The organism is Pseudonocardia spirodelae, assembly GCF_037727765.1.
In the GTDB taxonomy this organism is placed as follows: domain Bacteria; phylum Actinomycetota; class Actinomycetes; order Mycobacteriales; family Pseudonocardiaceae; genus Pseudonocardia; species Pseudonocardia spirodelae.
Window position 1 is genome coordinate 1 of record NZ_JBBJUP010000021.1, and the last position, 56,507, is coordinate 56,507.

Genomic DNA, 56,507 nt, shown 5'->3' on the forward strand with positions numbered 1-56,507 from the left:
CGGGCGCCGTGTCCGGCTACCCGGTGGTACGTGTCCGAGCCCACCGCGGGCGCCGTCCGGTGCCGTCCGATCGGGTCCGGGTGACGAGCGCGGCGCAGGTCACCGGCCCGACGGGGTACCGCGGCGGCGATGCGCCGATAGGGTGGCGGCCGAGCACGGCGAGCGGCGCCCGTCCGACGGGACGGCCCGCCGCGATCGACCTGCCACCCCGCCGCCGGGACCCGGTGCGCAGGGGTCACTTGGAGACACGCACGACGAGCCCTGGAGGCACTGTGACGGTCCGCGTAGGAGTCAACGGATTCGGCCGCATCGGCCGGAACTTCTGGCGGGCGGTGGACGCCCAGCGCGCCGCCGGCACCACGGACATCGAGATCGTCGCGGTGAACGACATCACCGACAACGCGACGCTCGCGCACCTGCTGAAGTACGACTCGATCCTGGGCCGCCTGCCCTACGAGGTCACCACCTCCGGCGACGAGATCCTCGTCGACGGCAAGGGCTTCAAGGGCCTCGCCGTCCGCGACCCCGCCGAGCTGCCCTGGAAGGACCTGGGCGTCGACGTCGTCGTCGAGTCCACCGGCATCTTCACCAAGCGCGACGCCGCGGCCAAGCACCTCGACGGCGGCGCCAAGAAGGTCGTCATCTCCGCGCCGGCGACCGACGAGGACATCACGATCGTCAAGGGCGTGAACGACTCCGCCTACGACGGCTCGCAGACGGTCATCTCGAACGCGTCCTGCACCACCAACTGCCTCGCGCCGATGGCGAAGGTGCTCGACGACCTGGCCGGGATCGAGAAGGGTCTGATGACCACGATCCACGCCTACACCCAGGACCAGAACCTGCAGGATGGCCCGCACAAGGACCTGCGCCGCGCCCGCGCCGCCGCCCTGAACATCGTCCCCACCTCGACCGGTGCGGCCAAGGCGATCTCGCTGGTCATGCCGCACCTCAAGGGCAAGCTCGACGGCTACGCGCTGCGGGTGCCGATCCCCACCGGCTCGGCCACCGACCTGACCGTCGAGGTCGCGAAGTCCGTCACCGCCGAGGAGATCAACGCGGCGATGAAGGCGGCCGCCGAGGGCCCGCTCAAGGGCGTCCTGAAGTACACCGAGGACCCGATCGTCTCCTCCGACATCGTGACCGACCCGCACTCGTGCATCTACGACTCGGGCCTGACCAAGGTCATCGGCAACCAGGTCAAGATCGTCGGCTGGTACGACAACGAGTGGGGCTACTCCAACCGCCTCGTCGACATCACCGGTCTGGTGGCGTCGAAGCTGTGAGGACCCTCGACGACCTCCTGAACGAGGGGGCCGAGGGCGTGCAGGGCCGGACCGTGCTGGTCCGTTCCGATCTGAACGTTCCCCTCGACGACGACCGGAACATCACCGACGACGGCCGCATCCGCGCGTCGGTCCCGACGATCCAGGCGCTGTCCGGTGCGGGCGCGCAGGTCGTCGTCACCGCGCACCTGGGCCGGCCGAAGAACGGGCCGGAGGAGAAGTCCTCCCTGGCCCCGGTCGCGCAGCGGCTCGGCGAGCTGCTCGGCGCCCCGGTGCGCCTGGTCGAACTCGGCAAGCCGCTGCCGTCGATGGCCGCCGGTGACGTCGTGATGCTCGAGAACATCCGGTTCGACGCCCGCGAGACCAGCAAGGACGACGCCGAGCGCGGCGCGTTCGCCGACGAGCTCGTCGCCCTGGTGGGCGACGGTGCGGCGTTCGTGTCCGACGGGTTCGGCGTCGTGCACCGCAAGCAGGCGTCGGTCTACGACGTCGCGCAGCGGCTCGACTCCTACGCGGGCGGGCTCGTCCTGTCCGAGGTCGAGGTGCTGCGCACGCTCACCGGGAACCCCCAGCGGCCCTACGCGGTCGTGCTCGGCGGGTCCAAGGTCTCGGACAAGCTGGCCGTGATCGAGGCGCTGCTGCCGAAGGTCGACACGCTGCTGGTCGGCGGCGGGATGTGCTTCACGTTCCTGGCCGCGCAGGGCCACGGCGTCGGCTCCTCGCTGCTGGAGGCCGACCAGGTCGAGGTCTGCCGGACCCTGCTGGAGTCCGGCAAGATCGTCCTGCCGGCCGACGTCGTGGTCGCCGACGCGTTCTCCGCGGACGCGACCACCCGGACCGTGCCGGTCGACGGGATCGAGGACGGCTGGATGGGCCTCGACATCGGGCCGGATTCGGTGCGGGAGTTCGCGGCCCGCATCGCCGACGCGAAGACGATCTTCTGGAACGGCCCGATGGGCGTGTTCGAGCTGGCGCCGTTCGCCGAGGGCACCCGCGGTGTCGCGCAGGCCATCGCCGACGGCGACGCGTTCTCCGTCGTCGGCGGGGGCGACTCCGCCGCCGCGGTCCGCGCGCTCGGCGTCGCCGAGAGCGCGTTCTCCCACATCTCCACCGGTGGGGGCGCGTCGCTGGAGTTCCTGGAGGGCGCGACCCTGCCCGGTGTCGCCGTGCTGGAGGGGGACGCCTGATGGCCGCCCGGACCCCGCTGATCGCGGGCAACTGGAAGATGAACCTCAACCACCTCGAGGCCATCGCGGTGGTGCAGAAGCTCGCCTTCGCGCTGCCGGACCGCTACCTCGACAAGGTCGAGGTCGCCGTCCTGCCGCCGTTCACCGACATCCGCAGCGTCCAGACGCTGATCGACGGCGACAAGCTGCGGATCGTGCACGGCGCCCAGGACCTGTCCCCGCACGACTCCGGTGCCTACACCGGCGACGTCTCCGGGGTCATGCTCGCCAAGCTCGGCTGCACCTACGTGGCGGTCGGGCACTCCGAGCGCCGCGAGATCCACGGTGAGGACGACGCGGTCGTCAACGCCAAGGTGCGCGCCGCGCTCAAGCACGGGATCACCCCGATCCTGTGCGTCGGCGAGGGCCTCGACGTCCGCGAGGCCGGCACCCACGTGCAGCACTGCACCGACCAGCTGCGCGGCGCGCTGAAGGGCGTCACCGCGGAGCAGGCCGCCGGGATCGTGCTCGCCTACGAGCCGGTGTGGGCCATCGGCACCGGCAAGGTCGCGGGCCCGGCCGACGCGCAGGAGGTCTGCGCCGCGCTGCGGTCGACGCTGGCCGAGCTGTACTCCGACGAGGTCGCGGGCGGTGTCCGCATCCTCTACGGCGGCTCGGTCAAGTCGTCCAACGTCGGCGAGATCGTCGCGCAGACCGACGTCGACGGCGCGCTCGTCGGCGGCGCCAGCCTCGACGCGGAGGAGTTCGCGAAGCTCTCCGCGATCGCCGCGGGCGGCCCGCTGCCGTAACGGCGACCGGTCACGTGCACACCGCGGCCCCGGTGCCCCTGCGCGGGGGCACCGGGGCCGCGGAGTATCCTGGGCCACTCCGGCGAGCGACCACGGATTGGGAAGCGCACGTGATCCTGACCCTCCAGATCATCCTCATCGTGACCAGCCTGCTGCTGATCGCGATGGTCCTGCTGCAGCGCAGCAAGGGTGGTGGTCTGACCAGCCTCTTCGGCGGCGGCGTGCAGTCCAGCCTCTCCGGCTCGGCCGCCGCGGACCGCAACATCGCTCGCTACACCATCTTCGTCGGGCTGATCTGGTTCATCGCGGTGGTCGGCAACGGCCTGCTGCTGGCGGCGGGCTGACCGTCCGGCGCGACCGGGCGGACGAGCGAGAGGGAGCGGGACATGGCAGGCGGCAACGCGATCCGCGGGACCCGGGTCGGCGCGGGCCCGATGGGCGAGAACGAGCGCGGCGAGACCGCGCCCCGTGAGCGCATCCCCTTCTACTGCGCCAACGGGCACGTCAACAACACCTGGTTCGCCGCGGAGGCCGAGGTCCCCGAGACCTGGGACTGCCCCCGCTGCGGGCTGCCCGGCGGGCGCGACGCGGAGAACCCGCCTGCCGCGCCGCGCACCGAGCCGTACAAGACGCACCTGGCCTACGTGAAGGAGCGGCGCAGCGACGCCGACGGCGAGGCCATCCTCGAGGAGGCCCTGGGCCGGCTGCGCGCGTCGCGGGAGCTCTGATCCCGGACCCCCGCCGGGTCCTGCGCGGCGCCCGCCGCCGCGCCGGCGCCGTGCTCGACGCGGCACTGGCCCGGCACGCGGCGTCGCAGACCGCGACGCTGCGCGCCGAACTCGCCGCGTTGCGCGAGGAGCTCGACGGGCGCGTCCGCGCCGAGGCCGACCGCGTGCTGGCCGAGCTGCGCGCGGCCGAGGTCCGCGACCGGCGCGACGTCCTCGCCGCCGGGGAGCGCGCCGCCGTGGCCACCAGCGCCCGCTTCGCCGAGCGCCACCTCACCGAGGCCGAGCTCCTCCCGAACCCCGACGCCACCCTGCGCCACGCCCTGTCCCTGGCCCCCACCGGCGGGATGGCCTGCGAGTTCGGCGTGTACCGCGGCGCCACGCTGCGGACGATCGCGGCGCACCGCGGCGACGGCCGCGTGCACGGCTTCGACACCTTCACCGGACTGCCCGAGACGTGGCGGACGGGCTTCCGGGCCGGCGCCTTCGACGACGTCGGCGCGCCGCCCCGGATCGAGGGTGCCGAGCTCGTCGTCGGGCTGTTCGCCGACACCCTGCCCGGCTTCCTCGCCGACCACCCCGGCCCCGTCGACCTCCTGCACGTCGACGCCGACCTGTACTCCTCCGCGGCGACGGTGCTCGAGGCCGTCGGTCCCCGGCTGCGGCGGGGCAGCATCGTGCTGTTCGACGAGTTCTACAACTTCCCCGGCTGGGAGCGCCACGAGGCCCGCGCCTGGTGGGAGTGGGCCGACCGGCACGGGGTCCGCCACACCTACGTGTGCGCCACCCACGACAACGAGCAGGTCGCCGTGCGCATCGACGATCCGGGCACCGCCGCCGCGCCGTGATCGACACGGGACCGTACGGGCCGTGACCCACGGCACCCCGGCGGGCTAGATTCCGAGGTCATGACCCGCTGGACGCTGCCCCCGGACCGGATCCCCTCGGCATGGTTCAACGTCGTGCCGCACCTGCCGACCCCGCTGCAGCCGCCGCTGCACCCCGGCACCCGGGAGCCGGTCGGACCCGCGGACCTCGCGCCGCTGTTCCCGATGGCGCTGATCGAGCAGGAGGTGAGCGCCGAGCCGTGGATCGACGTCCCCGGCGAGGTGCTGGACATCCTGCGGCTGTGGCGGCCGACCCCGCTGCAGCGGGCGACCCGGCTCGAGCAGGCACTGGGCACCCCGGCGCGCATCTACTTCAAGGACGAGTCGGTCTCCCCGGCGGGCAGCCACAAGCCCAACACCGCGATCCCGCAGGCGTTCTACAACGCGAAGGAGGGCATCGGCCGGCTCACCACCGAGACCGGCGCCGGCCAGTGGGGCACCTCGCTGGCGTTCGCCGCGGCGCAGTTCGACCTGGACCTCAAGGTCTACATGGTGCGGGCGTCCTACGGGCAGAAGCCCTACCGCCGGATCGCGATGGAGACCTGGGGCGGCGAGGTCGTCGCCTCCCCGGTCGACGAGCCCGACCACCCGGGCTCGCTGGGCTCGGCGATCTCCGACGCCGTGCGCGACTGCGTCGGGCGCGACGACACCCACTACGCGCTCGGTTCGGTGCTCAACCACGTGCTGCTGCACCAGACCGTCATCGGGCTGGAGGCCCGCGAGCAGCTGGAGCTGGCCGGGGAACGGCTGCCCGACGTCGTCATCGCGCCGTGCGGGGGCGGGTCCAACCTCGGCGGCATCGCCTTCCCGTTCGTGCCGGACCCCGGCGTGCGGCTGCTGGCCGTCGAGCCGCTGTCGTGCCCGACGCTCACCCAGGGCCGCTACGACTACGACTTCGGCGACACCGCGGGCCTCACCCCGCTGATGCCGATGTACACCCTGGGCCACGACTTCGTGCCGCCGTCGATCCACGCCGGTGGGCTGCGCTACCACGGCGACTCGCCGCTGGTGTCCTCGCTGGTCAAGGACGGCCGGATGGAGGCCGTCGCGTACCCGCAGGGCAAGGTGTTCGAGGCCGCGGTCCAGTTCGCGCGGACCGAGGGCAAGATCCCCGCCCCGGAGTGCGGCCACGCCATCGCCGCGACCATCGACGAGGCGCTCGCCGCGAAGGAGACCGGCGAGGAGAAGGTCATCCTGTTCAACTACTGCGGGCACGGGTTCCTCGACCTCGCCGCCTACGACGACTACAACAACGGCCGCCTGCTCGACGAGATGGGCTGAGCCGCCCGCACGCCCGCCGCGGCCCGTCACCCGGTGCTCCCGGGCGGCGGGCCGCGGCGCGTGCGGGGTCAGCGGCGCAGCGAGCGCAGCAGCGCCGCCGTGTCGTGGCGGCGCGCCCACGCGACCACGCAGACCGCGACCAGCGTGAGCGCCGGGAACGCGACCATCGCCGGCATCAGGACCACGGTCGTCGCCGTCGCGCCGACCATGAGCGCGACCTGGCAGACCGCGGCCGGCCCGCACAGCCGCGGGACCAGCAGCGCGACCGCCCCGGCCAGCTCCAGCCAGCCGACGACGACCATCCCGGTCACCCCCAGCCCGAGCAGCTCGAACCCGGCGACGGCGACCGGATCGGCGTTGATCTTCGGCAGGGCCGCCATGACGAACACCGCGGCCAGCAGCACCTGCAGGACCCACAGGCCGATGGTCCGTGCGCGGCGGGCGCTCGTTCCGGTGGTGGCGGTGCCGGTGGTGGACGACTGGCTGGTGGTCATGGCGGTCTCCCCTCGGTGGGGCGGCCCCGGGCGGGACCGCCGTACGGAAGAGGGGACCGGGAGGGGCGCGGGAACTCATCGCCGCCGTGCCCGGCGCCGCCGCGGACGTCGTCGCGGGTGCCCGTCCGTCCGGTCGCTGCCCGTTCGCGCCGACGGTGCCGGTGGCGCCGTCGGTCCCCGGTGTCCCGACGCGACACCGAGCCGAAACCGTCGACGGTTTCTCCCCGAAACACCGCGGGCGAACCATCCCCCTCACGGGTCGGGGGACCACGACGACGGAGGCCGCGCGTGAGCGTGAATGCGGGAGACACCGCGTGGGTGCTGGTCAGCGCCGCGCTGGTGATGCTGATGACGCCGGGACTGGCGTTCTTCTACGGCGGGATGACCCGCAGCAAGTCCGTGCTCAACATGCTGATGATGAGCACGATCTGCCTGGCCGTGGTCAGCGTCCTGTGGGCGCTGTTCGGCTACAGCTGGGCCTTCGGCAACGACATCGGCGGCGGGCTGCTCGGCGGCGGTGAGTTCGCCGGGCTGGCGAACACCGTCGGGCAGATGGTCGGCGTCGGCAGCGACAGCGCGCCCTGGCCGGGCCCCGACGCGCTGCCCGCACTGGCGTTCGTGATGTTCCAGCTGATGTTCGCCGTCATCACCCCGGCGCTGATCTCCGGCGCGATCGCCGACCGCGCGAAGTTCTGGGGCTGGACGGTGTTCGTCGTGCTCTGGGTGAGCGTCGTGTACTTCCCGGTCGCGCACTGGGTCTTCGCCTTCGACGGCTTCACCGGCCCGGACAACGTCGGCGGCTGGATCGCCAACACCCTCAAGGCCGAGGACTTCGCCGGTGGCACCGCGGTGCACATCAACGCCGGTGCCGCGGCGCTCGCACTGGCGCTCGTGCTCGGCAAGCGGCGCGGCTGGCCGCGGGAGCCGATGCGCCCGCACAACCTGCCGTTCGTGCTGCTCGGCATGGCGCTGCTGTGGTTCGGCTGGTTCGGGTTCAACGCCGGGTCCGCGCTGAGCGCGGGCGACCTGGCCGCCACCGCGTTCACCAACACCATGCTGGCGACCGCGACCGCCCTGCTGGGCTGGCTGCTCGTGGAGCAGGTCCGCGACGGGAAGCCCACCACCCTCGGTGCCGCGTCCGGGGCGGTCGCCGGGCTCGTCGCGATCACCCCGGCCTGCGGCTTCGTGCAGCCGGTCGGGGCACTCGCGATCGGGCTGATCGCCGGGGCGGTCTGCGCGCTGGCGGTCGGGCTGAAGTTCCGGTTCGGCTTCGACGACTCGCTCGACGTCGTCGGCGTCCACCTGGTCGGCGGGATCGTCGGCACGCTGCTGATCGGCTTCTTCGGCGACAACAGCGTCAACTCCGCCGCGGCCGGCGACAACGGCCTGTTCTACGGCGGCGGCCTGGTCCAGCTCGGCCGCCAGGCCCTCGCGGCCGGCGCGGTGCTGCTGTACTCCTTCGTCGTCGCGCTCGTCCTGGGCTACCTGATCAAGGTGACGATCGGGTTCCGCACCGACGCGGAGTCCGAGGTCACCGGCATCGACGAGACCGAGCACGCCGAGACCGCGTACGACTTCTCGACGCTGCGCTCCGGCGGCACCGGCACCGCGACGGCCCGGCCCGCTGCGACGCCCGCGCCGACCGCGGTGGGGGAGACCCGATGAAGCTGGTCACCGCGATCGTGAAGCCCTTCGCCCTGGAGGACGTCCGTGGCGCCCTCGAGCGGCTCGCCGTGCTGGGCCTGACCGTGGGCGAGGTGCGCGGTCACGGCAGGCAGAAGGGACACACCGAGATCTACCGCGGCGCGGAGTACGCGGTCGACTACGTGCCGAAGGTCCGCATCGAGGCCGTCGTCGACGACGAGATCGCCGACAAGGTCGTCGACGCCATCACCGAGGCCGCCCGCACCGGCAGGATCGGCGACGGCAAGATCTGGGTGCAGCCGGTCGAGACGGTCGTCCGCGTCCGCACCGGCGAGCGCGGCACCGACGCGGTCTGAGCGCCGGGCGGCGCCGTCGGGTCCCGGCAGGCACGACGGCGCCGCACGGCCGCGCGCGGCGGAGGGCGGCGCGGGCGTCAGGCCCGCGCGACCCGGCCGAGGGCGTCGGGCCGCACCGACGACGCCGCGTGCGCGGCCCCCAGCTCCGCCGCCGCGGCGGCGAAGGCCGGGTCGAAGAACAGGAAGCTCAGCAGCTCCGCGCCGTGGGTGGTGTCGAGGTCCGGCACCGCGCCGCCCACCAGGCGCTCCAGCACCACCAGTGCCGGGTTGCGCAGCGCGCGCAGGCCGCCGTACTCGCGCCGGCGCACCGTCTCGGCCAGCTCCGCGAGCTCGTCGGCCCGGCCGGCGGGCGGCCCGGCGAACCAGGTCGCGACGTGCTGGTGGCGCCGGTCCTCCCCGCGGTCCACCAGGTCGTTGACCGCGCGCAGCGTCCGCAGGTCCTCGGTCACCCCCGCACCCAGCACGATCCGCAGCGCGAGCGCCGCGACCGCGTAGACGTCCGGCACCCGCTCCGGCGGGGTCGCGGGCTGCTCACCCAGGGGGACCATCGGCGTCGTCGCGACGACACCGACCCGCCCCGCTCCCAGCCGCAGCGCCGGCTTGAGCGGGGTGTTGAGCCGGACCCCGCCGTCGAGGTACCAGCCGGGCGCGTCGCCGTCGAGCAGCCGCGGCGCGAACAGCACCGGCACCGCGGCCGAGGCCAGCAGGTGGTCCGGGGTCAGCCGGGCGTCGACGTAGCGGATGTCGCGGCCCGGGTCGTAGGGCGGCAGCGCGGTGTCCGGGCCCCGCTCGACGAACACGGTGGTGCCGCCGGTCGCGGCGGCCGTGCACGCCACCCCGACCGCGTCGACCCGTCCGCGGGCGACGGCGTGGTGCAGCCGGTCCCAGTCCACGACCCGCTCCACGACCGGCCGCAGCCGCTCCGCGTCCAGCAGCCGGGTCACCCGGTCGGGCAGCCCCAGCAGCCGGCGCAGCCCGGACGGCACACCCGCCAGGTCGCCGGCGTAGGCCAGCGCCGCCTCCACCGCCGAGGACGGCAGCGCCACCACCTCGTCGGTGCGCACCGACTCCCAGCGGGCCACCAGCTCCGCGGCGGCGGTCTCCGGATCGGTCCCGGCCAGCCCGGCCAGCGCGGCGACGTTCAGCGCACCCGCGCTCGTGCCCACCAGCACCGACGGCGGCGACCACGCCCGCGACAGCCGCGGCAGCAGCTCGGTCAGCGCCCCGGCCTCGTAGGCGCCGCGCGCCCCGGCGCCGGCCACGACGAGTCCGGTGCGTGCCGCCACGGCTCCAGGTTAGCCCCGGAACGCCTTCTCCAGCGCGACGGCGTCGAGCTTGCCGTGCGTGGCGAACACCGCGCTCGCGACCCGGGAGCGGGCCGCGGTGTCGGGCGAGGACAGCCAGTCGAGCAGGCCGGGCGGCACGACCTGCCAGGACAGGCCGTAGCGGTCCTTGAGCCACCCGCAGGGCTGCTCGGAGCCGCCCTCGGTGAGCGCCGCCCAGTACCGGTCGACCTCCTCGACGGACTCGCAGTGCACCTCCATCGAGATCGCCTCGGAGAAGGTGAACATCGGGCCGCCGTTCAGGGCGGTGCAGGGCTGGCCGTTGATCCGGAAGGAGACGGTGAGCACCTGCCCCTCCTGGTCGGGGACCTCGGGCCCGTAGTGCAGGACGGCGTCGATGCCGGAGTCGGGGAAGATCCCGGTGTAGAACCGGGCCGCCTCCTCCGCGACGCCGTCGAACCACAGGCAGGGCGTGATGGGCTTCATGGTGTCGTCCCCTCGGTCCGTGACGCCGCCGCTCGGCGCCACGTCAGGGCAGACCGGCCGGACCGCCCGTCCTCATCGCTCCCGGGGGACCGGGCGCACGAGCCCCGCCGCGCGGGTCGCGCGCTCGCGGGCGGTCGCGACGTCCTCGGCGTGCGCGACGGCGACGCCCATCCGGCGCCGCGGGCCGGCGGTGGGCTTGCCGAACAGCCGCAGGTCCGCCCCCTCGACCGCGAGCGCGTCGGCGACGCCCTCGTAGTCCGGTGCGGTCATCTCGCGCCCGCCGTAGACCACCGCGGAGGCGCCCGGCGAGCGCAGCGCGGTGTCCACCGGCAGGCCGAGCACGGCGCGGGCGTGCAGCTCGAACTCCGAGAGCCGCTGGGTGGCCAGCGTGACCAGGCCGGTGTCGTGCGGGCGCGGGCTGACCTCGGAGAACAGCACCTCGTCGCCGCGCACGAACAGCTCGACGCCGAACAGCCCCCAGCCGCCCAGCGCGTCGGTGATGCGGGCGGAGACGTCGCGGGCGGCGGCCAGCGCCGCCTCGGACATGGGCTGGGGCTGCCAGGACTCGACGTAGTCGCCGTGCTCCTGGCGGTGCCCGACCGGCTCGCAGAACGACGTGCCGCCGGCGTGGCGCACGGTCAGCTGGGTGATCTCGTAGTCGAACTCGACGAAGCCCTCGACGATCACCCGCGGGTTCGCGACGCGGGCGCCGGTGCGCGCGTGGTCCCACGCGGCCTCGGCGTCGGCGGCGGTGTGCAGCACCGACTGCCCCTTGCCCGAGGACGACATGACGGGCTTGAGCACGCACGGCAGGCCGACCTTCTCCACGGCCGCGCGCACCTCGTCGAGGGAGTCGGCGAACACGTACGGGGAGGTGGGCAGCCCGAGCTCCTCCGCGGCCAGGCGCCGGATGCCCTCGCGGTCCATCGTCAGCCGGGCCGCGCGCGCCGTCGGCACGACGGTCGTCCCGGCGGCCTCGATCTCGGCGAGCGCGCCGGTGGCGATGGCCTCGATCTCGGGGATGACCAGGTCCGGCGACTCCTGCTCGATCAGCGTCGCCAGCGTGACGGGGTCGGTCATGTCGATCGCGTGCCAGCGGTGCGCCACCTGGTGGGCCGGGGCGTGCGGGTAGCGGTCGACGGCGACGACCTCGACGCCCAGGCGCTGGAACGCGATCGCGACCTCCTTGCCCAGCTCACCCGAGCCGAGCAGCAGCACGCGGGTGGGGTCCGGGCCGAGGGGGGTGCCGATACGCATGGGCCGGACCCTAACCGGCGACCCCGCGCCCGCCGCAGCACAACGGGCGCGAGGTCACACCGGGCGGGACCGGGTCAGGAGACGCGGGCCACGAACCCGTCGGGCAGGTCCGACGCCGAGCCGGTGTCGAGCAGCCAGCGGGTCCGCCCGGTGCCGCGGGCGCCGCCGACGGGCAGCTCGGTCTGCGGGGTGCCGGTCAGCGCGCCGGCGACGGCGGGGGCCTTGCCCTTCCCGGCGGCGACCACCCACACCTCCCGCGAGCGGCGGGCCGCGGCCAGGGTCAGCGAGATGCGCGTCGGCGGCGGCTTCGGGCAGTCGAACACCGCGACGACGGTCGCGGCCCGCTCGTGCACGGCCGGTGAGTCGGGGAACACCGACAGGGTGTGCCCCTCCTCGCCCATGCCGACCAGCGTGATGTCGAATGCGGGGATCCCGTCCTCCTCCGGGCGGGCCAGCTCGGCGAGCAGGTCGGCGTAGCGCGCGGCGGCGGCCGTCGCGTCGTCGCGGGTGCCGCCACCGGCCGGTGCGGCGGGCATCGGGTGCACCCGGGCCGGGTCCAGCGGCAGCGCGTCGAGCAGGGCCTCGCGGGCCTGGCGGTCGTTGCGCTCGTCGTCGTCGGCGGGGACGAAGCGCTCGTCGCCCCAGAACAGGTCGACCCGCGACCAGTCCACGGCGTGCCGGGCGGCCGAGGACGCGACGTCGCGCAGCAGCGCGATGCCGACGCCGCCGCCGGTGAGCACCACCCGCGGCACGGTGCCCGCGGCCTGCAGGTCCACCAGTGCGGTGACCAGGCGGGCCGCGGTCGCGGCGGCGAGGGACTCGGCGTCGGGGTGGACGGCGACCTGGACGTTCTCGGGCATGCTCACACCTTCACGGGGGTACGGCCACGGGTCACCTTCGCGACCCCGGCGAGGGCCTCGGCGTAGACCTCGTCGGGGTCCAGGCGGCGCAGCTCCTCGGCGAGGCAGTCCGACACCTCGCGCCGGGCCAGCGCGATGAGCCGTTCCGGCTGGCCGGGCTGGGTGAGCCGGGCGGTCCTGCCGTCCGGCCGGGCCAGCTCGACGTCACCGGACGGGCGGACCAGGCGGACCAGCGACAGCCCGTTCTCCCGCTCCGAGGGCGAGCGCTTCACCTTCACCCCGAGGCACGCGGCCAGCCAGCCCGCGATCAGCTCGGTCGAGGGCGACACCGGCTCCCCGGCGACGACGGCGGAGGTGATGTCCTCGTAGGGCGGCACGTCCAGCGCGGCGGCGAGCTGGGCCCGCCAGTGCGTCAGCCGCGTCCAGGTCAGGTCGGTGTCGCCGGGCGCGTAGTCCTTGCGCCGCGCCTCGAACGCCCGGCCCGGGTTGCGGGAGGAGAGCGCGTCGGTGATGCGGCGCTGCGCGAGCCGCCCCACCGCGTCCTCCGACGGCGAGGCCGGCGCCTCGTTCGGCCACCACGCGACGACGGGCGCGTCGGGCAGCAGCAGCGGCATGACCATGCCCGCCCCCGCGTCCTCGGCGGCGAGCGCGCCGTAGCCGCGCAGCACGATGACCTCGCTCGCGCCGGCGTCGCCGCCCACGCGGATCTGGGCGTCGAGCCGCGGCGAGGCCCGGCGCTGGCCCCGGGCCAGCACGATCACCCGGCACGGGTGCTCGCGGCTGGCCGCGTTCGCGGCGTCGATGGCCCGTTCCAGCTCCGGGCCGTCGTCGGTGACGACGACCAGGGTCAGCACCCGGCCCAGGGCGAAGACCCCGCCGGACTCGCGGAGCTCGACGAGCTTGCGGTTGACCGCCGAGGTGGTGCTCGACGGGAGATCGATGATCATGCGGTCGCCCTCCTCGGCGATCAGGGCCGGCGCCAGTGGCGACCGGTGCGGGCGAGCATCGCGTCGGCCGAGGCCGGACCCCAGGAGCCGGCGGGGTAGCCGTCGGGACCGTCGGCGTCGGCGGCCCAGTGGTCGATGACCGGGTCGAGGATCTCCCAGGACCGCTCGACCTCCTCGTTCACCGGGAACAGCGACGGCTCGCCGAGCAGCACGTCGAGGATGAGCCGCTCGTAGGCCTCGGGGGAGGCCTCGGTGAAGGCGTTGCCGTAGCCGAAGTCCATCGTGACGTCGCGGACCTCCATCTGGCTGCCCGGCACCTTCGACCCGAAGCGCATCGTGACGCCCTCGTCCGGCTGCACCCGGATGACCAGGGCGTTCTGCCCCAGCTCCTCGGTCATGGTCGCGTCGAACGGCAGGTGCGGGGCGCGCTTGAACACCACCGCGATCTCGGTGACGCGCCGGCCGAGGCGCTTGCCGGTGCGCAGGTAGAACGGCACCCCGGCCCAGCGGCGGTTCTCCACCTCGCAGGTGATCGCGGCGAAGGTCTCGGTGGTCGAGCCGGGGTTGAAGCCCTTCTCCTCCTTGAGGCCGGGCACCTCCTCGCCGCCCTGCCAGCCGCCCTCGTACTGGCCGCGGGCGGTGGTCGCGTCCAGCGGCTGCGCCAGCTTGACCGCCTTGAGGACCTTGATCTTCTCCGCGCGCAGCTCGTCGGAGGAGAACGACGTCGGCTCCTCCATCGCGGTGAACGCGAGCAGCTGCAGCAGGTGGTTCTGGATGACGTCGCGGGCGGCGCCGATGCCGTCGTAGTAGCCGGCGCGCCCGCCCAGGCCGATGTCCTCGGCCATGGTGATCTGGACGTGGTCGACGTAGTTGGCGTTCCAGATGGGCTCGAACAGCTGGTTGGCGAAGCGCAGCGCCAGCACGTTCTGCACGGTCTCCTTGCCGAGGTAGTGGTCGATGCGGAACACCGAGTCCTCGGGGAAGACCTCGTTGACGATCGCGTTCAGCTCCCGGGCCGAGGCGAGGTCGTGGCCGAAGGGCTTCTCGATGACGACCCGGCGCCAGACGTCCGGGTCCTCCTGCGCCGACAGCCCCGAGCGGGCGAGCTGCTTGCACACCACCGGGAACGCGCCCGGCGGGATCGACAGGTAGAACGCGTGGTTCCCGCCGGTGCCGCGCTTCTCGTCGAGCTCGCGCACGGTGCGCTCCAGCTCGTCGAAGGCGGCGTCGTCGTCGAAGGAGCCCTGCACGAAGCGCAGCCCCTCGGCGAGGCGGTCCCACACCTCCTGCCGGAACGGGGTGCGGGCGTGCTCGCGCACGGCGTCGTAGACGACCTGGCCGAAGTCCTCGTGGTCCCAGTCGCGGCGGGCGAACCCGGTCAGTGCGAAGCCCGGCGGGAGCAGGCCGCGGTTGGCCAGGTCGTAGATCGCGGGCATGAGCTTCTTCCGCGACAGGTCGCCGGTCACCCCGAATATCACCAGCCCGCACGGGCCGGCGATCCGGGGGAGCCGCTTGTCACGGGGGTCGCGCAGCGGGTTGGTCCGTCCGCCGTTCGCGGTGGGCATCGCCCCTCCTAGAGCTGGTTCGGTCACGGCGCGGACGTGACGGCCCGGGCCAGGGTGACCAGACCGGCGAGCCGGTCGGTCAGGTGCAGCCGCAGCACCGGGCGTCCCCGCCGCAGCTGGTCCTCGACGACCGCGCGCGCCTGCGCCGCGTGCAGGCTATCCAGTCCCGGCCCGTGCGGCACGGCGTCCTCGCCGGTACCGCTCCCGGTCAGGTGACAGTGGACGCCCGCGTCGGGGGTGCCGGTGTCCCCGCTGCGGCAGCCGGGGGCCCAGCCGAACGCCACCGGCAGCCCGAGCCGGTCGGTGAGCGGGCCGCGCAGGACCGCGACCGAGGCGTCGGACTCCGGGTCCAGCCAGGCCGAGACGGTGAGGTGGCCGCCGTCGGCGGGGTCGGCGAGCGCGGCGAGGGCGTCGAGCGCGCCGCCGACGGTGCGGGTCCCGGCCGGCAGCCAGTCCCCGGCGTGCACGGCGACCCCGCCGTCGACGAACGCCGGTTCGGTCCCGGGCGTGTCGGTACCGGTGACGGCGGGCGGGGCGGGCGGGAACGGGTCGACCCCGCGCACCCGCGCGGCCAGCGCCGCCGCGGCCTGCCACAGCACGACCGCGGCGCCGGGGCCGGCGTCGAGGCGCACGGCACCGTGCCCGGGCCCGGGTGCGGGCCCGGTCCCGTCGGCGTGCACGTCGACGACGGCCGGTGGTGCGGCGTCACCGCTGGTGGGGGCGGGCGCGCCGGTCGGCTCCCCGGGGGCCGAGACGACGGCGGTGAGCCCGGCCGCGGTGAGCAGCGGCGCGAGCCAGGCGGTGCGGGCGGGGGAGCGGTCGCCGTCGCGCAGCGCCAGCAGCGAGCCGCGGGCGGCCGCGAGCGCCCCCGCGAGCAGCAGCGCCGGGTTGTCCGCGGAGTCCGCGGCCAGCTCGCGCTCGGCGGCGACGGCGTCGGCGAGCAGGGCCGCGACGTCCGCGCCGGCCAGCCCGGCCGGGACGAGCCCCGCCGGTCCGAGCGCGCCGAAGCGGCCCGGCACGTCCGCGTCGAGGGTCACCACGACCGGACCGGGGTCGCCGGGTGTGTCCAGCGGCGAGCCGGGCTCGGTCAGGTGCACGGTCCGCGCCGTCACCGTCGCCGCGCCGACCTCCTCGGCCAGCCCGGCGGTCACCACCCGGGCGACGGCGCAGACGACCGGGTCGGAGCCCGACGCGTCGGCGACGACGAGCGCGGTCTCGCCGAGCTCGCCGGACAGCGCCTCGGCGACCTGCACGGGGTCGGCGGAGTCCAGCGCGGTGAGCCGGACCGCGGGGTCGTCGGCGGCGAGCAGACGCGCCGCCGCGACGACGTCGGGGGTGCCGACCAGCAGCACCCGGTGGGCCCCGCCGACGGCGAGGCGCTCGCGCAGGGCCGCGACCTGCCCGGCGAGCGGGCGCGAACGCGCGGCGAGCCCGGCCCACCCGGTACGCGGCGGCGCGCCCGCGGCCCGGGGCCCCCACACGCTGGGGTCGCCCTCGGCGAGGCGGGACGCGACGGTCTCGCCCGCCAGGTCGGCGGCGATCCGCCGGGCCGCGCCCGCGAAGGGCTCCCCGGCCAGCCGCACCCGCACCGGGACCGGTGCGGGTGCGGACGGGCCGCCGGAGGCGGCGGAACCGAGATCGGCCCCGTCGCCGCCGGTGCCGGCCACTACTTCGCGGAGTCGAGCTGGCCGCGGACGGTGTCCTGCAGCTCGGTCCAGGACTTCTCGAACTTCTCGACGCCCTCGTTCTCCAGGGTGAGGAACACGTCGTCGATGTCGATGCCCACGCCCTCCAGGTCGGTGAAGACCGTCTGGGAGGCGCCCGCGGTGTCGGTGACCTTGTCGCCGTCGACCTCGCCGTGGTCGGCGAAGGCGAGCAGGGTCTTCTCCGGCATCGTGTTGACGGTGTTGTCCACGACCAGCTCGGACACGTAGAGCGTGTCCGGGTACTCGGGGTTCTTCACCCCGGTCGAGGCCCACAGCGGGCGCTGGGCGTGCGCGCCCTCGGCCGCGAGCGCGTCCCAGCGGGCGCCGGAGAAGGCGTCGCGGTAGGCGGCGTAGGCCAGCCGCGAGTTCGCGACGGCGGCCCTGCCGCGCAGGCGCAGCGCCTCGTCGCCGCCGATCTCCTCGAGCCTCTTGTCGATCTCGGAGTCCACCCGGGACACGAAGAACGAGCCGACCGAGTGGATGCGGGACAGGTCCTGACCGTTCTGGCGCGCCTGCTCCAGCCCGGTGAGGTAGGCGTCCATGACGGCCCGGTAGCGCTCGACGGAGAAGATCAGCGTCACGTTCACGCTGATGCCGTCGGCGGTGGCCCGGGTGATGGCCGGCAGGCCCTCCTCGGTCGCCGGGATCTTGACCAGCAGGTTCGGCCGGTCGACCGCCTTGAACAGGTCGCGGGCCTGCGCGACGGTGCCCTCGGTGTCGTGGGCCAGGCGCGGGTCGACCTCGAGGGAGACCCGGCCGTCGACGCCGCCGGTGCTCTCCCAGGTGCCGGAGAACACGTCGCAGGCCTGCTGCACGTCGGCGACGGTGATCTCGCGGATCGCGGCGTCGACGTCGGCGCCGCGGGCGGCGAGCTCACGGACCTGGCCGTCGTAGGCCGCACCGTCCGACAGCGCGCCCGCGAAGATCGTCGGGTTGGTGGTGACACCGACGACGGACTTCTCGCGGATCAGATCGGCCAGGTTGCCCGAGTTCAGACGCTCGCGGGACAGGTCGTCGAGCCAGATGGACACTCCGGCCGCGGACAGCGCGGCCAGCCGGTCGTTGCTCACGTTCGCTCCCTTCACGCCGTCGTCGCGGCGAGGGTCTCCCGCGCGGCGTCGGCGACGGTGTCGGCGGTGAAGCCGAACTTCTCGAACAGGGTGGCCGCGTCGGCGCTGGCACCGAAGTGCTCGATGGACACCGAGCGCCCGGCGTCGCCGACCATGCCGCGCCACGGCATCGCGATCCCGGCCTCGACCGAGACGCGGGCCCGCACCGCGGACGGCAGGACCGACTCGCGGTAGGCCTCGTCCTGGGCGTCGAACCACTCGACGCACGGCATGGACACCACACGGGTACCGACGCCCTCGGCCTCCAGCTTCTTCCGCGCGGCGACCGCGAGGTGCAGCTCGGAGCCGGTGGCGATGATCACGACCTGCGGGATGCCGGTCGAGGCGTCGTCCAGGACGTACCCGCCGCGGGCGACGCCCTCGGCGGAGGTCCCGGGCAGGGTCGGGACGTTCTGGCGGGTCAGCGCGAACCCGACCGGCCCGCCCGCGGGGCGCTCCAGCGCGGCCTTCCAGGCGTACACGGTCTCGTTGGCGTCGCCGGGGCGGACCACCGACAGGCCCGGGATCGCGCGCAGCGCGGCCAGGTGCTCGATCGGCTGGTGGGTCGGGCCGTCCTCGCCGAGCCCGATCGAGTCGTGCGTCCACACGTAGATCGGGTTGGTCTTCATCAGGGCCGCGAGCCGGACCGCCGGGCGCATGTAGTCGGAGAACACCAGGAAGGTGCCGCCGTAGGCGCGGGTCGGGCCGTGCAGGGCGATGCCGTTGAGGACCGCGCCCATGGCGTGCTCGCGGACACCGAAGTGCAGCGTGCGCCCGTACGGCGAGGTCGACCACATGCCGGTGGAGGCCGACGTGGGGCCGAAGGAGTCGACGCCCTTCATCGTGGTGTTGTTCGACTCCGCGAGGTCGGCCGAACCGCCCCACAGCTCCGGCAGCACCTCGGCCAGCGCACCGAGCACCGAACCGGACGCCTTGCGGGTGGCCAGGCCCTTCTCGTCGGTCTCGAAGCTCGGCAGCGCCGACTCCCAGCCCTCGGGCAGCTCCTGGGCGAGCAGGCGGTCGAGCAGCTGCTTGCGCTGCGGCTCGCGCTGCGCCCACTCGTCGAAGGTGCCCTGCCAGGTGTCGTGCGCGGCGCGGGAGCGCTCGCCGACCGACCGGGTGTGGGCCAGCACGTCGGCGTCGACCTCGAAGTCCTGGTCCGGGTCGAAGCCCAGGACCTTCTTGACCTCGCGGACCTCCTCGTCGCCGAGCGCGGCGCCGTGCGCGGCTCCGGTGTTCATCTTGTTCGGCGACGGGTAGCCGATGACGGTCTTGAGCACGATCATCGACGGGCGCCCGGTCTCGGCCCTCGCAGCCTCGAGCGCGGCGAGGATGCCGGTGACGTTCTCGCCGCCGTCGACGACCTGCACGTGCCAGCCGTAGGACTCGTACCGTGCCGCGGTGTCCTCGTTGAAGGCGATGTTCGTGTCGTCCTCGATGGAGATCTCGTTGGCGTCGTAGACGACCGTGAGGTTGCCCAGCTCCTGGCGCCCGGCCAGCGACGACGCCTCGGAGGTGACGCCCTCCTCGATGTCGCCGTCGGAGGCGATCACGTAGATCTGGTGGTCGAACGGCGAGGCGCCCTCGGGGGCGTCGGGGTCGAACAGGCCCCGCTCGCGGCGGGCCGCGATCGCCATGCCGACCGCGGAGGACAGGCCCTGGCCCAGCGGGCCGGTGGTCATCTCCACCCCGCGGGTGTGGCCGTACTCCGGGTGGCCCGGGGTCAGCGAGCCCCACTTGCGCAGCTGCTGCAGGTCCTCGCGCTCCAGGCCGTAGCCGGCCAGGAACAGCTGGATGTAGAGGGTGAGGCTGGAGTGCCCGGCGGAGAGCACGAACCGGTCGCGGCCCATCCAGTCCGGGTCGGCCGGGTCGTGGCGCATGACCCGCTGGAACAGCGTGTACGCCAGCGGCGCGAGGCTCATCGCGGTGCCGGGGTGTCCGCTGCCGCACTTCTGGACCGCGTCGGCGGCCAGTACGCGGACGGTGTCCACGGCCCTGCGGTCGAGGTCGGTCCAGTCGTCGGGGACGTGCGCGCGGGTGAGCGCGGCGACGGCGCTGTCCCCGGCGTGGGGGGACGTAGCGGTCTCGGACAAGGCGATGGCTCCTGTACTCGCGTCGACGTGTGACGGTCTGCCGGTGGGTGCTGCGGCGATGCCGTCGACGGGCCCATGGCTGCGACCCGGATCACCCGGCGGCCTCGTCGCCACCCCGGCGCGCCACACCCTACTGCTCAGGCCCGGGGCCTGCGGCTTTGCGGCGGGTGGCGGGCACCGGCCCGGTCCTCCGGCACCCGCGTACCCGGCGGGCCCCGGACGCATGCCACCGGTTAGCATCGACGCGCTGTAGAACAACGGAGCCGCGGCCACCCCGTGGTCACCGGCGCTCCACGGCACCGAGCCGGTGCGGCCCCTCGGGCGCCCGGCACGGGATCACTACGTCGAACCGAGCGAGGTACGAACAGGTGAGCGCACCCGCGTCAGGGCGGAGCCGGGCCGACGAGGCCGTCCCCCCGGCCCCGCACGTCCCCGCCGCGCCGGGCGCCGTGCCCGCCCCGGCGCAGGCCCCGGCCCCGCTCGGCCGCCTCGCCCGCGTGCGCGCCACCGTCGCGGCCTACCTGGGCCTGACCAAGACGCGGATCATCGAGCAGCTGCTCGTCGTCACCGTCCCCGCGATGTTCCTCGCCCAGCGCGGCGTCCCCTCGCTGTGGCTGATCGCCGCCACGCTGGTCGGCGGGGCGATGGCCGCGGCCGCCGCGCACGCACTGAACTGCGTGGTCGACGCCGACATCGACCAGAAGATGAAGCGCACGGCCCGGCGCCCGCTGGCCAAGGGCCAGGTCCCGACGCGCCACGCGCTCGTCTTCGGGCTGGTCCTGGCCGCGCTGAGCTCGGTGTGGCTCGGGTTCACCACGAACTGGCTGGCCGCGGCGCTGTCGCTGGCCGCCATCGCGTTCTACGTGCTCGTCTACACCATGGTGCTCAAGCGGCGCACCGCGCAGAACATCGTGTGGGGCGGCGCCGCGGGCTGCATGCCGGTCGTCATCGGGTGGGCCGCGGTCACCGGCACCGTCGAGTGGCCGGCCCTGGTGATGTTCGGCGTGATCTTCTTCTGGACGCCGCCGCACTTCTGGGCGCTCGCCATGCGCTACCGCGAGGACTACGCCGCCGCCGGCGTCCCGATGCTGCCGGTCGTCGCCCCGGCGCCCGCGGTGTCGGTGCGGATCGTGGTCTACAGCTGGGTGATGGTGGCCTGGAGCCTGCTCCTGCTGCCCGCGACGTCGTGGGTCTACCTGGCGGTCGCGCTGCTCGGCGGGGCGTACTTCGTGTTCCGCGCGCACCGGCTGCACAGCCAGGTGAAGGTGGGCGGCGAGGTCTCGCCGATGCCGCTGTTCCACCTGTCCAACATCTACCTGTGCGTGCTGTTCGCCGCGATCGCGGTGGACGCGGCGCTGGGGCTGCCGGTCCTGTTCTGAGCCCGCCCGGGGTCGCCCGCACCGCGCCCCGGTGTGCTCCGAGGGGAACCCTCGGGGCTTAGAGCGCCACCGGGGTGCCCCTGGGAGCACCCCGGGGCGGGGTCGTCGGGGTCACCGCAGCAGGTCGGGGGTCTCCCACTGCTCGCCGAGCACGTGCTGGGCCAGGAACGCCCACACCGTGCGGTACCAGATCTTCGCGTGGTTCGGCGCCAGCACCCAGTGGTTCTCGTCGGGGAAGTACAGGAACCGGTGCGGGTTCGCGTCCGGGTCGGCCTGGCGCGACACCAGGTCCCACCACAGCCGCAGGCCCTCGCCGATCGGCACCCGGTAGTCGCGGTCGCCGTGGATCACCAGCATCGGCGTGCTGATCGCGTCGGCGTGGTGGTGCGGGCTGTTGGCCTGCGCCATCTCCGGGGTCATCTCGGTCAGCCAGTACTCGGCGTGGTCGGTGGTCGGGCCGAACTGGTCGAGTGCCCACAGGCTCGCGTGGGTGACGATCGCCGCGAAGCGGTCGGTGTGCCCGGCGACCCAGTTGGCCATGTAGCCGCCGAACGAGCCGCCCATCGCCGCGGTCCGCCCGGCGTCGACGTCCGGGCGGGCGACCGCGGCGTCGGTCAGCGCCATCAGGTCGGTGTAGGGCGCCCCGCCCCAGTTCCCCCAGCCGCGCTGGACGAAGTCCTGCCCGTACCCGGTGGACAGGGCCGGGTCGGGCAGCAGCACGGCGTACCCGCGGGCCGCCATCAGCCACGGGTTCCACCGCCACGACCAGGCGTTCCAGCTCGCGAGCGGGCCGCCGTGGATCCACAGCAGCAGCGGGGCCGGGGTGTCCGGGCCGGCGCCCTCGGGCAGGACCAGCCAGGCGCGCAGCGGGGTCCCGTCGGCGGCCTCGGTGCCGATCTCGGTGAGCCTGCCGGGCAGCGCCGGCGCCGGCGCCGGGCCGGGCAGGTGCTCCGGCGCGGTGTCACCGGTGCGCAGGTCGACCCGGACCGGGGCGGGCGGCGCGTCGTAGGCGTGGCGCAGCGCGTAGACCCAGCGGCCGTCGGGGGAGGGCAGCGGGTCGGTGTAGGTGCCGTGGTCGGCGGTGAGCCGGGTGACGGTGTCCGGCCCGCCGGTGCCGTCGCCCGGGGCGAGGTCGATGCGGAACAGCGGTCCGCGGCCGCCCTCGTCGGCGGCGACGACGAGCGCGGCCGAGTCCGCGGTCCAGCGCACCGCGGTGGGCCAGCGGTCCCAGCCCTCGGCGACCGGGCGGGGCGTGCCCCCGGCCAGCGGGACGACGACCAGGTCGATCCGCGGGGCCGTCCCGGGCGTCGACAGCCGCTCCCGGACGGCGACGACGCTGCGCCCGTCCGGGCTGACCCGGGGGGCGCCGAACTCGTGGTCCCCGGCGACGAGCAGGTCGCGGTGCCGCCCGGTGGCGGTGTCGATCGCGACGACACCGGGCCGCCAGGCCCCGTGCCCGTACGCGCGGTACCAGCCGGTGACCACCGTCGCCCCGTCCGGTGCGACGTCGAACGCGGTCTCCTCCAGCGCGCGCCCGGGCTGCGGGGTGAGGTCCGCCCACGGGTCGGGCGCGGCCTCGGCGCCCGTCCCGCCACCGGCTCCCCGGGCGCCACGGGCCGCGGTGTCCTCCCCGGTCAGGTGCAGCAGCCGCGGCGCCGCCGGGCCCAGGTCGTGGTCCCAGTGCCGCACCGGGTAGCCGGAGTGCAGGATCGCGGTGACCTTGCCCTCGGTGCGGGCGCTGCGCCGCTGCTCGTCCTCGGCGGTCGTCGCGGCCCCGGGCAGCGTCGGGGAGGACACGACGACCGTCCCCGCGTCGGCGGCGACGGCCACCGCGGAGATGCCGCCGGGCCGGGCCCCCACCGGCGCGGCCTCGCCGCCGCCCGCGGGCAGGCACCACAGCGCCGTCGGCGGCTCGGTCTCCCCGGTGACGTCGGGGTCCGGGCGCGCCGAGCGGAACAGCAGGTCCCCGCCCGGGGTGAACACCGGGCCCGACTCGCCCGTCGCGCCGCGGGTCAGCCGCCGCGCCGGGGCCGCGCCCTGCGGGTCGACCTCCCACAGCGCGGTGCGGTAGCGGGTGCCGTCGGGCTCCAGCTCGGCGACGCCGGTGACCAGGCGCGTGCCGTCGGGGGACAGGGCGAGGCCCCCGAGGCGGGGCAGCGCGACGTAGGCGTCGAGATCGTGGAACGGGGTGTCGGTCACGCCCCGGTTCTACCCCATGCCGGTGACGGTCAGCCGACGAGCAGCACCTTCCCGGTGGTGCGGCGGCCCTGCAGGTCGTCGTGCGCGGTGCGGGCCTGCTCGAGCGGGTAGCGGTGCCCGATCCGCACGTCGAGCCGGCCGGCGGCGACGTCGTCGTACACGGCGGCGGCGCGGGCCCGCAGCTCCTCGGTGGTGGCGATGTAGTCGAAGAGCTTCGGCCGGGTCAGGAACGTCGAGCCGGCCGCGTTGAGCCGCTGCGGGTCGACCGGCGGCACCGGGCCGGACGCGGCGCCGTAGAGCACCAGCATCCCGCGCATCCGCAGCGAGGCCAGGCTCGCGTCGAACGTGGTGCGCCCGACGGAGTCGAACGCCGCGTGCACGCCCTGCCCGCCGGTGAGGTCGCGGACGGCGGCGGCCAGGTCGTCCACCGCGGTGTAGTCGATCACCTCGTCGGCGCCGGCCCCGCGGGCCAGCTCGGCCTTCTCCGGCGTCGAGGTCGTCGCGATGACCCGGGCGCCCTTCGCCTTCGCCAGCTGGGTGAGCAGCAGGCCGACCCCGCCCGCGGCGGCGTGCAGCAGGATCGTCTCGCCGCCGCGCAGCGGGAAGCAGTCGTTGACCAGGAAGTGGGCGGTCATGCCCTGCAGGGCCGCACCGACCGCGATGTCGTCGTCGACGCCGTCGGGCACCGGGACGGCCTTGGCCCACGGCACGGCGACCTGCTCGGCGTAACTGCCCAGGGTGTTGGCCCAGGCCACCCGGTCGCCGACCGCGACGCCCTCGACGCCCGGTCCCAGCGCGGCGACCCGGCCCGCGCCCTCCAGCCCGGCGACGTAGGGGGTCTGCATCGGGTAGATGCCCTCGCGCTGGTAGGTGTCGATGAAGTTCACGCCGGCCGCCGCGACGTCCACCAGCACCTCGCCCTCGCCCGGGGTGGGGGCGTCGACGTCGACGACCTCCAGCACCTCGGACCCGCCGGGCTCGCTCACCCGCACCGCACGCATGTGTCCTCCTCGACGATCGGCTCGTTCCGGGGCCGATCATGCCCTCATGCGTCGCGGCGCAGCATCCGGAGGACGAGCACCACCGCGGCGACGGCCAGCCACCCGGCCGCGAGCCGGGTGCTCGCGAGCAGCCCCGCGGCGGGCACCGGGTCGCGAAGCACGTCGACGCCGGCGCCCCAGCCGTCGGTCAGCAGGAAGGGCCGCACCGGTTCCAGCGCGGGGATCGCGGCGAGCACCCCGCACACGACGATCCCGCCGAGCACCGAGGACAGCACCACCAGCGGGTGTTCGGTGAACGCCGAGACCGCCAGCGCCACCGCGCCGACCGCGGCGAGCTGCAGCACCGTCCACACCGCGACCAGCGCGATCCGCCCGGCGGTGCCGGGCAGCCCGAGCAGCGAGCCCGACATCGTCAGCAGCGCGCCGCCGTCGGAGACGACCGCGGGCGGCCCGATCAGCAGCCACCCGGCCGTCACCCCCGCGACGACGACCACCGCCACCGCGACGGCGGCCACGACCAGCACCCCGAACGCCTTCATCGCGACCAGCCGCAGCCGCCCGACCGGGGCGAGCAGCAGCCCGCGCAGCGTGCCCTGCTGGGCCTCACCGGCGATCGCGTCGGCCGCGGCGACGGTGACGACCAGGGGCAGCAGCAGGGTCAGCAGCAGCGTCAGCGCGGCCACGGGCAGGGTGAGGCCGTTGCCGGTCACCTGGGCGAGCAGCCCGCGCCGCGGCCGGTCCGACAGCACGATCCCCACCGCCATCAGCACCGGCACGACGGCGAGCAGCGCGAACATCACCCAGGTGCGGGGCCGGCCCAGCACCCAGCGCAGCTCGGCGCCGAGCAGCCGCGCCCACGACACCGGCGCCGGAGCGGTGGGTGCGCTCACCGGTCCGGCCCGCCGTCGGTGAGCCGGGTGAACAGCTCCTCCAGGCCGGGGCGGCGCCGCGTCAGCCCGTGCACGGCGACCCCGGCCCCGACGAGGTCGGCGAACAGCCGGGGACCGTCGGCGCCGGCGTCGAGCAGCAGCGCCCGGTCCGCGGTGCCCGCCGCGACCCCGGCGTCCCGCAGCACCCGCAGCGCCGCGTCCGGCTCGGTGGTCGCGATCTCCCAGCCGCCGCCGGCGGTGTCGAGGAGCTCGGCGAGCCCGCCGGAGGCCAGCAGGGCGCCGCGCGCCAGCACGGCGACGTGCGTGCAGACCGCCTCCACCTCCGAGAGCAGGTGCGAGGACAGCAGCACGGTCGTCCCCGCCGCGCGCAGGCCGGCGACGATCGCGCGGACCTCGCGGGTGCCGGCGGGGTCCAGGCCGTTGGTGGGCTCGTCGAGCACGACCAGGCGCCGCGGCACCAGCAGGGCCGCGGCCAGGCCCAGGCGCTGCTTCATGCCGAGGGAGTAGCCGCGGTAGCGGCGTCCGGCGGCGTCGGCGAGCCCGACCCGTTCCAGTGCCGCCTCGACCGCCGGGGCGACCTCGCGCGCGACCAGCCGCGGCTCGGTCGCGCCGGCCCGGCGCAGGTTCTCCCGCCCGGACAGGAACGGGTGGAACCCCGGCCCCTCGACGAGTGCGCCCACGTCGGGCAGGCTCGCGGCGAGCCCGGCCGGGACCGGCCGCCCCAGCAGCTCGACGGTGCCCGCGCTCGGCGTGGTGAGCCCCAGCAGCATCCGGATCAGCGTGGTCTTGCCCGAGCCGTTCGGGCCGAGCATCCCGAACACCGACCCGGCGGGCACGTCGAGGTCCACCCCGTCGACGGCGGTCACCCGGCCGAAGGTGCGGCGCAGCCCGCGCACCCGTGCGGCCGGTGGTGCCGGACCGGGGTCGGTGCCGGGTGCGGTGAGGGCGGGACCGGCGGTGGTCACCGGGCCAGCGCCGCGCCGAGCACGTCGGTACCGACTGCGCCCGCGGCGACCCGGCCGTCGTCGGTGAGGATGGCCGACCCCGCGTTCGTGGTGATCTCGCGCCCGCTGCCCCACGGCCCGGAGACCGGGGTGCCCAGGGCCGACGGGTCGGGCCCCTGCGCGCCGGGCGCGCGCGGCGGGACGGTCGCGACGACCACGGCGTCCCAGCCGTCGCCGACCACCCGCGGGGCGGTCGCGGGCCGCCCCGCACCGCGCGGCCCGTGCGGCTGCCCGCCGTCGCGGACGGTGACGCCCGGCGGCGGGGTGAAGCCGAACAGCGCCGGGTCCTGCGGGCCGACGGTCAGCTCGTCGAACCCGACGCGCAGCACCGGGTCGGCCCCGGCGCCGAGCACCACCAGCTCCAGCGGGAGCCGGGTGGCGGCGTCGACGGCGACGCGGACCTGCCGCAGCACCGTGCGCTCCCCGGCCCGCGGCGCGAGGACGAGGGTGTAGGCGGGTCGGCCGGCGACCTCGGTGGTGCCGTCGACGCTCAGCTCGCTGCTGCTGCGCAGGCGCTGCACCACCTCACGGGCGCTCTCCTGCGGGTCGCGTCCCGCGCCGTGCCCGTCGGCGTGGTCCCGGGCGGGCACGCGGGTGGCGGTGCGGTCCGCGGAGTCGTAGGCCCAGGCGGTGGTGCCGTCGCGGACGTAGGTGCGCTCGCCGTCGCCGGTCGAGACGGCCACCCGGCCGCGGCCGGCGCCGTCGGTCCAGACCCGCACGGTGGAGGTGGGGTCGGTCAGGCCGTCGGCCGCCAGGCCCGGCACCGCGGGCAGCCCCAGCCGGTTGTCGACGCCGACGGTGCCGGCCAGCGCGACCGGCCGGGCGGCGAGGACGGAGGCGACGAGCTGCTCCGGGGTGATCGGCGGCAGCTGTGGGGCGGCCGAGGCCCGGTCGGTGAGCAGTCCGGCGGCCAGGACGGCGGCGAGGGCGGCCGCGAGCGCCACGGCGGCTCCGCCGCGGCGCAGCCGTGTGGCGGGGGTCATGGGACCAGAGTGCCCCAGGTGCACCCGCTCGTGCAGCGGCGGTTCGGAGCAGTCCCGCTCAGACCGGGGCGGTGGCCGGCTCCGGCGCGGTCGAGCCGGCCGGTGCGGGGGTGCGCGGGCCGGCCGCGGCGGGACGCGTCGCGGTGCCCGCCCACACCCCGGCGGCCGCGGCGGCGGTGAGGCCGGCTCCGAGCACGTGCAGCGACACGAGCAGCTCCGGCACGCCGAGCGCGTACTGGATCCCGCCGAGGGCGCCCTGCGCCAGGACGACGACGACCAGCACCCGGAAGCGGCGCAGCAGCCGCGGCGGCGCGGCGACCGCGTGCAGCAGGAACCCGAGCCCGACCAGCGTGCCCAGGTAGAGGAACAGGGCGTCGGCGTGCAGCTGGGCCAGGAACGGGATCGGCACGTCCAGGCGCGGGGTCTGCGGGTCGCCGCCGTGCGGACCCGCCGCGGTGACCAGGGTCCCGGCGACGAGGAGCACCGCGAGCACCGCGGTGGAGAGGAGCACCAGGCCGCGCCCGGCGGCGGGCACGGTGCGGGTCACCGGGCCGTCGCCCTCGGTCGCGGCACCGACGAACAGCACCGAGAACCAGACCAGCACCATCGAGGCGAGGAAGTGCAGCATCACCGTCCACCAGGCGAGCCCCAGCAGCACCGTGATGCCGCCGATGACGGCCTGCGCGACGACGCCGAGCGGCATGGCCAGCGCGAGCGCGGTGAGGCGGCGCCTGCGGGGCCGGGTGAACAGGGCCCCGAGCAGCGCGGCGCCGGCGAACAGCACGACCAGGATGCCGAGCAGCCGGTTGGAGAACTCGATCCACATGTGCAGCGGCGCGATCTCGGCGTGGTCGACCGGGACCATGCTGCCCGGCTCGCACTGCGGCCACGTCGAGCAGCCGAGCCCCGAGCCGGTGACCCGCACGACCGATCCGGTGACCCCGATCCCGATCTGGGCGACCAGGTTCGCGATCGTGAGCCGGCGCATCAGCACCGGCGGGGTGGCGGGCACGCGGGACAGCAGCGACACACTACGCAGTGTAGAAGAACCGGCCCCGCGGACGGCCCTCAGGTCCAGCGCACCAGCCGGGACGCGGCGCCCCCGGCGACGACGGCCCACCCGGCGAGCACCAGCAGCGGCCCGGCGGGCGGGAACACCCCGGCGCCCAGCGCGGCCCGCAGCGCCTCGGCCAGCGCCCCGGAGGGCAGCCACCCCGCGACGGCGGCCAGCGGCCCGGGCAGGTCCGCGACCGGCACGACGATCCCGCCGGCCAGCAGCAGCACGAACCACACCAGGTTGGCGACGGCCAGCACGATCTCCGCCCGCAGCGTCCCGCCCAGCAGGATGCCCAGCGCCCCGAACGCGGCCGCCCCCAGCAGCACCGCCAGCAGCGCGCCGTCGAGCCGGGCCGTCGACGGCGACCAGCCCAGCGCCGCGGCCAGCGCCCCGAGCAGCAGCACCTGCACGACGACGACGGCGGCCACCGCCGTCAGCCGCCCGCACACCAGCAGCCAGCGCGGCAGCGCGGTCGCGGCGAGCCGGCGCAGCGCGCCGTAGCGGCGGTCGAAGCCCAGCGCGATGGCCTGGCTGGTGAACGCCGAGCTCATCACCGCGAGGGCGAGCATCGCGGCGAACAGCCAGGCCACCCGCGGCGGGGGCGCGGGGACCGCCGGGACGAGCGTGAGCCCGACCAGCAGCGCGGCCGGGATGAGCAGGGTGAGCAGCACCTGCTCGGCGTTGCGCAGCGCGAGCCGGGTCTCCAGGCCGCCCTGGGCGCGCAGCATGGTCAGCGCGCGGCCGCGGCCGGGGTCGGGGGTGAAGGTGCCGTCGGGGAACGTCACGGGCGCAGCTCCCGTCCGGTGAGGTCGAGGAAGACGTCCTCCAGGCTGCGGCGCACGACCTGGACGTCGTCGGCGAGCACGCCCTGGTCGGCGCACCACGAGGTGATGGCGGCCAGCGCGCCGGGGTCGATGTGCCCGCGCACCCGGTAGCGCCCGGGCGCGGTCTCGCAGCTGGCGTAGCCGCCGGGCAGCCGGGCGTCGAGGCCGGCGACGTCCATCCCGGGCCGGGCCCGGAACCGCAGCTCGGTCTGGTCGCCGGCGGTGAGCTGGGCGGGGGAGCCGTGCGCGACGACCCGGCCGTGGTCGATGATCACGACGTCGTCGGCGAGCTGCTCGGCCTCGTCCATCAGGTGCGTGGTGAGCAGGACCCCGACGCCGTCGCGGCGCAGCGCCCGCACCAGGTCCCACACGAGGTGGCGGGCCTGCGGGTCCAGCCCCGCGGTGGGCTCGTCGAGGAACACCAGCTCCGGGCGCCCGACGACCGCGCAGGCCAGCGCCAGGCGCTGCTGCTCGCCGCCGGAGAGCCGCTTGTAGGGGGTGCGGGCCACCGGGCGCAGGCCGAGCACGTCGAGCAGGGCGTTCACGTCCAGCGGGCGGGCGGCGCAGTCGGCGACCAGGTGCAGCATCTCCCCGGTCCGCACGGCCGGGTAGGCGCCGCCGCCCTGCGGCATGACCCCGACCCGGGGGCGGACGGCCTCGTCGGCCGGGTCGTGGCCGAGCACCCGCACCCGCCCGGCGGACGGCGCCCGGAAGCCGGTGCAGACCTCGATCGTCGAGGACTTGCCGGCGCCGTTGGGGCCCAGCAGGGCGAGCACCTCGCCGCGGGCGAGGTCGAGGTCGACGCCGTCGACGGCGGTCGTGGAGCCGTAGCGCACGACCAGACCGCGCACCTCCAGTGCGGCGCTCACCGGGCCGGTTCCGGGTCGCGCGCCGGCTGCGGCGCGGCCGCGCGGGTGCGCAGCAGGCGCGCCACCACCAGCAGCGACAGCGCGAACATCACGACGCCCGCGACGATGGCGAGCGGGAGCTGGAAGCCGCGGAAGATGAAGTCCGCCCCGGTCGGCGGGACGACGACGGCGAGCACCGCGGACAGCAGCAGCAGCCCGCGCCGGTAGAGCGGCATCGCCCGGGTCGCGACGAGCGGCAGCAGCGCCCAGAACAGGTACCAGGGGTGCACGACCGGCCCGAGCAGCACGACCGCGCCGAGCCCGGCGCCGGTGCCGGTGACCGGGTCCACCGTCCCGCGCAGGCAGCCCAGCAGCAGCGCCACGACGACGATCGCGATCGGGATCACGAACAGCCCGCGCATCAGGGCCATCGTGGTGTCGGTGTGGTCGCCGAGCCCGGCCAGGCGCCCGACCTGCCCGGCGAGCAGCCCGAGGTTGGTGCTGATCGACATGGGGGAGATGAGCACGCTGGGCGCGGACAGCCCGCGCACCCAGTTGAAGCCGAGCCCGGTGGCGAGGCTGAAGAAGGTCAGCACCGCGGCCGCGACGGCCGAGAGCCACGCCGTCATGACCGCCCAGTCGGCGAGCCGCCCGCCGCGCAGCCGGACCAGGTAGACGCCGACGAAGCCCAGTGCGAGCAGCGCGGGCAGCTTCACCGACGCCGCGGCGACGATCAGCACCGCGCCCGCGGTGATCCGCCACCACGGCTGCACGACCCGGTCGCGGCCCAGCACGACCCAGAGCCCCAGCAGCAGCAGGGGCAGCATGATCGACTCGTTGTGGATGCCGCTGACCATGTGGAACAGCACGAGCGGGTTCGCGGCGCCGAGCCAGAGCACCAGGCCCGCGTCGAGGTCGAAGCGCGAGGCCAGCCGCGGCAGCACCCACACCAGCAGCGCGACGCCGGCCAGCGCCAGCACGCGGTGCTCGAGGATGCCGAGCACGACGTTCTCCCCGGACAGCGCGGTGATCCCGCGGCCCAGCCCGAGGAACAGCGGCCCGTACGGGGCCGGGGTGTCGCGCCAGACCGTCGGGATGCCGCGGACCAGCGGGTCGTCGATGCCCAGCGCCTGCGCCGGGCCGATCGCGTACGGGTCGATCCCGCGGGCGAGCGTCGCGCTCTGGGCGAGGTAGCTGTAGATGTCCTTGGAGAACATCGGCGGGGCCAGCGCCAGCGGCGCCGCCCAGAGCATCGCGGTGCGGCCCAGCTCGCGGCGCTCGGGCGCCGGGTGCCGGGCGCCGCGGGCGGTGAGCATCCGCGCGATCCACAGCCACGCCGTGACCACCATGAGCAGCCCGGCGTAGGTGACGGCGATGGCGAGGGTGACGTTGCGCGAGGGCAGCCCGATCAGCCGCAGCCCGTTGAGCGGGTTGGGCACCGGGAACGCCCCGGACCCCAGCGCGCTGATCCCCATCAGGATCGCGCCGGTCAGGCCGAGGATCCGCGCGATCCGCGCCTGCTCGCGCAGCCCGCGCCGGGCCGGACGGGTCCCCGCGGGGGGCGGCCCGGACGGTGCCGGGCGCGTCGGGGGGTCGTCGCGCCCGGGCGGGGCGACCTCGGGCGTCACCATGGGGACAGAGGTTAGTGGTGCCCGTCCGGGCGCCCCGGTACCGGTCCCGGCCCGGCCGGCGGGTGAGCCCGGTCACGACGGCGGGGGGTCGGTTTTGCCGCCCGCGCCCATATCCGCAACACTGGTGTTGTGAAAACGGACCGGACCGCGCGCGAGCGCCACGACCCCGCCTGCGGGCACGGGGCCGGGGCCGACGCCGCGCTGCCGTCCGGGGCGGGCACCGGCACCCGCGCGCTCGTCGCGCGCGTGCTGATGGAGCAGGGCCCGGTCACGGCGGCCGTCGTCGCGGCCGAGCTGGGGCTGACCGAGCCGGCGGTGCGCCGCCACCTCGACGCCCTGATCGCCGACGGCGAGGCGGAGGTGCGGGCCCCGGCCCGCTCGTCGCGCCCGCGTGGGCGCGGCCGTCCGGCCAGGGAGTACCTGCTCACCGACACCGGCCGGGTCCGCTTCGGGCACGGGTACGACGACCTGGCCACCCAGGCGCTGCGCTTCCTCGCCGAGACGGCGGGGGAGCAGGCGGTGGACGCCTTCGCCCGGCACCGGGTGCGCGAGCTGCTGGGCCCCGATCTCGACGCGGTGACCGCCCCGGCGGACTCCGCACAGCGCGCCGAGGCGCTGGCCCGGGTGCTGTCGGCCCGCGGCTACGCTGCGCAGACCCGCCGCGGCGGGTTCGGCGTGCAGCTGTGCCAGCACCACTGCCCGGTGGCCCACGTCGCCACCGAGTTCCCCGAGCTCTGCGAGGCCGAGACCCGCGCCTTCGCCGAGCTGCTGGGCACCCACGTGCAGCGGCTGGCCACGATCGCGCGCGGCGACGCCGCGTGCACCACGCACGTCCCGCTCGAGGATCCCGAACTCCTCGCGCGGGCGAGAAAGACGGTGCCGCCGCAGAGCGGAGCACCACTCCACCACGGTCCCCGAAAGGGAGGCAGTCCGAATGACGACCACTCCTGAAGTGCGCACCGAGCTCACGCAGGAGGAGACGATCGCGGCGCTCGGCCGGTACGACTTCGGCTGGGCGGACTCCGACGAGGCGGGCTCCATCGCGAAGCGCGGCCTGTCCAAGGAGGTCGTCGCCGACATCTCCCGCCTGAAGGACGAGCCGGAGTGGATGCTCGACTTCCGGCTCAAGTCGCTCGATCTCTTCGACAAGAAGCCGATGCCGCGGTGGGGTTCCGACCTGTCCGGGATCGACTTCGACAACATCAAGTACTTCGTGCGGTCCACGGAGAAGCAGGCCACCAGCTGGGAGGACCTGCCCGAGGACATCAAGAACACCTACGACAAGCTCGGCATCCCCGAGGCCGAGAAGGCCCGCCTGGTCGCCGGCGTCGCGGCGCAGTACGAGTCCGAGGTCGTCTACCACCAGATCCGCGAGGACCTGGAGGAGCAGGGTGTCATCTTCCTGGACACCGACACGGGCCTCAAGGAGCACCCGGAGCTGTTCAAGGAGTACTTCGGCTCCGTGATCCCGGCCGGGGACAACAAGTTCTCCGCGCTGAACTCCGCGGTCTGGTCGGGCGGGTCGTTCATCTACGTGCCGCCGGGCGTGCACGTCGACATCCCGCTGCAGGCCTACTTCCGGATCAACACCGAGAACATGGGCCAGTTCGAGCGCACGCTGATCATCGTCGACGAGGGTGCCTACGTGCACTACGTCGAGGGCTGCACCGCGCCGATCTACAAGACCGACTCGCTGCACTCGGCCGTCGTGGAGATCGTGGTCAAGAAGGGCGGCCGCTGCCGCTACACCACGATCCAGAACTGGTCGAACAACGTCTACAACCTGGTCACCAAGCGCGCCAAGGCCGAGGAGGGCGCGACCATGGAGTGGGTCGACGGCAACCTCGGCTCCAAGGTGACCATGAAGTACCCGGCCGTGTGGCTGATGGGCGAGCACGCCAAGGGCGAGGTCCTCTCGATCGCCTTCGCCGGCGAGGGCCAGCACCAGGACGCGGGCGCCAAGATGGTGCACCTCGCGCCGAACACGTCGTCGTCGATCATCTCGAAGTCGGTGGCGCGCGGCGGCGGCCGGACGTCCTACCGCGGCCTGATCCAGGTCAACCCGCGTGCGAAGAACTCCCGCTCGACGGTGAAGTGCGACGCGCTGCTGGTCGACACGATCTCGCGCTCGGACACCTACCCCTACGTCGACATCCGCAACGACGACGTGTCGATGGGCCACGAGGCCACGGTCTCGAAGGTCTCCGAGGACCAGCTGTTCTACCTGATGAGCCGCGGCCTCACCGAGGACGAGGCCATGGCGATGGTGGTGCGCGGGTTCGTCGAGCCGATCGCCCGCGAGCTGCCCATGGAGTACGCACTCGAGCTCAACCGGCTCATCGAGCTGCAGATGGAGGGTTCCGTCGGATGACGTCGGATGTTGCTGGCCTCGCCCCCGAGCTGAAGGGGGCCAAGGAGGGCCAGGGTGAGGTGCCGATCGCCTCGGCCGGCGAGCGGTTCCAGTCCGTCGACGTGGAGGCCTTCGAGGTCCCCGGCGGGCGCGAGGAGAACTGGCGGTTCACGCCGCTGCGCCGTCTCAAGGGCCTGCACGACGGCAGCGCCGACCTGCAGGGCGCGGTCCCGGTCTCGGTCACCGCGAACGGTGCCGACGCCCGGTCCGACGCCGGGGTCGCCGGTGTTACCGTTGAGACGGTCGGGCGCGACGACGCGCGCCTCGGCGAGGGCGGCACGCCCTTCGACCGGGTCGCCGCCGCCGCGTGGTCGGCGTTCTCCGAGGCCACCGTGGTGACCCTGGACGGCGACGACGTCGCGCCGGTGACGATCGTCGTGGAGGGCCCCGGTGCGGGTGCCTCCGCGGCCGGTCACCTGCACATCCGCACCACCCCGCACACGCGGGCGACGGTCGTCGTCGAGCACCGGGGGTCCGGCGCGCTCGCCGACAACACCGAGGTCGTGCTGGGCGACGGCTCGCAGCTGACCCTGGTCGTCACCGAGGAGTGGGCCGACGACGCCGTGCACGTGGGCGCCGAGCACTACCTGATCGGTCGCGACGCCACCCTGCGCGGCACGACCGTGCAGCTGGGCGGCGACCTCGTGCGCGTCAGCTCCACCGTGCGCTATGCCGGTCCCGGCGGCGACGCGGAGCTGCTCGGCCTCGGGTTCACCGACGCCGGCCAGCACCTGGAGCAGCGCCTGCTCGTCGACCACGCGGTGCCGAACTGCCGGTCCAACGTGCTCTACAAGAACGCGCTGCAGAGCCTCACGAAGGACTCCTCGCACGTGGTGTGGATCGGCGACGTGCTGATCCGGGCCGCCGCGGAGAACACCGAGACCTTCGAGTTCAACCGCAACCTGGTGCTCACCGAGCACTGCCGCGCCGACTCCGTCCCCAACCTGGAGATCGAGACCGGCGAGATCGTCAGTGCCGGGCACGCCAGCGCCACCGGCCGGTTCGACGACGAGCAGCTGTTCTACCTGCGCAGCCGCGGCATCCCCGAGGAGCAGGCCCGGCGCCTGGTCGTGCGGGGCTTCTTCGGCGAGGTCCTCAACAAGATCACGGTCCCGGAGCTCAAGGAGCGCCTGGAGGCCGCGGTCGAGGCCGAACTCGCGCTGACCGGCGTCTGAGCACCCCTTCCTTCCCGAACACGGAGAGACCACCACAGATGTCCACCCTGGAGATCAAGGACCTGCACGCCACGGTCGAGACCGAGGACGGTCCGAAGGAGATCCTGCGCGGGGTCAACCTGACCGTCGGCGCGGGCGAGACCCACGCGATCATGGGCCCGAACGGCTCGGGCAAGTCGACGCTGGCCTACGCCATCGCCGGGCACCCGAAGTACACCGTCACCTCCGGTGAGGTGCTCCTGGACGGCGAGAACGTCCTGGAGATGGAGGTCGACGAGCGGGCCCGCGCCGGCCTGTTCCTGGCCATGCAGTACCCGGTCGAGGTGCCGGGCGTGTCGATGGCGAACTTCCTGCGCTCGGCGGCCACCGCCGTCCGCGGCGAGGCGCCGAAGCTGCGCACCTGGGTCAAGGAGGTCAAGGAGGCCATGGCCGGCCTCGACATCTCCTCCGAGTTCGCCGACCGCTCGGTCAACGAGGGCTTCTCCGGCGGCGAGAAGAAGCGGCACGAGGTGCTGCAGCTGGAGCTGCTGAACCCGAAGTTCGCCGTCCTGGACGAGACCGACTCCGGCCTGGACGTCGACGCCCTGCGCGTCGTGTCCGAGGGCGTGAACCGCTACCGCGCCCAGGGTGACACCGGCGTCCTGCTGATCACGCATTACACCCGGATCCTGAACCACATCAAGCCCGACCGGGTGCACGTGTTCGCGGGCGGCCGGATCGTCGAGTCGGGCGGCCCGGAGCTGGCCGACGAGCTCGAGAAGAACGGCTACGTGCGGTTCACCCAGCAGGCGGCGACCGCCTGATGACCACCGTGTCGGCATCCGGGACCACGCTCGACGTGGCCCGGATCCGGGCGGACTTCCCGATCCTCGCGCGCACGGTGCGCGAGGACCGGCCGTTGGTGTACCTCGACTCGGGCGCGACCTCGCAGCGGCCGCGGCCGGTGCTCGACGCCGAGCGCGAGTTCCTGGAGCGGCACAACGCCGCGGTCCACCGGGGCGCGCACCAGCTCGCCGAGGAGGCCACCGACGCCTACGAGTCCGCCCGGGCCCGCATCGCGGCGTTCGTCGGCGCCGACGTCGACGAGGTCGTGTTCGTCAAGAACGCCACCGAGGGCATCAACCTGGTCGCCTACGGCCTGGGCAACGCCTCGGTCCGCACCGGGCTCGACGCCGCCTCCGAGCGGTTCGCGCTCGGCCCGGGCGACGAGGTCGTCGTCACCGAGCTGGAGCACCACGCCAACCTGGTGCCCTGGCAGGAGCTGTGCCGGCGCACCGGGGCCACCCTGCGCTGGTACTCCGTCACCGACGACGGCCGCATCGACCCCGACTCGCTGGAGCTCTCGCCGCGCACGCGGGTCGTCGCGTTCACCCACCAGTCCAACGTCACCGGCGCGGTCGCGCCGGTCGCGGCGCTGCTGGAGCGGGCACGCGCGGTCGGCGCGCTGACCGTCCTCGACGCCTGCCAGTCGGTCCCGCACATGCCGGTCGACCTGCACGGGCTCGGCGTGGACTTCGCGGTGTTCTCCGGCCACAAGATGCTCGGCCCGTCCGGGGTCGGCGTGCTCTACGGGCGGCGCGAGCTGCTCGAGGCGCTGCCGCCGTTCCTCACCGGCGGGTCGATGATCGAGACGGTCCGGATGGAGGGCTCCACCTGGGCCCCGCCGCCGCAGAAGTTCGAGGCGGGCGTGCCGATGACGTCGCAGGCCGTGGGCCTGGGCGCGGCGGTCGACTACCTGTCCGCGATCGGGATGGACGCCGTCGCCGCGCACGAGCACACGCTCACCGCCGCGGCGCTGGAGCAGCTGTCCGCGATCGACGGGCTGCGGATCGTCGGCCCGGCCGGGACCGCGGACCGCGGGGGAGCGGTGTCGTTCGTCGTGGACGGCATCCACGCCCACGACCTGTCGCAGGTCCTCGACGACCGCGGCGTCGCGATCCGGGTCGGGCACCACTGCGCCTGGCCGCTGCACCGGCGCTTCGGGATCGTGGCCAGCGCGCGGGCGTCGTTCGCGGTCTACAACACCCTCGACGAGGTCGAGGCGCTGGCCGACGGCGTGCGTGCCGCCCAGAAGTTCTTCGGGGTGGTCTGATGCAGCTGCAGCAGATGTACCAGGAGATCATCCTGGACCACTACCGCGACCCGCACGGCGCCGGGCTGCGCGAGCCGTACGACGCCGAGACCCACCACGTCAACCCCACCTGCGGCGACGAGGTGACGCTGCGGGTCAAGGTCGACGGCGACACCGTGACCGACGTGTCCTACGAGACGCTGGGCTGCTCGATCAGCCAGGCGTCGGTGTCGGTGCTGCACGACCTGGTCACCGGCCGGCCGGTGGGCGAGGCCTGGAAGATCATGGCCTCGTTCCAGGAGATGGCGCAGGGGCGCGGCCAGGTCGAGCCCGACGAGGACGTCATCGGCGACGGCGTCGCGTTCGCCGGCGTCGCCAGGTACCCGGCCCGCGTCAAGTGTGCTCTCCTGGGCTGGATGGCGTTCAAGGACGCCGTGAGCCGCACGGACGCGACCATCGAGAACCCCGAGGGGAGTCCGGCATGAGCGAGACGACCGAACAGAACACCACCTCCGCCGAGGAGGAGGTCGTGCGCGGCGCGGCCGGGATGCCCGAGCCCCCGGCCCGTGCCGACGCCGGCGACGGCCCCACCCAGGAGGCCCTGGAGGAGGCGATGAAGGACGTCGTCGACCCCGAGCTGGGCATCAACGTCGTCGACCTCGGCCTCGTCTACGGCATCGACCGCGACGGCGGCACCGCGGTCATCGACATGACGCTGACCTCGGCGGCCTGCCCGCTGACCGACGTCATCGAGGAGCAGACCCGCTCCGCGCTCACCGCGGGCCCGGACGGCGGCCTCGTCGACGACGTGCGGATCAACTGGGTCTGGATGCCGCCGTGGGGCCCGGAGAAGATCACCGAGGACGGCCGCGAGCAGCTGCGCGCCCTCGGCTTCCGCGTCTGAGCCGACCCACCCGCCACGACGGGCCGGACCCCGCCACGGGGCCCGGCCCGTCGTGCGTTCAGGAGAAGTACACCGCGCGCAGCCGCCGCTCCAGCCCGGCGACGCCGCCGGTGTCGATGCCGAGCTCGTCCTCCAGCGCCGCACGGACCTGGGCGGGGGAGTCCAGCTCGCGGCGTCGCGCGGGGCCGTCGGCGGGCCGCACGGTGAGCCGGGTGCCGTCGAGGGTCGTGCGCCGCCGCGGGGTGACCAGGGCGGCGGTGAGCCCGGTGCGGAACCCGGACTCCGGGTGGTGGGTGAGGTGCCAGGACCCGGTGCGGAAGTCGACGTCCGGCGCCGGGAGCAGGTCGAAGGCGTACTGGTCGGTCCACCCGCCGCTGCTGCCGCGCCGCTGCAGCACCCAGGTGCCCTGCGCGTCGCGGTCGTAGCGGTACACGGCCTGGCCGGTGGGCTGCTCCAGCCCGGTGACCAGCCGCAGCGCCGCGGTGGGGACGGTCGCGCCGAAGCCGCCGTCGACGGTGAACCGGCCCTGCGACGTGGTGACCAGGGTCAGCCGGTGCGTCCGCGACGTCGCCGGGGCGGAGCGCTCCAGCCCGAGCCGCACGCGCGCGACGAGCGGGGTGACGGCGTGGCCCAGGTCGCGCAGCGTGTCGTGCAGCAGCAGGTTGTGCTCGAAGCACCAGCCGCCGCGGCGGCCGTGCACGAGCTTGGCCGTCACCCCGGCGGGGTCGACGGGCGGGTCGGTCCCGGTGAACGGGTCGAGGTTCTCGAACGCCACCGTCGCGGTGTGCGCGCGCACGATCCGGTCGAGCTGCGCGACGTCGGGCGGGCCGGCTGCGACACCGATCCGGTCCAGGTGCGCCGCGACGGCGGGTGCGGCGGAGATCGTCATGCCGCCGACCCTGCACCCTGAACCCGGGTGCAGGTCAAGGCTCAGCGTTCGCGGGCCCCGCGCAGCGCCCAGGCGCGCAGGTGGGTGTAGCCGCGGGTGTGCAGCGTCGCGATCCGGCGCAGGTCGAAGCGCGGGTCGTCGCGCAGTGCCTCGTGCATCTCGCGGTCGACCAGGACGGTGTCCGGCCGCGCCTCGGAGGTGAGGCGGGCGGCGACGTTGACGACCTCGCCGTAGACGTCGCCGTAGCGGCTCAGCACCATGCCGTGCGCGATCCCGATGCGCAGCTGCGGCAGCGACGGCTCGGTCCGCACCCGGTCGCGCAGGCCGAGCGCGATGGCGGCGGCGTCGGCCGGGTGCTCGGTGACGTAGAGGATCTCGTCGCCGACGGTCTTGATGATGCGGCCCCGCCCGTTGGCGACGACCTCGGTGGTGACCGAGCCGAAGCGCTCGATCATCTCGCCGAGCTCGTCCATCGTGCGGCGCCGCGTGGTGCGGGTGAAGCCGACCATGTCGGCGAACCCCACCGACAGCGGCCAGGTGTCGGCCGCGATGTCGGCGGCGTCGAGCCGCTGCGCACCGGCGACCCAGCGCGACGCGGTCGCGGCGAGGTGGCGGCGCCACACGTAGGACTGCAGCGACTCCAGCTCCGGCAGCACCTCGGCGGCGAGCCGGGCCGCCGCCCGCGGCGTCAGCTCCCCGACGTGCGCGGCCGCGACCTGCGCGAGCATCCCGATCTGCCACTCGGCCAGCCGCGACAGCGACTGCGCGACGGCACGGGCGATGGCCTCGCGCGCGCTGTCGTCGGGCAGCCACTCCCGGGTCAGCGTCGCGACCGTGCGGGCCGCGGCGAGGTCGGCGCGGGTGTAGACGCGGTCGTCGGGAGCCGAGTCGGCGAACCCCAGCGCGCGCCACAGCCGTCCCGACTCGGCCGGGTCCAGCCCCGCCTCCGCGACGAGCTCGTCCCGGGTGAACTCGCGCGGCGCACCGAGGATGAACTCGTCGAGCAGCCCGCCGTCGATCTCGCTCCAGTCGATCGAGGCGGGGTCGGGCAACGGCCGGTCCGGGCCGGGGGCCGACGTCACGTGGTGTGGACGACCAGCACGTCCACCCCGGCGCGGCGGGTCGCGTCGGCGGGTACCGAGCCGAGCAGCCGGCCGGAGAAGGTGTTGAGCCCGCGGTTGCCGATCACCAGCAGGTCGGCGTTGTGGGTCTTGACGGCCTTGCGCAGCACGTCGACCGGGGCGCCGTCCTCGGCGTGGGTCGAGACGTTCTTCGCACCGACGGCGGCGGCACGGTCCGCGGCCTCGCGCAGCGCCTCCTCGGCCGGGGTCCAGCCCGTGACGAGGTAGGCCTCGTCCTTCAGCGCGTCCTCGGCGCCCGCGGTGTCCTCACGGCTCGCCGGGGTGTACGCCGAGACGATCACCAGCGTGGCGTCGCTGTCGGCGGCGACACCCGCCGCACGCTCGACGGCCGCGAAGGACGTCGACGAGCCGTCGGTGCCGACGACGATGGTCTTGTATGCGGGCACAGCTGCCTCCCGTGGGGAACGGTCACGCGACGCCGGGCGTTTGCGCGACCGGCGTCACCGCGTGCGTCGACGTTACTACGTGGTATCCGGACAACTGATCGCGACCCTCGTCCGTCATCGCCCGGACGAGTGAAATGTGACGGCCGAACGCAGCATCCGGGTTCGGACGGACGGCGGAGCGGCCCGGAACACCCCCGCCATGCCCGCCAGGGTGCCGCCGAGGTCGTCGCGCCCGGTGAGGAACGCGCGCCCGCGGCGCCCGGCGAAGAACGCGTCGAAGAAGCCGGGCACCAGGTCCGGCGGCATCTCCAGCACGGTGCGCAGCCCGTGGCGGCGCAGCCGGTGCACCGCGCGCGCCCGCGGTGACCACAGCAGCCGGTGCGCGGCCGCCGTCGCCGCGGCCGGGTCGTGGGGCAGGTGGCGCGCCAGCACCGCGGCGAGGCGCGGTGCGAGCCCGAGCGCGGGCGCGACGCCGAACCCGGTCGCCGGGTGCACGAGCGGAGCCGCCGACCCGAAGCCCACCGGGTGGCGCGCCGCGCGCGGGGTGTCCACCGGGAACCGCACGCGCTCGGCGGGCGCGTCGGCGGGCACCGTGATCCCGTGCGCGGCCAGGCGCACCGCCAGCCGGTCGCGCAGCTCGGGCAGCGGCAGCCCGGGGCGGCGCGCCAGCGACGTCTCCTCCAGCAGGACGGTGCCGTCGCCGTAGGGCACGGCGTAGAGGAAGGTCGGCCAGTCGCTCCAGCCGGGCCGGGCGGGACCGGGGGAGCGCCAGTCCATGAACACGGCCTCGCCCGGGCCGAGCAGCGGCGCCGCGGCCCGCTCGTCGACGACGACGCCCCAGGCGGTCTGCTCGGCCCGCACCCCCGGGTCGGGCCGCAGCCGCGACGGCGCGCCGGTCGCGTCCACCACCAGCGCGGCCTCGACGAGCGCGGCCTCGACCGGCGGCGCGTCGGCGGGCGCGGTGCCGACCCGTCCGGTGCGGACCGGGCCGGGGCGCAGCCGGACGCGGTGCCCGCCGCCGTGCGCGGTGACGTCGCCCGCGCCGGCCCGCCCCGCGACGACCGTGACCGCCCCGCCGGGCCCGCGCAGCCGGTCGTCGAGGTGGGCGCGCAGGCCCGCGGTGTCCAGGACGGCGTACGGGCCGAGCCGGTGCCGCGCGCCGCCGGGCAGCACGGCGTGGGCGTGCGGGCGGGCCGCCACCGCCGAGGCGGGCAGGTCCGGCGGCAGCTCCTCCGGCCAGGCGCAGTAGGTCGCCGTCCACGGCCGGTCCGGGGCCGGGTCGGCCAGCACCGTGCGCAGCCCCGCCGCGGCGCACGCACCGGCGAGCGCGCGCCCGGCCGGGCCGCCGCCGAGCACGAGCACGGCGGCGGTCGCGACCCCCGGCGCCGCGGCGGCGGTGTCCGGTGCGCCCGGCACGGTGGTCACCCCGCGGGCCGGTGGCGGGCCGAGGAGAGGCTGCCGCCGTCGATCCGCAGCGTCGCGCCGGTGATCCAGGACGCGGCGTCGGACACCAGGAACGCGACGGCCTCGGCGACGTCGGCCGGCACGCCGAGCCGGCCCAGCGGGTAGCCCGCGGCGACGGCCGCCTCGTCGTGGGCGTAGAGCGCCTCGGCGAAGCGGGTCTTCACCACCGCGGGCGCGACGGCGTTGACCCGCACCCCCGGCCCGAGCTGTCCGGCGAGCTCCTCGGTCAGCGCGAGGAGCGCGGCCTTCGAGGCGCCGTACGCGCCGATCACCCCGGTGGGCCGCAGCGCCCCGACCGAGGCGACGTTGACGACGGCGCCGCCGTGCGCGCCCATCCACACCCGGTGCGCCTGCTGCACGAAGCCGAGCGCCGCGACCACGTTGACGTCGAAGATCTTGCGGACCGCGTCGAGGTCCGCCTCGACCAGCGGACCGTACTGGGGGTTGATGCCGGCGTTGTTGACCAGCACGTCCAGCGAGCCGAACGCGGCCACGGTCCGGTCCGCCGCGTCGGCCCGGTGCGCCGCGTCGCCGGCGTTGCCGGGTACGGCCAGCACCCGCCCCCGGTCGACGCCCGCGCCCTCGGCCAGCTCCGCGGCCGCGGTGTCGAGCTCGGGCTCGCGCCGCCCGGTGATCGTCACGGAGGCGCCCCGGGCCAGCAGCGCGGCGGCGACGCCGTACCCGATGCCGCGCGACGCGCCCGTCACCAGCGCGGCCCGCCCGGCCAGGGGGGTGAGATCGGTCATGGGCCCGACCCTACGTCGCGGATCCGGTTGCCCGGACCGGTAGCCTGGGGGCGTGGTCCTGATCGAGTAGACCGGCGCGCCCGGGCACCGTCGTGCCCGCTCCCGGTCCTCTCAGCGCCCCCCACCCTCCGTCTGGAGCCCCTTCACGTGATCACCACGACCGACCTCGAACTGCGCGCCGGATCCCGCATCCTGCTCTCCGGTGCCACGCTGCGCGTGCAGCCCGGCGACCGGATCGGTCTCGTCGGGCGCAACGGCGCCGGCAAGACCACCTCGATGCGGGTGCTGGCCGGGGAGGGCGAGCCCTACTCGGGGCAGCGCAGCGCCAACTCGCCCGTCGGCTACCTGCCGCAGGACCCGCGCGAGGGCGACCTGTCGATCACCGCGAAGGACCGCGTGCTGTCCGCCCGCGGCCTCGACGTCCTGCTCGCGAAGATGGAGAAGGCGCAGACGGCGATGGCCGAGCTCGCCGACCCGGTCGCCAACGACCGGGCGGTGCGCGAGTACGGCCGGCTCGAGGAGCGCTTCTCCGCCCTCGGCGGCTACGCCGCGGAGTCCGAGGCCGCCCGCATCTGCACCCACCTCGGGCTGCCGGAGCGGGTCCTGGCCCAGCCGATGCGCACCCTCTCCGGCGGTCAGCGCCGCCGCGTCGAGCTCGCCCGGATCCTGTTCGCCGCCTCCGACGGCGGGTCCCAGTCCGCGACGACGCTGCTGCTCGACGAGCCGACCAACCACCTCGACGCCGACTCCATCACCTGGCTGCGCGGGTTCCTGCAGCAGCACGAGGGCGGCCTGGTGGTGATCAGCCACGACACCGACCTGCTGGCCGCGGTCGTGAACAAGGTCTGGTTCCTCGACGCCACCCGCGGTGAGGCCGACCAGTACAACATGGACTGGAAGCGCTACCTGGAGGCGCGCGCCACCGACGAGAAGCGCCGCCGCCGCGAGCGGGCCAACGCCGAGAAGAAGGCGTCCGCGCTGCACGCCCAGGCCGCCAAGATGGGCGCCAAGGCCACCAAGGCCGTCGCCGCGAAGAACATGGCCCGCCGCGCCGACGCCCTGCTCGCCGGTCTCGACGACGAGCGCCAGGTCGACCGCGTCGCCCACATCCGCTTCCCGACCCCGGCCGCGTGCGGGCGCACCCCGATGACCGCGGAGAACCTGTCCAAGGCCTACGGGTCGCTGGAGGTGTTCACCGGGGTCGACCTGGCCGTGGACCGCGGGTCCAAGGTCGTCGTGCTCGGCCTGAACGGCGCGGGCAAGACGACGCTGCTGCGGATCCTGGCCGGCGCCGAGCAGTCCGACTCCGGCGGGGTCGTGCCCGGCCACGGGCTGCGGCGCGGCTACTTCGCCCAGGAGCACGACACCCTGGACATGGACGCCAGCGTCTGGGACAACATCCGCCACGCCAGCCCGGACGCCCCGGAGCAGCAGCTGCGCACGCTGCTCGGCTCGTTCATGTTCTCCGGTGAGCAGCTCGAGCAGCCGGCCGGGACGCTGTCCGGCGGCGAGCGGACCCGGCTCGCGCTGGCCGGGCTGGTGTCCAGCGCGGCCAACGTCCTGCTGCTCGACGAGCCGACGAACAACCTGGACCCGGCCAGCCGCGAGCAGGTGCTCGACGCGCTGCGCCGCTTCGAGGGTGCGGTCGTGCTGGTGACCCACGACCCCGGCGCGGTCGAGGCGCTGGAGCCGGACCGCGTGATCGTGCTGCCCGACGGCACCGAGGACCACTGGTCGGCCGACTACCTGGAACTCGTCCAGCTGGCGTGACCGGCCACCGCACGACCCGGTGATCACCCGTCCGGACCACCATGATCGACGATCCCGGCCGTGACCCGGCGATGGGTCGGGCGGGCCGGGCCCGGGGTGTCCGGACGGGGCAGCGGATCCCGCCGTTCGACGGACACCGGCTCTGCACGGTGTCGGCCGCTCTGCGCCGTTCGGGGTAACCGTTCACCGATCGCGTTTTCCGCGTTCTGGTCATAAATCGTCAACTGGATCATCATGGCCTGATCGTCGCGCCGGATGCGGCGGTCCGCGGGGGCATCCGCGGAGGGGATGAGGAGGGCCGATGGCCGAGCTGAAGAAGGGCGCCCGGATCACCGGGACGCAGCGGGGGAAACTCGCGGCCGACCTGAAGAAGAAGTACGAGAAGGGCGCGAGCATCCGATCGCTGGCCGAGCAGACCGGGCGGTCGTACGGGTTCGTCCACCGGGTGCTGTCGGAGACGGGCGTGACCCTGCGCGGCCGCGGCGGCGCCACCCGCACCAAGAAGAAGTAGCAGCGCTCTCGTCGACGCCGCCGACGGGCCGAGCAGGGAGCCCGGGCGGCGTCGTCGTGCGTCCGGCACCGGTGACGCCGCGCGGCGTCGCCGGGGGTGCCCGTACCGTGATCCTGCGCCGTCCACCACCGGCGAAGGAGACACACCGTTGGATCGCCCGCTCACCCTGATGCGCGGAGTCATCCGGGGGGCGGACTCGCAGTCCATCCGCCGCGGCTCCATCGCGAAGGGAACCTGGCCCCGCATCGGGGGCTTCGTCCGTCCGTACCGCCGCTGGGTGCTGTGCTACCTGGCGCTGACGACCGTCACCGCGGTGATCGGCGTCGTCACCCCGCTGCTGGCCGGGCGGGTGGTCAACACGATCGTCGCGGCGAACCAGCTTCCCGACGCGGCCCGGGTCGTCATCGTCATCGCGGGTGCGATCGCCGGGATGGCCGTGCTGGAGGCCGTCGTCGGGCTGACCGCACGCTGGTTCTCCTCCCGCCTCGGCGAGGGCCTCATCGAGGACCTGCGGGTGGCGGTGTTCCGCCACGTCCAGTCGATGCCGCTGGCCTTCTTCGCCCGCACCCGCACCGGCGCGCTGGTCAGCCGGCTCAACAACGACGTCATCGGCGCCCAGACGGCGATCACCAGCACGCTGTCCACCGTGCTGTCCAACACCATCCAGCTGGTGCTGGCGATCGCGGTGATGATCGGGCTGGCCTGGCAGGTCACGGTGCTGGCGATGCTGCTGCTGCCGGTGTTCGTGCTCCCCGCCCGGCGGATGGGGACCTGGCTCGCCGAGCTGCGCCGCGAGGCCGCCGAGCTGAACGCGACCATGGGCAACCAGATGACCGAGCGCTTCTCGGCGCCCGGCGCGACCCTGGTGAAGCTGTTCGGCGACCCCGAGTCCGAGGCGACGGTGTTCCGCGGCCAGGTGGCGCGGGTGCGCGACATCGGGGTGCGCTCGGCGATGGTGTCGCGGCTGTTCGTGACGGCCCTGCAGCTGGTGTCGGCGCTGGCCCAGGCCATGATCTACGGCCTCGGCGGCTGGCTCGCGGTCACCGGGCAGATCCCGGCCGGCACCGTCGTCGCGCTCGGGCTGCTGCTGTCGCGGCTCTACACCCCGATGACGGCGCTGGCCAACGCCCGCGTCGACGTCATGACCGCGCTGGTCGCGTTCGAGCGCGTCTTCGAGGTCCTCGACCTGCGCCCGATGATCGCCGAGCGCCCGGACCCGCGCCCGCTGCCCGACGGTCCCGTCGACGTCGCGCTGCGCGGGGTGCGCTTCACCTACCCCACCGCCACCGACGTCTCGCTGGCCTCGCTGGAGGAGGTCGCCGTGCTCGACCAGCGCGCCGGCAGCGAGGTCCTGCACGGCGTCGACCTGCACGTGCACGGCGGCGGTCTGCTCGCGCTCGTCGGGTCCTCGGGGGCGGGCAAGTCCACGGTCGCCTCGCTCGTCCCGCGCCTCTACGACGTCGACGCCGGCGCCGTCGAGCTCGCCGGGGTCGACGTGCGGGACCTGTCGTTCGCGACGCTGCGCGGCACCGTCGGCATGGTCACCCAGGACGGGCACCTGTTCCACGACACCATCGCGGGCAACCTGCGCTACGCCGCGCCCGGCGCCACCGACGCGGAGATGACCGACGCGCTGCGCCGCGCCCGGCTCGGCGCCCTGCTCGACTCGCTGCCCGACGGGCTGGACACCGTCGTCGGCGAGCGCGGGTACCGGCTGTCCGGCGGCGAGCGGCAGCGCCTGACCATCGCCCGGCTGCTGCTCGCCCGCCCGCGGGTGGTGATCCTCGACGAGGCCACCGCCCACCTGGACTCCGAGTCGGAGGTGGCGGTGCAGGAGGCGCTGGCCGAGGCGCTGGTGGGGCGCACCGCGATCGTCATCGCGCACCGGCTCTCCACGGTCCGCTCGGCCGACCGCATCGCCGTCCTCGAGGCGGGCCGCGTGGTCGAGTCCGGCACCCACGACGAGCTGCTCGCCGCCGACGGCCGCTACGCCACGCTGTACCGGACCCAGTTCCTGCCCGCCGAGGACGGCGTCAGGACCCCGGCGCCGTCGCCGTGACCGGGTCGGTGAGCGGGGCGCCGGGCTCGGCGACCCCGGCCACGACGTGGAACAGCAGCGCCACCCCGACCGCGCCCGGGTCGGCGGCGCCGCGGGCCCGCTCGCCCAGGTAGGACGCGCGCCCGTGCCGCGCCGACAGCCCGGCGGTGCGCCGGGCCCCCTCCAGCGCGGCGGCCGCGGCGGCGGCGTACCCGTCGCGGCCGAGCGCGGCCACGGCCGGGGCCAGCGCGTCGACCATCGTGCGGTCGCCCTCCTCGGCCTCGCCGACCCGCTGGATCGCGGTGAGCCCGGCCCGGGCGCCGGCGGCGAACGCGGCGGCGTCGGCGGACCCGCACGCCAGGGCGCGGGCGATCTCGGAGAACAGCAGCCCGAGCAGCGGGCCGCTGGTGCCGCCGACCTCGTCGAGGAAGACCTCGCCGAGCGCGCCGAACCCGCGCAACGGGCCGCGCCCGGCCAGCGCGACGGCGTGTCGCACCCCGGCGCGCAGGTTGTCGCCGAAGTCGCCGTCACCGGAGTGCTGGTCGAGGTCGGTCAGCGTGCCGTGGCCGGCCTCGACGGCCTCGGCGAAGCGGGCCAGGACGGCGTCCTGGTCGAGGGGGCCGGTCACCGGTGGTCCTCCTGGGTGCGCGGGAACGCGGCGGTCCGGGCCGGCGCCGTCCACAGCGGCAGCCAGTCCGGACGCATCCGGGTCAGGGTGAGCGAGAAACCGGCCATGTCCAGGGCCGGGACGAACGTGCCGACCAGCAGTCCCACCTGCTCCAGCCCGCGACGCTCCAGCCCGGCCGCGGCCAGCTCGGCGAGCACGTACAGCTCCAGCAGCGCGGTGCCGCCCATCCCGTTCACGACGAGCACGACCTGCCCGGGGCCCGCGGGCAGCCCGGCCACGACCTCGTCGAGCATCCGCTCGACCAGGTCCTCGGTGGTGGGCCGGTCGACCGAGCGCCGGGCGCGCTCGCCGTGGATGCCGACGCCGTAGTCGAGCTGCCCGTCCAGGGCGAACGCGGGCTCCCCGGTGCGCGCCGAGGTCTGCGCCCGCGACGCGACGGCGAGGCTGCGCGAGGCCCCGGCGACCTCGGTGCCGAGCGCGGCGAGCTCGTCGAGCCCGGTGCCGCGGTCGGCGGCGGCGCCGAGCAGCTTCTCCACGACGACCGTCGCGCCCGTCCCGCGACGCCCGGTGGCGGTGTCGAGGCCGTCGGTGGCCAGGTCGTCGTCGACCAGCACGCGGCGGACCTCGATGCCCTCCATCCGCAGCCGCTCGGCGGCGATGCCGAAGTTGATCCGGTCGCCGGTGTAGTTCTTCACGACGTGCACCACGCCGTCCGGGCCGGCGGCGGCGCGGGAGGCGACCAGCACGGCCTTGTTGTGCGGCGAGGTGAACACCGGGCCGGGGGCGACGGCGTCGAGCATCCCGCGGCCGAGGAACCCGGCGTGCAGCGGCTCGTGTCCCGAACCGCCGCCGGAGACCAGCCCGACCCGGCGGTCCGGGTGGCGGTCGCGGGCGACGAGGTGGATCGGGTCCTCGCGCAGCTCGACGAGGCCGGGGTGGGCCCGGGCGAACCCGCGGACGGCGGCCGGGACGGGGTCGTCACCGGCCGGGTGGAAGGGGAGCGGCATGGCGCCGATCATCCGCCACCGGTGCGGTTCAGCGCATCAGCGGCGCGCGGACGGCGTTCTCCACGAGGTCGAGCACCGGGCCGAGGTCGTCGGCGGGCAGCCCCATCGCCAGGTGCGACACCAGGCCCTCCAGCACCAGCTCCAGGTACTGGGCCAGCACCGGGACCCCGACGTCGTCGCGCAGGGCGCCGGCGGCGGCCTGGCGCTCCAGCCGGGCGCGGGTCGCCGCGGTCAGCGCGCCGGAGTGCTCCTGCCAGCGGGCCCGGAACTCCGGCTCGGTGCGCAGCCGCCGCGACACCTCCAGCCGGGTGCCGAGCCAGCTGCGGTCCGAGGTGCCGTCGAGCAGGTCGCGCATCACCTGCACCAGGCCCTGCTCGGCGACGACCTCGGCCATCCGGGTGGCGTCCTGCTCGGCCAGGGCCAGGAACAGCGCCTCCTTGTCCCGGAAGTAGTGGAAGATCGCGCCGCGCGAGAGCCCGGTGTACTCCTCGAGCCGCCGCACGGTGGCGCCCTCGTAGCCGTGGTCGGCGAAGCAGGTCCGCGCACCGGTGAGGATCTGCTGCCGGCGGGCGGCGAGCTGGTCGGTGCTGACGCGGGGCATGCCGACCAGTATCCCGTACGCCCGTCCTGCTTGCCGTGGGGCCGCGGGACGGCCCCGCGCGTCGTCACGGAACGGGGTCGCGGACATCGTGCGGGTGTCACACCCCGGGGGTAGCGTCGACCTGGTGACCCTGGACCATCAGAGCCCCGACGGGGTGCTGCGCAGCGTGGGGGAGGCCGAGGCCTACGTGGCGTCGGTCTGCTTCAAACACGGCCCCCCGACCCTGGCGGGCGTCGAGATCGAGTGGATGCTCCACCACCCCGACCGGCCTGCCGACCCGGTCGACCTCCACGTCCTGCGGACCGCACTCGGACCGCACACCCCGGCCTCCCTGGACCCGGCCTCGTCCGCGGCCCCGCTGCCCGCCGGCGGCTCGGTCACCGTCGAGCCGGGCGGCCAGATCGAGATCTCCAGCGCTCCCGCGTCCTCTCTCGCGACGCTCGTCGGCGACCTGTCCGCCGACTCCTCCCACCTCCACCGCCTGCTCGCCGCCCACGGCCTGCGCCCGCACGCGCGGGCCGCGGACCCCGTCCGGCCCGCCCGCCGGCTGCTGGACCTGCCCCGCTACGCGGCCATGGAGTGCGTGTTCGACGGCGTCGGCCCGCACGGGCGCAGCGGCATGTGCTCCACCGCCGCCGTGCAGGTCTGTCTCGACGCCGGACCGGCCGCCGGGATCGCCGAGCGCTGGGCGGTGCTGCACGAGCTCGGCCCGGTGCTGGTCGCGGCGTTCGCGAACTCCCCGGTCCAGCACGGCCGCGCCACCGGCTGGAAGTCCTCCCGGCAGGCGTGCTGGCTCAGCCTCGACCCGTCGCGCACCGCGCCGCCGCCGCACCCGGCGCCCGGACGCGACGCCGCGGGCGCCTGGGCGCGCCGGGTCGTCGGCACCCCGCTGCTGTGCGTGCGCGGCACCGGCTCCTGGGCGGTCCCGCACGGGGTCACCTTCGCCGACTGGGCGTCGGGGCGCTGCCGCGTGGGCGTCCTCGACCGTCCGCCGACCCTGGCCGACCTGGACTACCACGTCTCGACGCTGTTCCCGCCGGTCCGCCCGCACGGCCACCTGGAGGTCCGCTACGTCGACGGCCAGGCCGGTGACGACTGGGCGCTGCCGGCGGCCGTGCTGCTCGCGCTCACCTCCTCCGGCGCCGTCGTCGACCGGGTCCGGGAGCTGTGCGCGCCCGTCGCCGACGAGTGGGTCGCCGCCGCCCGCGACGGGCTGGAGCACCCGGGCCTCGCCGCCGCGGCCGCCGCGCTGTTCCCGCTGGCCTGCGACGTCCTGGCCGCCGGCGCCGAGCCCCTGACCGCCGCCCCGGCGCCGCTGCTGGCGCGGTTGCGCGAGGTCACCGAGCGGCGCGTCCTGCGCGGCCGCTGCCCCGCCGACGACCCCGACCCCGCCGAACGCGGGACCGGACGGGAGGCGCCCGCCGCGGTCTTCCCGGCGGGCCTGCACCTGGGCGACGCCGCACCCGGCGCGCCCGTCACCGCAACGGAGACGCCCGGTCGAGAACCCGGCCGCGTGCGCACCGACGCCGTCGAGGAGTGCGTGTCATGACCGCCGAACCCACCGTCGGCCCCACCGCCGGACCCACCGCCGGCTCCCGCCCGGCCACCGGGCCGCTGACCGGGCCGGCCGCGCCGGGGGAGAGCCCCGAGGCGATGCGCACCCGCGTCGCCGCGCTGCTCGGGCGCTCCCGCGAACGCAGCACCGGACTCACCGCCCTCGACGACGGCGAGCTGACCGCCCAGCACTCCCCGCTGATGTCGCCGCTGGTCTGGGACCTCGCGCACATCGGCTCGATGGAGGAGCTGTGGCTGGTCCGCGACGTCGGCGGACGCGAGCCGCTGCGCCCGGAGATCGACGGGCTCTACGACGCGTTCGCGCACTCGCGCAGCTCGCGGGTGACCCTGCCGCTGCTGACCCCGGCCGAGGCCCGCACCTACGTCTGCGAGGTGCGCGACAAGGCGCTCGACGCGCTGCACCGCAGCCCGCTGCGCGGCCGCCCGCTGGAGGCCGACGGCTTCGCGTTCGGGATGATCGTGCAGCACGAGCAGCAGCACGACGAGACCATGCTCGCCACCCACCAGCTCCGTGCGGGTGCCCCGGTGCTCGACGCCCCCGCCCCACCCCGCCCGGCCGTCCCGGCCGACCCCGGGGCCGAGGTGGTCGTGCCGGCCGGACCGTTCGAGATGGGTACCTCCGCCGAGCCGTGGGCGCTGGACAACGAGCGGCCCGCGCACGTCGTGGACCTGCCCGCCTTCGCGATCGACGTGCACCCGGTGACCACCGGCGCCTACGCGGCGTTCGTCGACGCCGGCGGCTACGACGACGAGCGGCTCTGGACCGCGGCCGGCTGGGCGCACCGGGTCGCCGAGGACCTCGTCGCACCGCGCTTCTGGTCCCGCGACGCCGGCGGCACCTGGTGGCGGCGCCGCTTCGGCGTCGTCGAGCGCGTCCCCGACGACGAGCCCGTGATGCACGTGTCCTTCCACGAGGCGCAGGCCTACGCCCGCTGGGCCGGCGGGCGCCTGCCGACCGAGGCCGAATGGGAGAAGGCCGCCCGCCTCGACCCCGCCACCGGCCGGTCGCGCCGCTTCCCGTGGGGCGACGACGAACCCCGCGCCGAGCACGCCAACCTCGGCCAGCGCCACCTGCGTCCCGCGCCGGTCGGTGCCTATCCGGCGGGGGTCTCCGCGCTCGGGGTCGCGCAGATGGTCGGCGACGTCTGGGAGTGGTGCGACTCCGGCTGGCACCCGTACCCGGGGTTCAGCGTGTTCCCGTACCCGGAGTACTCCGAGGTCTTCTTCGGCGGCGACTACGCGGTGCTGCGCGGCGGCTCGTTCGGCACCGACCCGGCCGCGATCCGGGCGACGTTCCGCAACTGGGACCACCCGGTCCGCCGCCAGATCTTCGCCGGGTTCCGCCTGGTCCGCGACGTCGCCCCCGTGCGCTGAGGTGTGCCGCCACCTGGCCCACCTCGGACCACCCGCCACCCTCGCGTCGCTGCTGCTCGAACCGGAGCACGGGCTGCTCGCGCAGTCCTGGGCCCCGGCCGACATGCGCGGCGGCGGCACGATCAACGCCGACGGCCACGGCGCCGGCTGGTACCCGCCCGGCGCCGCGGCCCCGGTGCGGTACCGGTCGGCCCGCCCGCTGTGGGCCGACACGTCCTTCGCGTCGCTGGCCGGGGCGACGGTCTCGGGCGCGGTGCTCGCCGCCGTCCGCTCGGCGACGGTCGGGATGCCGGCGGTCGAGACCGCCGCGGCCCCCTTCACCGACGGGCGGTGGCTGTTCAGCCACAACGGTGTCGTCCGCGGCTGGCCCGCCACGATGGCGACGGCCGCGTCGTCGCTGCCGGTCACCGACCTGCTCACCCTCGACGCCCCCACCGACGCCGCCCTGCTGTGGGCGCTGGTGCGCCACGGCCTGGCCGCCGGCGACGACCCGGCCGACCTGCTCGCGCGGGTCTGCGCGGACACCGAGCGCGCCGCGCCGGAGTCGCGGCTGAACCTGCTGCTCACCGACGGCACGACGGTCTGGGCCACCGCCTGGCGCCACGCGCTGGCCGTCCGGACGGTGACCGGCGGACCGGCCGCCGCGGTGACCGTCGCGTCCGAACCGACCCACGCGTTCCCCGACTGGACCCGGGTGCCCGATCGGCACCTGGTGGTGGCCCGCCCGGGCCACCACGACCTGCACCGGCTGACCTAGGAGCACCGTGTCCGCACTGTCAGATCCCGGCACCATCCAGCTGGACGTCCACCTCTCGCAGACCGACGCCGGCGCCGCGCTGCGGTCCGACGTGACGCGGGGACTCGCCGCGTCGCCGAAGGAGCTGCCGCCGAAGTGGTTCTACGACGCCCGCGGGTCCGAGCTGTTCGAGCAGATCACCGCGCTGCCGGAGTACTACCCGTTCCGGACCGAGCGCGCGCTGCTGACCGACTCCGTCGACGACGTCGCCCGCGCCTCGGGCGCGGACACCGTGGTCGAGCTGGGGTCGGGGTCCTCGACGAAGACGCGGCTGCTGCTCGACGCGTTCACCCGGGCCGGGACGCTGCGCCGCTACGTCCCGCAGGACGTCAGCGAGTCCGCGCTGCGCGGCGCGATCGACGAGCTGCACCGCGACTACCCGCACCTGGACGTGCACGGCGTCGTCGGCGACTTCACCCGCGACCTGGACCGGCTGCCCGGCGCCGAGCCCGGCGGGAAGCGGATGATCGCCTTCCTCGGCGGCACCATCGGCAACCTGCTGCCCGGCCCGCGCCACGACTTCCTCCTCCACGTCCGCTCGGTGCTGCAGCCCGGCGAGCAGCTGCTGCTCGGCACCGGCCTGGCCACCGACCCGGCGGTCATGGTGCCCGCCTACGACGACGCCGCCGGGGTCACCGCCGAGTTCAACCGCAACGTGCTGCACGTGCTGAACCGCGAGCTGCACGCCGACTTCGACGTCGACGCCTTCCAGCACGTCGCGGTGTGGGACGCGGACAACTCCTGGATCGAGATGCGGCTGCGCGCGACCCGGGACATGCGCGTGCGGGTCGCCGACCTCGACCTCGGCGTGGACTTCACCGCGGGGGAGGAGCTCGCGACCGAGGTGTCGGCGAAGTTCACCACCGACGTGCTCGACGACGTCACCGCCGCCGCCGGGTTCACCACCACCCGCCGCTGGGTCGACCCGGACCGGCGGTTCGCACTGACCCTGCTCACCGCGGCCTGAGCCCACCGGCGGTGCCGCCCGCGTGCGGTGCGGCACCGCCGGTGCGCCGCTAGCGTCGCGCCATGGCGATGAACGCGCTGCACCGGCGGATCTGCCGGTCGGACTCCTGGGCCGACCGCATGCACGGCAGCACGCTGCCCTGGGCGACCCGTGACGTCGACCTGTCCGGTGAGGTGCTGGAGATCGGGCCGGGCTACGGCGTGACCACCCGCTGGCTCGCCCCGCGGGCCGGTGCGCTGACCGCCCTGGAGGTCGACCCGGTGCTGGCCGGCGACCTGCGCGACGGGCTCGGCCGCGACCTCGGCGTCGACGTCCGCCACGGCGACGGCGCGGCCCTGCCGTTCCCGGACGGCGCCTTCGACGCCGTCGTCTGCTTCACGATGCTGCACCACGTCCCGACGCCCGGCGAGCAGGACCGGCTGTTCGCCGAGGCCACGCGGGTGCTGCGCCCGGGCGGGACGTTCGCCGGGATCGACTCCCGGCTCACGCCCCGGTTCCGGCTGATCCACGTCGGGGACACGATGACCGTCGTGGACCCGGAGTCGCTGCCGCGCCGCCTCGGCGCCGCCGGCCTCGCGGGCCCGCGGACCGAACTCGGCGGCCGGTCGTTCCGGTTCCGGGCCACCCGCGCCTAGGGTGCGACCATGAGCACCGACTGGCGCGACGACGGCGTGCGCGTGATCCCCGGCGACATGCTCGACGACAACACCCCGCAGACGCCCGGCATGCACCGCGCCGCCGCCGTCACCGCGGCCCGGGCCGGCGCGCAGCGCCTCTGGGCGGGCACCGTCACGATCCACCCCGGCGCGCGCACCGGCGCCCACCACCACGGCGAGCTGGAGAGCGTCATCTACGTGGTGCGCGGCCGGGCCCGCATGAAGTGGGGCGAGAACCTGGAGTTCACCGCCGAGGCCGGGCCCGGCGGCTTCATCTTCGTGCCGCCCTGGGTGCCGCACCAGGAGATCAACGCCCTCGACGACGAGCCGCTCGAGTGCGTCCTGACCCGCTCCGGTCAGGAGCCGGTCGTGGTCAACCTCGACATCACCGGGGTGCCCGACCCCGAGCACGTGCCGTGGGTCGACCCGCTGCACCGGGGCTGACGGGCAGCACCACCCACAGCGCGGCGGCGAGGACGGCGGCGAGGCCGGTGCCGAGCACGACGTCGAGCACCGGCCAGGTCGCGGGCCCCGGGTCGGCGCCGAGCAGGTACACGGAGAGCGGGTCCACCAGCCGTCCCTGGTAGGCCAGCACCGTCGCCGGCCCGAGCGCGAGCAGCAGGCCCGCGGCCCGCCCGGCCGTGCTCGTCCGGCCGGGCCGCCGGAGCCCGAGCAGGGCCGACGCGGCGAGGAGCAGCAGCCCGGCCAGCATCAGCGGGATCCAGCCCCGCCACAGCCCCACCGGCAGCAGCGGGACCGCGGTCCCGCGCATCCGCAGCAGGCCCGGCACCTGCTGCACGACGAGCAGCGCCGCCGCCGCGAGGGCGAGGACCGGTGTCGCCCGCCACGGCCGGGCGTGCGACCCGCCCGCCGGCCGCGGCGCGCCCGCCGCACGGGGGCCGATCATCCGAACAGGCCCTGGGCGAGCAGGCCGAGCGCCGCGAGCGCGGACAGGCCGAGCACCGCGGGACGGGTGGCGCCCCGGTCGACCAGCGGCCGCGCCGGCCCCGACGCGAGGAACCCCACCAGCAGGAACGGCAGGAGCAGCAGGCCGTGGAGGAGACCGGCGGCGTCGACGGCGCCGCCCAGCCCGAGCCCGGCCAGCGACACCGCCGTCCCGACCAGGAAGAACGCCGCGAGCGTCGCGCGGATCCGCGGACCGGACTCGTGCTGGTAGAGCAGCGCCACCGGCGGTCCGCCGATCGCCGCGGCCGTGCCCGACACCCCGGCCACCACGCCGGCCCCGAGCAGGGCGGGCGGTGCGGGACGCACCCGGACCGGGGCGAAGGACACGAGCACGCAGACCAGCACGATCAGCGCGACGGTCACCGTGAACACCCGCGGCGACAGCGTCACCACCAGGTAGGTCCCGAGCGCCGTGCCGGGCAGCCGCCCGAGCAGTGCCCACCCGACGCCGGGCCAGTCGGTGCCGTCCCGCTCGCGCCACCACCCCGCGAAGCCGATCGCGGTGGCGACCACCAGGACCGGGACCGGCACCCACGACGGGTCGATCAGGGCGAGCAGCGGGGTGGCGACCAGCGCCATCCCGAACCCGACCGCGCCCTGCACCAGCGCCCCGACGGCGACGACCAGGCCGGCCACGAGCAGTTCGGTCCAGACGATCGTC

The 56,507-nt window shown here is 75.2% G+C and carries 56 protein-coding genes (1 of these 56 running past the window's edge); 26 read left to right on the plus strand and 30 right to left on the minus strand.

Features of this window, described 5'->3' with window-relative positions; genetic code table 11:
* The first annotated feature begins 272 nt into the window (after positions 1-272).
* The 7 genes from gap to WJX68_RS21630 all read left to right on the plus strand — a co-directional run bounded on the left by gap (position 273) and on the right by WJX68_RS21630 (position 6,154).
* The gene (gene gap / locus WJX68_RS21600; protein WP_340294007.1) at positions 273-1,286 is read left to right on the plus strand and encodes a type I glyceraldehyde-3-phosphate dehydrogenase; all 1,014 of its coding nucleotides are present in this window, start codon (positions 273-275) and stop codon (positions 1,284-1,286) included.
* Positions 1,283-2,473 carry a phosphoglycerate kinase gene (locus WJX68_RS21605; RefSeq protein ID WP_340294009.1) on the plus strand — a complete coding sequence of 397 codons (1,191 nt, stop codon included), beginning with the start codon at positions 1,283-1,285 and terminating at the stop codon, positions 2,471-2,473. The genes gap and WJX68_RS21605 overlap by 4 nt, the downstream gene beginning before the upstream one ends.
* A complete protein-coding gene (gene tpiA, locus WJX68_RS21610; RefSeq protein WP_340294011.1) occupies positions 2,473-3,261 on the plus strand; it encodes a triose-phosphate isomerase in 789 nt (262 codons plus the stop codon). The genes WJX68_RS21605 and tpiA overlap by 1 nt, the downstream gene beginning before the upstream one ends.
* 110 nt (positions 3,262-3,371) lie before the next feature.
* Positions 3,372-3,605: a preprotein translocase subunit SecG gene (gene secG / locus WJX68_RS21615; protein ID WP_340294013.1), complete on the plus strand. Its 234-nt coding sequence runs from the start codon at positions 3,372-3,374 to the stop codon at positions 3,603-3,605.
* A gap of 42 nt (positions 3,606-3,647) precedes the next feature.
* Complete coding sequence (locus WJX68_RS21620; protein ID WP_020627702.1) at positions 3,648-3,989, plus strand: RNA polymerase-binding protein RbpA; 342 nt, start codon at positions 3,648-3,650, stop codon at positions 3,987-3,989.
* 50 nt (positions 3,990-4,039) lie between these two features.
* Entirely contained in the window at positions 4,040-4,834 is a 795-nt protein-coding gene (locus tag WJX68_RS21625; protein ID WP_340294020.1) for a class I SAM-dependent methyltransferase, read from the plus strand.
* Between the two features lie 60 nt (positions 4,835-4,894).
* Positions 4,895-6,154, plus strand: coding sequence for a TrpB-like pyridoxal phosphate-dependent enzyme (locus WJX68_RS21630; RefSeq protein WP_340294022.1), 1,260 nt, complete (start codon positions 4,895-4,897; stop codon positions 6,152-6,154).
* Positions 6,155-6,222: 68 nt separating this feature from the next.
* On the opposite strand, the gene WJX68_RS21635 is transcribed toward WJX68_RS21630, so the two are convergent.
* Positions 6,223-6,648, minus strand: a complete 426-nt coding sequence (locus WJX68_RS21635; protein WP_340294024.1) for a DoxX family protein — start codon at positions 6,646-6,648, stop codon at positions 6,223-6,225.
* Positions 6,649-6,942: 294 nt separating this feature from the next.
* Between WJX68_RS21635 and WJX68_RS21640 the strand changes: the two genes are divergently transcribed.
* Both WJX68_RS21640 and WJX68_RS21645 read left to right on the plus strand, forming a co-directional pair.
* Positions 6,943-8,313 carry an ammonium transporter gene (locus tag WJX68_RS21640; RefSeq protein WP_340294204.1) on the plus strand — a complete coding sequence of 457 codons (1,371 nt, stop codon included), beginning with the start codon at positions 6,943-6,945 and terminating at the stop codon, positions 8,311-8,313.
* Positions 8,310-8,648, plus strand: coding sequence for a P-II family nitrogen regulator (locus WJX68_RS21645; RefSeq protein WP_340294026.1), 339 nt, complete (start codon positions 8,310-8,312; stop codon positions 8,646-8,648). Before WJX68_RS21640 ends, WJX68_RS21645 begins: the two co-directional genes overlap by 4 nt.
* A gap of 77 nt (positions 8,649-8,725) precedes the next feature.
* Here the strand turns inward: WJX68_RS21645 and WJX68_RS21650 are convergent, their stop codons facing one another.
* The 9 genes from WJX68_RS21650 to tkt all read right to left on the minus strand — a co-directional run bounded on the left by WJX68_RS21650 (position 8,726) and on the right by tkt (position 19,954).
* Complete coding sequence (locus WJX68_RS21650) at positions 8,726-9,934, minus strand: patatin-like phospholipase family protein (RefSeq protein ID WP_340294028.1); 1,209 nt, start codon at positions 9,932-9,934, stop codon at positions 8,726-8,728.
* A 9-nt stretch (positions 9,935-9,943) separates the two neighbouring features.
* Complete coding sequence (locus WJX68_RS21655) at positions 9,944-10,417, minus strand: VOC family protein (RefSeq protein WP_340294030.1); 474 nt, start codon at positions 10,415-10,417, stop codon at positions 9,944-9,946.
* Between the two features lie 72 nt (positions 10,418-10,489).
* Positions 10,490-11,674: a formate-dependent phosphoribosylglycinamide formyltransferase gene (gene purT / locus WJX68_RS21660; protein WP_340294032.1), complete on the minus strand. Its 1,185-nt coding sequence runs from the start codon at positions 11,672-11,674 to the stop codon at positions 10,490-10,492.
* A gap of 74 nt (positions 11,675-11,748) precedes the next feature.
* Positions 11,749-12,534 carry a 6-phosphogluconolactonase gene (gene pgl, locus WJX68_RS21665; protein WP_340294034.1) on the minus strand — a complete coding sequence of 262 codons (786 nt, stop codon included), beginning with the start codon at positions 12,532-12,534 and terminating at the stop codon, positions 11,749-11,751.
* Between the two features lie 2 nt (positions 12,535-12,536).
* Entirely contained in the window at positions 12,537-13,481 is a 945-nt protein-coding gene (opcA, locus tag WJX68_RS21670) for a glucose-6-phosphate dehydrogenase assembly protein OpcA (RefSeq protein WP_340294036.1), read from the minus strand.
* A gap of 20 nt (positions 13,482-13,501) precedes the next feature.
* Entirely contained in the window at positions 13,502-15,046 is a 1,545-nt protein-coding gene (gene zwf, locus WJX68_RS21675; RefSeq protein ID WP_340294038.1) for a glucose-6-phosphate dehydrogenase, read from the minus strand.
* A gap of 23 nt (positions 15,047-15,069) precedes the next feature.
* The gene (locus WJX68_RS21680; RefSeq protein WP_340294040.1) at positions 15,070-16,713 is read right to left on the minus strand and encodes a hypothetical protein; all 1,644 of its coding nucleotides are present in this window, start codon (positions 16,711-16,713) and stop codon (positions 15,070-15,072) included.
* Positions 16,713-17,822, minus strand: a complete 1,110-nt coding sequence (gene tal, locus WJX68_RS21685) for a transaldolase (RefSeq protein ID WP_340294042.1) — start codon at positions 17,820-17,822, stop codon at positions 16,713-16,715. Before tal ends, WJX68_RS21680 begins: the two co-directional genes overlap by 1 nt.
* Positions 17,823-17,833: 11 nt before the next feature.
* On the minus strand, positions 17,834-19,954 hold the full coding sequence (gene tkt / locus WJX68_RS21690) for a transketolase (protein WP_340294044.1): 2,121 nt from the start codon (positions 19,952-19,954) through the stop codon (positions 17,834-17,836).
* 449 nt (positions 19,955-20,403) lie between these two features.
* On the opposite strand from tkt, the gene WJX68_RS21695 reads away from it, so the two are divergent.
* Positions 20,404-21,333: a heme o synthase gene (locus WJX68_RS21695; RefSeq protein ID WP_340294206.1), complete on the plus strand. Its 930-nt coding sequence runs from the start codon at positions 20,404-20,406 to the stop codon at positions 21,331-21,333.
* A 111-nt stretch (positions 21,334-21,444) separates the two neighbouring features.
* Here the strand turns inward: WJX68_RS21695 and WJX68_RS21700 are convergent, their stop codons facing one another.
* From WJX68_RS21700 to mptB, 9 genes are read right to left on the minus strand one after another with little or no spacing between them, the layout of a single operon-like run.
* Positions 21,445-23,532, minus strand: a complete 2,088-nt coding sequence (locus WJX68_RS21700) for a S9 family peptidase (protein WP_340294046.1) — start codon at positions 23,530-23,532, stop codon at positions 21,445-21,447.
* 29 nt (positions 23,533-23,561) lie between these two features.
* The gene (locus tag WJX68_RS21705; RefSeq protein ID WP_340294048.1) at positions 23,562-24,533 is read right to left on the minus strand and encodes a quinone oxidoreductase family protein; all 972 of its coding nucleotides are present in this window, start codon (positions 24,531-24,533) and stop codon (positions 23,562-23,564) included.
* A gap of 44 nt (positions 24,534-24,577) precedes the next feature.
* Complete coding sequence (locus tag WJX68_RS21710; RefSeq protein WP_340294050.1) at positions 24,578-25,423, minus strand: ABC transporter permease; 846 nt, start codon at positions 25,421-25,423, stop codon at positions 24,578-24,580.
* Positions 25,420-26,388: an ABC transporter ATP-binding protein gene (locus WJX68_RS21715; RefSeq protein ID WP_340294052.1), complete on the minus strand. Its 969-nt coding sequence runs from the start codon at positions 26,386-26,388 to the stop codon at positions 25,420-25,422. The genes WJX68_RS21710 and WJX68_RS21715 overlap by 4 nt, the downstream gene beginning before the upstream one ends.
* Entirely contained in the window at positions 26,385-27,410 is a 1,026-nt protein-coding gene (locus WJX68_RS21720; protein ID WP_340294054.1) for a LolA family protein, read from the minus strand. Before WJX68_RS21720 ends, WJX68_RS21715 begins: the two co-directional genes overlap by 4 nt.
* Before the next feature lie 58 nt (positions 27,411-27,468).
* A complete protein-coding gene (locus tag WJX68_RS21725; protein WP_340294056.1) occupies positions 27,469-28,440 on the minus strand; it encodes a COX15/CtaA family protein in 972 nt (323 codons plus the stop codon).
* A 38-nt stretch (positions 28,441-28,478) separates the two neighbouring features.
* On the minus strand, positions 28,479-29,195 hold the full coding sequence (locus WJX68_RS21730) for an ABC transporter permease (RefSeq protein WP_340294208.1): 717 nt from the start codon (positions 29,193-29,195) through the stop codon (positions 28,479-28,481).
* 53 nt (positions 29,196-29,248) lie between these two features.
* Complete coding sequence (locus WJX68_RS21735) at positions 29,249-30,160, minus strand: ABC transporter ATP-binding protein (protein WP_340294058.1); 912 nt, start codon at positions 30,158-30,160, stop codon at positions 29,249-29,251.
* The gene (mptB, locus tag WJX68_RS21740) at positions 30,157-31,770 is read right to left on the minus strand and encodes a polyprenol phosphomannose-dependent alpha 1,6 mannosyltransferase MptB (protein WP_340294060.1); all 1,614 of its coding nucleotides are present in this window, start codon (positions 31,768-31,770) and stop codon (positions 30,157-30,159) included. The genes WJX68_RS21735 and mptB overlap by 4 nt, the downstream gene beginning before the upstream one ends.
* Positions 31,771-31,971: 201 nt before the next feature.
* Between mptB and WJX68_RS21745 the strand changes: the two genes are divergently transcribed.
* From WJX68_RS21745 to WJX68_RS21775, 7 genes are read left to right on the plus strand one after another with little or no spacing between them, the layout of a single operon-like run.
* Complete coding sequence (locus tag WJX68_RS21745; protein WP_340294210.1) at positions 31,972-32,721, plus strand: helix-turn-helix transcriptional regulator; 750 nt, start codon at positions 31,972-31,974, stop codon at positions 32,719-32,721.
* On the plus strand, positions 32,705-34,141 hold the full coding sequence (gene sufB / locus WJX68_RS21750; protein ID WP_340294062.1) for a Fe-S cluster assembly protein SufB: 1,437 nt from the start codon (positions 32,705-32,707) through the stop codon (positions 34,139-34,141). The genes WJX68_RS21745 and sufB overlap by 17 nt, the downstream gene beginning before the upstream one ends.
* Positions 34,138-35,355: a Fe-S cluster assembly protein SufD gene (gene sufD, locus WJX68_RS21755; RefSeq protein ID WP_340294064.1), complete on the plus strand. Its 1,218-nt coding sequence runs from the start codon at positions 34,138-34,140 to the stop codon at positions 35,353-35,355. Before sufB ends, sufD begins: the two co-directional genes overlap by 4 nt.
* Before the next feature lie 38 nt (positions 35,356-35,393).
* Entirely contained in the window at positions 35,394-36,158 is a 765-nt protein-coding gene (gene sufC / locus WJX68_RS21760; RefSeq protein WP_340294066.1) for a Fe-S cluster assembly ATPase SufC, read from the plus strand.
* Positions 36,158-37,447 (plus strand): cysteine desulfurase, encoded by a 1,290-nt coding sequence (locus WJX68_RS21765; RefSeq protein WP_340294068.1) that lies wholly within the window; start codon positions 36,158-36,160, stop codon positions 37,445-37,447. The genes sufC and WJX68_RS21765 overlap by 1 nt, the downstream gene beginning before the upstream one ends.
* The gene (sufU, locus tag WJX68_RS21770; protein WP_340294070.1) at positions 37,447-37,911 is read left to right on the plus strand and encodes a Fe-S cluster assembly sulfur transfer protein SufU; all 465 of its coding nucleotides are present in this window, start codon (positions 37,447-37,449) and stop codon (positions 37,909-37,911) included. Before WJX68_RS21765 ends, sufU begins: the two co-directional genes overlap by 1 nt.
* Positions 37,908-38,330 carry a metal-sulfur cluster assembly factor gene (locus WJX68_RS21775; RefSeq protein WP_340294072.1) on the plus strand — a complete coding sequence of 141 codons (423 nt, stop codon included), beginning with the start codon at positions 37,908-37,910 and terminating at the stop codon, positions 38,328-38,330. The genes sufU and WJX68_RS21775 overlap by 4 nt, the downstream gene beginning before the upstream one ends.
* Before the next feature lie 58 nt (positions 38,331-38,388).
* Here WJX68_RS21775 and WJX68_RS21780 read toward each other — a convergent pair whose 3' ends face one another.
* From WJX68_RS21780 to WJX68_RS21800, 5 genes are all read right to left on the minus strand, one after another.
* A complete protein-coding gene (locus WJX68_RS21780) occupies positions 38,389-39,219 on the minus strand; it encodes an arylamine N-acetyltransferase family protein (protein ID WP_340294074.1) in 831 nt (276 codons plus the stop codon).
* A gap of 41 nt (positions 39,220-39,260) precedes the next feature.
* Complete coding sequence (locus WJX68_RS21785; protein ID WP_340294076.1) at positions 39,261-40,271, minus strand: adenylate/guanylate cyclase domain-containing protein; 1,011 nt, start codon at positions 40,269-40,271, stop codon at positions 39,261-39,263.
* Positions 40,272-40,297: 26 nt separating this feature from the next.
* The gene (locus WJX68_RS21790; protein ID WP_340294078.1) at positions 40,298-40,747 is read right to left on the minus strand and encodes a universal stress protein; all 450 of its coding nucleotides are present in this window, start codon (positions 40,745-40,747) and stop codon (positions 40,298-40,300) included.
* A gap of 114 nt (positions 40,748-40,861) precedes the next feature.
* Positions 40,862-42,163: a lycopene cyclase family protein gene (locus WJX68_RS21795; protein ID WP_340294080.1), complete on the minus strand. Its 1,302-nt coding sequence runs from the start codon at positions 42,161-42,163 to the stop codon at positions 40,862-40,864.
* Positions 42,164-42,168: 5 nt separating this feature from the next.
* Entirely contained in the window at positions 42,169-42,957 is a 789-nt protein-coding gene (locus WJX68_RS21800) for an SDR family oxidoreductase (protein WP_340294082.1), read from the minus strand.
* A 147-nt stretch (positions 42,958-43,104) separates the two neighbouring features.
* Here WJX68_RS21800 and WJX68_RS21805 point away from each other — a divergent pair, with 147 nt between their 5' ends.
* The gene (locus tag WJX68_RS21805; RefSeq protein ID WP_340294084.1) at positions 43,105-44,727 is read left to right on the plus strand and encodes an ABC-F family ATP-binding cassette domain-containing protein; all 1,623 of its coding nucleotides are present in this window, start codon (positions 43,105-43,107) and stop codon (positions 44,725-44,727) included.
* A gap of 23 nt (positions 44,728-44,750) precedes the next feature.
* Here the strand turns inward: WJX68_RS21805 and WJX68_RS21810 are convergent, their stop codons facing one another.
* The gene (locus WJX68_RS21810; RefSeq protein WP_340294086.1) at positions 44,751-44,963 is read right to left on the minus strand and encodes a hypothetical protein; all 213 of its coding nucleotides are present in this window, start codon (positions 44,961-44,963) and stop codon (positions 44,751-44,753) included.
* Positions 44,964-45,028: 65 nt separating this feature from the next.
* Here WJX68_RS21810 and WJX68_RS21815 point away from each other — a divergent pair, with 65 nt between their 5' ends.
* On the plus strand, positions 45,029-45,238 hold the full coding sequence (locus WJX68_RS21815; RefSeq protein ID WP_010240451.1) for a helix-turn-helix domain-containing protein: 210 nt from the start codon (positions 45,029-45,031) through the stop codon (positions 45,236-45,238).
* A 148-nt stretch (positions 45,239-45,386) separates the two neighbouring features.
* Positions 45,387-47,297 (plus strand): ABC transporter ATP-binding protein, encoded by a 1,911-nt coding sequence (locus WJX68_RS21820; protein WP_340294101.1) that lies wholly within the window; start codon positions 45,387-45,389, stop codon positions 47,295-47,297.
* Here WJX68_RS21820 and WJX68_RS21825 read toward each other — a convergent pair.
* Genes WJX68_RS21825 through WJX68_RS21835 form a run of 3 tightly spaced genes read right to left on the minus strand, consistent with a single transcriptional unit; the run spans position 47,272 to position 49,512 of the window.
* A complete protein-coding gene (locus WJX68_RS21825; protein ID WP_340294103.1) occupies positions 47,272-47,904 on the minus strand; it encodes a DAK2 domain-containing protein in 633 nt (210 codons plus the stop codon). The genes WJX68_RS21820 and WJX68_RS21825 overlap by 26 nt on opposite strands.
* Positions 47,901-48,911: a dihydroxyacetone kinase subunit DhaK gene (locus WJX68_RS21830; protein ID WP_340294105.1), complete on the minus strand. Its 1,011-nt coding sequence runs from the start codon at positions 48,909-48,911 to the stop codon at positions 47,901-47,903. The genes WJX68_RS21825 and WJX68_RS21830 overlap by 4 nt, the downstream gene beginning before the upstream one ends.
* Positions 48,912-48,939: 28 nt before the next feature.
* Positions 48,940-49,512 carry a TetR/AcrR family transcriptional regulator gene (locus WJX68_RS21835; RefSeq protein WP_340294107.1) on the minus strand — a complete coding sequence of 191 codons (573 nt, stop codon included), beginning with the start codon at positions 49,510-49,512 and terminating at the stop codon, positions 48,940-48,942.
* 124 nt (positions 49,513-49,636) lie between these two features.
* On the opposite strand from WJX68_RS21835, the gene egtA reads away from it, so the two are divergent.
* The 6 genes from egtA (at position 49,637) to WJX68_RS21865 (ending at position 55,324) form a co-directional block, all read left to right on the plus strand.
* Positions 49,637-51,061, plus strand: coding sequence for an ergothioneine biosynthesis glutamate--cysteine ligase EgtA (gene egtA, locus WJX68_RS21840; RefSeq protein WP_340294109.1), 1,425 nt, complete (start codon positions 49,637-49,639; stop codon positions 51,059-51,061).
* Between the two features lie 104 nt (positions 51,062-51,165).
* On the plus strand, positions 51,166-52,461 hold the full coding sequence (egtB, locus tag WJX68_RS21845; RefSeq protein ID WP_340294212.1) for an ergothioneine biosynthesis protein EgtB: 1,296 nt from the start codon (positions 51,166-51,168) through the stop codon (positions 52,459-52,461).
* A gap of 1 nt (position 52,462) precedes the next feature.
* Complete coding sequence (egtC, locus tag WJX68_RS21850) at positions 52,463-53,218, plus strand: ergothioneine biosynthesis protein EgtC (protein ID WP_340294111.1); 756 nt, start codon at positions 52,463-52,465, stop codon at positions 53,216-53,218.
* A gap of 16 nt (positions 53,219-53,234) precedes the next feature.
* On the plus strand, positions 53,235-54,224 hold the full coding sequence (gene egtD / locus WJX68_RS21855) for an L-histidine N(alpha)-methyltransferase (RefSeq protein ID WP_340294214.1): 990 nt from the start codon (positions 53,235-53,237) through the stop codon (positions 54,222-54,224).
* Between the two features lie 62 nt (positions 54,225-54,286).
* Positions 54,287-54,859: a class I SAM-dependent methyltransferase gene (locus tag WJX68_RS21860; protein ID WP_340294112.1), complete on the plus strand. Its 573-nt coding sequence runs from the start codon at positions 54,287-54,289 to the stop codon at positions 54,857-54,859.
* Positions 54,860-54,868: 9 nt separating this feature from the next.
* Positions 54,869-55,324: a cupin domain-containing protein gene (locus WJX68_RS21865; protein WP_340294115.1), complete on the plus strand. Its 456-nt coding sequence runs from the start codon at positions 54,869-54,871 to the stop codon at positions 55,322-55,324.
* Here the strand turns inward: WJX68_RS21865 and WJX68_RS21870 are convergent.
* Positions 55,266-55,787, minus strand: coding sequence for a hypothetical protein (locus WJX68_RS21870; RefSeq protein ID WP_340294117.1), 522 nt, complete (start codon positions 55,785-55,787; stop codon positions 55,266-55,268). The genes WJX68_RS21865 and WJX68_RS21870 overlap by 59 nt on opposite strands.
* Positions 55,784-56,507, minus strand: the 3' portion of a protein-coding gene (locus WJX68_RS21875) for a sulfite exporter TauE/SafE family protein (RefSeq protein ID WP_340294119.1). 2 nt of this gene lie beyond the right edge of the window; only the last 724 of its 726 coding nucleotides appear in the window; its start codon straddles the right edge of the window (only 1 of its three bases is visible, at position 56,507); the stop codon is at positions 55,784-55,786. Before WJX68_RS21875 ends, WJX68_RS21870 begins: the two co-directional genes overlap by 4 nt.

Coding starts and splice junctions, on each gene's coding strand:
- tpiA (WP_340294011.1), top strand. CDS start 2,473: ATGGCCGCCCGGACCCCGCTGATCGCGGGCAACTGGAAGATGAACCTC.
- WJX68_RS21620 (WP_020627702.1), top strand. CDS start 3,648: ATGGCAGGCGGCAACGCGATCCGCGGGACCCGGGTCGGCGCGGGCCCG.
- WJX68_RS21630 (WP_340294022.1), top strand. CDS start 4,895: ATGACCCGCTGGACGCTGCCCCCGGACCGGATCCCCTCGGCATGGTTC.
- WJX68_RS21635 (WP_340294024.1), bottom strand. CDS start 6,648: ATGACCACCAGCCAGTCGTCCACCACCGGCACCGCCACCACCGGAACG.
- WJX68_RS21645 (WP_340294026.1), top strand. CDS start 8,310: ATGAAGCTGGTCACCGCGATCGTGAAGCCCTTCGCCCTGGAGGACGTC.
- WJX68_RS21655 (WP_340294030.1), bottom strand. CDS start 10,417: ATGAAGCCCATCACGCCCTGCCTGTGGTTCGACGGCGTCGCGGAGGAG.
- purT (WP_340294032.1), bottom strand. CDS start 11,674: ATGCGTATCGGCACCCCCCTCGGCCCGGACCCCACCCGCGTGCTGCTG.
- pgl (WP_340294034.1), bottom strand. CDS start 12,534: ATGCCCGAGAACGTCCAGGTCGCCGTCCACCCCGACGCCGAGTCCCTC.
- opcA (WP_340294036.1), bottom strand. CDS start 13,481: ATGATCATCGATCTCCCGTCGAGCACCACCTCGGCGGTCAACCGCAAG.
- zwf (WP_340294038.1), bottom strand. CDS start 15,046: ATGCCCACCGCGAACGGCGGACGGACCAACCCGCTGCGCGACCCCCGT.
- WJX68_RS21705 (WP_340294048.1), bottom strand. CDS start 24,533: ATGCGTGCGGTGCGGGTGAGCGAGCCCGGCGGGTCCGAGGTGCTGGAG.
- WJX68_RS21720 (WP_340294054.1), bottom strand. CDS start 27,410: ATGACCCCCGCCACACGGCTGCGCCGCGGCGGAGCCGCCGTGGCGCTC.
- WJX68_RS21730 (WP_340294208.1), bottom strand. CDS start 29,195: ATGCTGCGCGCCCAGGGCGGCCTGGAGACCCGGCTCGCGCTGCGCAAC.
- mptB (WP_340294060.1), bottom strand. CDS start 31,770: ATGGTGACGCCCGAGGTCGCCCCGCCCGGGCGCGACGACCCCCCGACG.
- sufB (WP_340294062.1), top strand. CDS start 32,705: ATGACGACCACTCCTGAAGTGCGCACCGAGCTCACGCAGGAGGAGACG.
- sufD (WP_340294064.1), top strand. CDS start 34,138: ATGACGTCGGATGTTGCTGGCCTCGCCCCCGAGCTGAAGGGGGCCAAG.
- sufC (WP_340294066.1), top strand. CDS start 35,394: ATGTCCACCCTGGAGATCAAGGACCTGCACGCCACGGTCGAGACCGAG.
- WJX68_RS21765 (WP_340294068.1), top strand. CDS start 36,158: ATGACCACCGTGTCGGCATCCGGGACCACGCTCGACGTGGCCCGGATC.
- sufU (WP_340294070.1), top strand. CDS start 37,447: ATGCAGCTGCAGCAGATGTACCAGGAGATCATCCTGGACCACTACCGC.
- WJX68_RS21775 (WP_340294072.1), top strand. CDS start 37,908: ATGAGCGAGACGACCGAACAGAACACCACCTCCGCCGAGGAGGAGGTC.
- WJX68_RS21780 (WP_340294074.1), bottom strand. CDS start 39,219: ATGACGATCTCCGCCGCACCCGCCGTCGCGGCGCACCTGGACCGGATC.
- WJX68_RS21800 (WP_340294082.1), bottom strand. CDS start 42,957: ATGACCGATCTCACCCCCCTGGCCGGGCGGGCCGCGCTGGTGACGGGC.
- WJX68_RS21810 (WP_340294086.1), bottom strand. CDS start 44,963: ATGATGATCCAGTTGACGATTTATGACCAGAACGCGGAAAACGCGATC.
- WJX68_RS21815 (WP_010240451.1), top strand. CDS start 45,029: ATGGCCGAGCTGAAGAAGGGCGCCCGGATCACCGGGACGCAGCGGGGG.
- WJX68_RS21830 (WP_340294105.1), bottom strand. CDS start 48,911: ATGCCGCTCCCCTTCCACCCGGCCGGTGACGACCCCGTCCCGGCCGCC.
- WJX68_RS21835 (WP_340294107.1), bottom strand. CDS start 49,512: ATGCCCCGCGTCAGCACCGACCAGCTCGCCGCCCGCCGGCAGCAGATC.
- egtB (WP_340294212.1), top strand. CDS start 51,166: ATGCGCACCCGCGTCGCCGCGCTGCTCGGGCGCTCCCGCGAACGCAGC.
- WJX68_RS21860 (WP_340294112.1), top strand. CDS start 54,287: ATGGCGATGAACGCGCTGCACCGGCGGATCTGCCGGTCGGACTCCTGG.
- WJX68_RS21865 (WP_340294115.1), top strand. CDS start 54,869: ATGAGCACCGACTGGCGCGACGACGGCGTGCGCGTGATCCCCGGCGAC.
- WJX68_RS21870 (WP_340294117.1), bottom strand. CDS start 55,787: ATGATCGGCCCCCGTGCGGCGGGCGCGCCGCGGCCGGCGGGCGGGTCG.